This is a genomic window from Bacteroides sp. AM16-13, assembly GCF_003602705.1.
Classification (GTDB): domain Bacteria; phylum Bacteroidota; class Bacteroidia; order Bacteroidales; family Bacteroidaceae; genus Bacteroides; species Bacteroides xylanisolvens.
Map to the genome: position 1 here is coordinate 392 of NZ_QTLK01000020.1, position 57671 is coordinate 58062.

Genomic DNA, 57671 nt, shown 5'->3' on the forward strand with positions numbered 1-57671 from the left:
AATGAAACAGTCTCTCGTGTACCTATCAGCGACTGGCACCATACAGACAGCGGTAGATGGGTAGGCTTCAGAGCCCGTTCGGTGATCGGAGGATACTGGATGAAGGTATTAATGGATAAAGTTCAGAATAATCAATAAAGTTAGCACGACGTTTACTTCAAATTTATGCATATGAGATCTTTAAAGAATATTACTATAAAATCAAATTATCTCATTTTGCCCATAGCATTATTGTTCATCAATAATGCTATGGCAAAAAGTAGTTGAAATGACAAAGGCTTACAAAATATGGGCTAAACGCTGTATAGTAGAACCTTACCCAAAACAGAAAAAAAGAAATAAGAATGTTTTTTATACACACAACTTTTTAACGTTATTACTATGAAACATCAAAACTTGGAATTTAAGTGGATGTGTCTACTCTTTCTAGCTCTGCTACTCTCTCCTCCTCTACTTTGGGGACAGAATCATAGCATTAAAGGGCAAATTGTAGATGCAAAAAGTAATGAACCTTTAATAGGAGTAAATATTACTGTTGAAGGCACTTCGAATGGTACCATTTCTGACATAGATGGTCGGTTTACGCTATCTGTAGCTGCTAATGCCGTACTCAAAATCTCTTATATCGGCTATCAAGAAAAGAAAATCAAAGTGGATGATCTGAAAAAAGAGCCTATCATTTCTCTGGAAGAAGACAGCAAGCAACTAGAAGAAGTAGTGGTAGTAGGTTATGGTATTCAGAAAAAGGTATCAAGTGTAGGCGCCATTACCCAAACTAAAGGAGAAGAATTGTTGAAAGGAGGTAATATTACTTCTGTATCAGAAGCTTTACAAGGCAAACTAAATGGTTTGGTAGCTATCAATACGTCAGGCAAGCCTGGAGCAAGTGATACCAAAATGTACATTCGTGGTAAGGCTTCCTGGCAAAACTCTGACCCTTTAGTATTAGTGGATGGTATAGAAAGGGATATGAACGATGTTGACATGAATGAAATCGAGTCTATATCTATTCTAAAAGACGCTTCTGCTACAGCTGTATATGGGGTTCGAGGTGCAAATGGTGTAATATTGTTAACAACCAAACGCGGACAAGATAAGAAACCAAACATCAATTTTTCTACAAGCTTTGGTATTAAACAGACTACTGCAAATATGGAATGGGCAGATTATGTTACATCTATGAAAATGTATAATGAAGCTGTAGCTAATGACAACAACTGGAATCAACAAATTAAACAATCTGTCATCAATGCTTGGTCAAATGCTTTTGATACAGGCAACTACGGCCCTTATAATGATGTCTTTCCACAAGTAGACTGGTGGGATGAGTTGGTTAAACCAGGTTTTTCCCAACAATATAATGTGAATATCAGCGGAGGAACCAATTTCATGCGTTACTTCGCCTCCATCGGTTATCAAAATGACGGTGATATTTATGATTTACAGAAACAGGAGAATTTTGATCCAAGGAACTACTATCGCCGTTATAACTGGCGTTCAAATTTAGATTTTAATTTAACTAAAACGACTTCCTTATCAGTAAATATTGCAGGGAAAATGGGATACCGCAATGACAATTTTGCTGATGATGTGTACACTAGAATCATTGCGGCACCAACCAATTCCTTCCCGATAAAGTATAGTGATGGCTATTGGGGAGATGGATCTACTGCCGGCTATAATCCTGTTTGTAATATGAATACAAATGGATCACAACTGTATAAAACCTTTCAAGGATGGTATGATGTTCGTTTGGAACAAAAACTGGACTTTCTAACTAAAGGACTAAAAGCTGCCGCTAAAGTTTCATACACCTCTGCTTCCACTACTCGTTCTAGTATAAAGACTGGTGAAATTTGGGGTAACAATGATTTTGAATCCAGAAACAGTATTATTAAATACCATCGCGAATATGATTATTCTAATCCGATAGTCAATGCAGATGGTTCCCTCACTTACCCCATGATTTTGGAAAAACGATGGCCAAATGATGAGGATATTGAACTCCCTCCCAACGTTTCTTATGATAATTTGGATGGTTATAATCGTAAGTTATATTACGAATTCTCTGTGGAATATAATCGTTCATTCGGGAGTCATAATGTAACAGCGTTAGCTCTGATGAACCGTCAAGTATCTGATTCAAAAGATGATAAAGTTATCAAATTCCCAAGTTATCGTGAAGAATGGGTGGGACGTGTTACTTATAACTGGAAAGAACGTTATTTGGCAGAGATGAATATCTCTTATACAGGTTCGGAAAAATTTGCCCGAGGACAACGCTTCGGCCTGTTCCCTTCCTATTCTTTGGGATGGCGTGCTTCAGAAGAACCTTTTATAAAGAAACATGTTGGAGATGTGCTGACTAACCTAAAATTTAGATATTCATACGGAAAAGTCGGTAGTGATGCAGCTGCTGCACGTTGGAATTACATCCAATTATTTAATTCTTTAGGAAGTATTGAATTAGGAAATACACAAGGAGTCACACATAGCCCGCTCTATACAGAAGGAGATATTGCTAACTTGACTTCAACATGGGAAAAAGCGACTAAACATAACTTTGGAATAGAAATTGGCTTATGGAATAAGTTAGATTTAACTTTGGATTTATTTAAAGAGAATCGTAAAGATATTCTAATGACTCCACAAACCACATCTTCCATTGTAGGAGCTACTTTTAACGCTATCAACCGAGGAGAAACGAAAAATCATGGTTTAGAATTAGAGTTACGCTGGAATGACAAAATCGGACGTAATTTTAATTACTGGGGAGCTTTAACTTTTGCAGCCAGCGAAAACCGGATTGTCTATAAAGATGATCCTAGAAATGCGGATGAGCACTTGAAAGCTGCAGGTAAACCGATTGATTATCAAAACCGTTTTATTGCGGTCGGTAATTATGGTTCGATAGACGATGTGTTCAATTACGCACAAACAGCTATAAATGGTACTACAGCATCACAAGTAATTCCGGGAGACCTTATCTATATAGACTTCAATGGAGACGGGATAATCAACTCAAACGACAAGGTAGTTGTAGACGAATTGAATTACCCATTGACTACCATCGGATTTTCTTTCGGGTTCAATTGGAAAGGACTTAACTTCAGTGCAATGCTCTATTCGCCACGCAATATATATAAGTTACAGTTCGATCAATATCTGTGGGATTTTCCAGCTTCAAACATACGTGTTCAACCAAAATCCATGGAACGATGGACGCCGGAAACAGCTAATTCATCGGGTGTTATGCGACCTGCTACACACTTGAACAATACATACAACAAAGTGGAAAGTACTTATCGCTATTCCGACTATTCGTATATACGATTAAAGAACATGGAGATAGGATATACATTCCCTAAAAAATGGTTGAGTGAAGCCCATATCTCTAATCTTCAGGTTTACATGAACGGGAATAATTTACTAACCTTCTGGAAAGGGGACAAACGCGTGGACCCTGAAACAGGAGGTGTTGGCAGCTATCCGATTGTCCGTACTTACACTTTAGGACTAAGAGTTTCATTTTAATCATATTCAAAAGAAATAAAGATGAGAAAAGTATTATTATATATCTGTTCAGTTTTCATTCTTGGCGGGATGACAAGCTGTGAAGACTTCTTAGATAAAAGGGAAGATGTAGGATTGACAGAAGATGATATCTTTAGGGATTACTATTCCTTACGAGGTTTCTTAGACCAATCTTTCAACCAATTGGAAAATGTTATGGTGATGGATAATTGGGAAAATGGACGCGCATTTGTCGGTCTCTTTGCAGACGAAATGGCAACTACAGATAATTCATCTGCCGTTTTTACTTTACATTCCGGAAACTGGTTAAGTAATGCCAAATCAAATAAGACTTTCGAAATCGGTAATGCTGGAAGTACAGCTATATCTCGATCATATAAGGCGTTGCGTATCAATAACCGCATTATTAATGATATCGATAAGGCTCCTTTGACACCTGAACAAAAAAATGAGATTCTGGGACAAGCTTATTTCTATCGTTCTTGGTTCTACTTTCAGATAATCAAAAGATATGGGGGGATGCCTATTATTGACAAGGTCTTTGAAGGTGGAGATGATGATATTCCCCGTATGACCTACCATGAATCACACGACTGGATGATGGAAGATATACAAAAAGCAATCTACATGTTACCTGACAGTTGGGATGATCCAAACTATGGAAGACCCACAAAAATTGCAGCAATGGCACTTAAAGAATGGGCACAGTTGTTTGATGCAAGTCCATTGATGCAGAATGATTTAAATTCTACAGAAAACAAAGGCTATGACACGGAACGCGCAAAATCCGCAGCAAAATCAGCTTATGAAGTAATACGTTATATGGATGGAAGCAAGTCTGCCCCTTATCCCTATGGTTTGGCTAGTAAAGAAGAATATACGAATGTTTTCTATTTTAAATATCCACCTGTGCATCAACCGGAATACATTTGGGTCAAGCGACAATTTCCTAACGCTGCTAATCAAAACCAAAAACGCACTATCCGCACATTCTGGCAATATGAGGATCTTGCATTCGGTTCGGGACCAGATGGAAATTCCATGTGCTGCCCAAGTTTGAATATCGTCAACATGTTTGACAAGAAGGGAGCAGACGGTATTTATTACCCGATTGATGACCCACGAAGCGGCTATGCACTTGACTATGACCATAAACCATTTGAGGATCGTGATCCCCGTTTCTACAACAACATACTTTTACCTGGAACAACTTGGGGACATTACGCTGATGGACGTACCTATTACATTACAACCTACAAAGGAGGAGCAGCCTATCAGCACATGTTAACTCAAAAAGACTGCAACAAACGAATGTTCACAGGATTTATGTGTAAAAAGTTCATGTGGCCGGAATGCAATCAGTATCTTGAAAAGAACAATCCGAACTGTTGGTGGGACTATCGCTTCCTCACCATATATATCCGTGCTTCGCAAATTTATTTAGATTATGCAGAAGCGCTATTTGAGGGTTGTGGAAGTGCTACGGCAACTATTGAAGGATGTCCTATATCAGCTGCAGAAGCTATTAATATTCTTCGCAGACGAATTGGCTTAACAGATCTGCCATCAGATATTGTAGCCGATCCTGATAAATTCCGTGCAGCTTATCGCCGTGAGCGTGCCGTAGAATTAATGTTTGAAAATCATCGTTGGTGGGATATCCGCCGCTGGATGATCTTGGAAGAAACATTCAAGGATACTTATCCTATTAAAGGAGCATTATTCACACCACGAGAATCTAATCATGGAAGTATCACGGATAAGTCTACATTGACTTATGATTATGAACAAATCGATATAACTCCGGAAGTGCGTTCTTTTACAAAGAAGAATTACTGGTATCCTTTGCCTCAACATGACGTAGACGCATTGAATAATTTGCAACAAAACCCATATTGGTAATTAAAATGGCTTAATCAAATGAAAAGATATAATAAATTCATATTTATTCTGTTTGTCACTGCTATATTATCCGGCATAGCCACTTCGCTAGAAGCACAGGATAAACCTAAAAAGAAAAAAACAGCCCTTATTGAAGTGAAAGGGCTGGTGACAGACAACACAGGTAAACCGCTAAGCGGAGTAACAGTATTGAGCGGTGAAGGTTCTATTATAAACTATACAGATGCAAATGGAAAATTTGCACTCAAAACAAAAGCTGATGGAACCTTATTAATTGAAGCGTTCGGTTATAAAGATGTTGTAATAAACCTCGCAAAAGAACAACCCACTGTCATCAAATTACAAAATGAAGATCTATATGCTTCAGAAAGGGACATACACGAACGTGCAGACGGTGGAAAAACGTATCAGCGGGACCTGGTAGGTACAGTATCCAAGTTATCTATGGAAAATGTATTAAAATACCCTGATTTACAATTATCCAATGCCTTACAAGGACAGGCTGCCGGACTAATTGCTATTTCCGGTGATGGCGGCTTGGGCTATAACACATCAACATTATATGTACGTGGACAACACAATAATGGAACAAATACGGCCTTGGTTATTATTGACGGAATAGAACGTCCGATAGATGATATTTTACCGGAAGAAATAGAATCCATCGAAGTTTTAAAAGATGCTACAGCCAAAATCCTGTATGGAGCAGCTGCCACAAACGGAGTGGTCTTGGTACGTACTAAAAGAGGAGAAGCTCATAAACGAATTGTTCGTGTCGGGGTAGAATACGGTGTACAGCCCTCTACACGTGTACCTAAGTATCTGGATTCCTACAACTATTCAAAATTGTTTAATGAAGCTCGTATAAACGATGGGATGAATCCTTATTATACTGACACGCAATTAGAAGGATACAGAAATAGTAGTGGAGTCAATGATGTATTGTATCCAAATGTTGATTATTACAATGAGTTCTTATTAAACCAAAATATCTACCGAAAAGGTACAATTGAGTTTAATGGAGGTAATGAAGGTGTGAAATACGCATTAGTTGGTGGATATACTGGTGGTTCCGGATTAGAAAAAGTTGGAGAACGTTCGGCTTTAGACCGTATGAATGCACGTGGTAATCTGGATATTAAAATCACCGATTTTCTTACAGTAACAGCAGATGTTGCAGCTCGTGTGGAACTGAAAAACTGGGGAGCAAAAGATGGTGCAGGCATATTCAGTACATTATCTTCTAATCGTCCCAATGAGTACCCTTTCATTATTCCTAATGAAACATTATCGGGACAGTTTACCCCCAATGAAGATGGCACGCCATTCTTCGGAGCCAGCACACGGATAGTAGACAATTTATATGCAGATATGGTTTATGGAGGTGACACTTCCGAAAGGTATGTAAATAGCCAAACAAACCTTGGAGCAAATTTTGACTTCAATAAATACGTTAAGGGATTGACATTTAATGCTTATGTAACTTTTGACAATTATAGTTACTTACGTCAAGAATTAAGGAATACTTATCCAACTTATGCCATTGACACTTATAGTGATTTAGACGGTGAAACTATCACCCGATATACACAGATGAAAAAGCTGGATTTGCCCAAAACGCAAAAGATAGCCTCCAATAATACCTACCGCTATTTTGGTATGCGTGCAGATATAGGATATGAACGCACATTAGGAGTGCATGACTTTTCAGCAATTGGCGCATTCCGGTATACAAAGAATGAGATGACAGGAATGACACAAGATTTTAAAGATGCCAACATCTCTCTGCGTTTAAACTATAGTTATGACAAACGCTATCTAGCCGAGCTAACTCTGGCTGGTATGGGGTCCAACAAATTTGATAAAAACGATCGTTTTTTCTTTTCTCCGGCTGTAGGAGCTTCATGGATAATTTCTAACGAAAGTTTCATGAAAGAAGTAAAGGCTGTTAACTTTCTGAAGCTAAAAGCAAGTTTCGGTGTATTAGGCTATACAGGTAATACTGGATTCTTCTTGTATCAAACTGGTTGGAATAATAATGGCAACTATAATTTCTTCCAGGATCAAACAGATCATAAAGTTAGTTTAGCTCGCTGGGGAAATCCTGATTTAACATGGGAATACTCTCAAGAGTTTAATATTGGTATCGAAGGATTATTCTTTAATAATCGCCTAAGCACAGAACTCAATTATTTCCATGAATGTAGAAAAGATATCATCGGAGTGAATAACGCCCAATATGCCGCTACAGCAGGGAATTATACCATGTATGAAAATATCGGCCAAGTGACTAATCAAGGTATAGATATTGCAATCAACTGGAAAGGGAATATCGGACGGGACTTTTTATACACAGTCGGAGCCAATATGACTTATTCAAAAAATAAATTAGATAAATGGAATGAAATAGAAGGAGTGGAAAGCTATCGTAAAGCCATTGGACGGCCTACTAGTACTATTTTTGGCTTACAAGCACTAGGATTATTTGGAAAAGACATTCCATTAGAAGATCACTCATTACAATCATACGGTATATATCAAAACGGCGATATTGCATACGCTGACTTAAACAACAATGGGATTGTAGATGATAATGACCGTATGAGCCTAGGGCAAAGTTTTCCTGTAACCACTTGGGGAATCAATGTAGACCTCAAATACAAAGGGTTTGGACTTTATATGTTAGGAACTCTTCATACAGGTATTACTCAATTATGTACAAACGCTTATTATTGGAATAATGGTCTGAATGGATACTCTGAATTAGCATTAAATCGCTACCATGAGGTTAATAATCCTTCAGGTACAATGCCCCGATTAACAACAACGACAGAAAGCAATAACTTTCGTGATTCCAGTTTCTGGACAGAGAATGGCTCATTTTTCCGTTTGAAAAATATAGAACTTAGTTATACATTTGAAAATAAGGCAGGTAGATTCTTTGCAAACAAATGTAAACTATTCGTACGTGGTACAAATTTGCTTACCTTCTCTAAAATAAAGGATCTGGACCCGGAAAGATTAAATGCCGGAATCACAAATTATCCGGCCTATATGACTGTAACCGGCGGTTTATCCGTCTCTTTCTAAACTTAAAAAATATGCAAATATGAAAATAAGCAAATTAATACTGTTAGCCTGTGTTTGGGGAAGTATTGTTTCTTGTGAAGATCTGCTTGACCCTAAATTGACAAATGAATGGTCCAGTGAGACCGTATGGACTAATCCCGATATGGCACAAGCCGTTTTGACGCAAGTATATGCAGATTTAATGGTTGTTCCGGATCATTATGATGATAATTTCTTAGATGCTGCAACAGACAATGCACTAACCCGAAATTATGGTTCGAGTGTATACCGGGCTAGCATGGGAGCATTCAGCCGATCAACAAATCCACTTGGAAATTGGGACAATATGTATGATAAGATACAAAGCATCAATCTATTCATGGAAAAAGGAGTTACAGATGATGTAATATACAATCGTGTAAGTAAAGAAACTGATCAGGCAATAAAGACTCGTTTACTTGGTGAAGCCTATTTTTTAAGAGCATGGTGCAGCTTCAAATTGTTACAAACTTATGGAGGACGAACAGACGAAGGAGAAGCATTGGGATATACGATCACCAACCATTTCATTGGTGATAAGGAATCTGCGAAGCCGAGCCTGTTTAAACGTGACTCGTATAAAGATTGCGTCAGCCAGATTGTTTCCGACTGTGAAGAAGCTGCCAGACGTTTGCCTGTAACTTACACAGGAGATGATGTAGTTGTCGGAAAATCTAAAATTGGTAGAGCTTGCGGATTAGCGGCAAATGCTCTTAAAGCAAGAACTTTGCTCTATGCAGCAAGTCCGGCTTATCAAGACAAGGATGTAATTCAAATAAATGGCATGGGTAATTTTACTGTATTAAATGAAGCGACTTATCAAGCTGGTTGGGAGCGTGCTGCTCTTTTTGCCAATGAAGTGCTCAAAGACGCAGGGATAAACTATACCTTTACAGCGATGGCTGCTAAAGATTTGGCTGACGCTGGCAGTGATACCCCGGCCGATTTTATTTTCCGCACCTACATGGGACTTGTACATGGTATGGAAAGCCGACACTATCCTCCTTTTTATTTGGGAAATGCACAAACAATTCCTTCCCATAATTTAGCTGCCGCCTTTCCTGCCAAAAATGGTTATCCAATAACAGATTCACGTTCATTATATGATGAGCAAGATCCGTATTTGATAGCTAGAGATAACCGATTCAATATGAATCTATATTATCAAGGAAAAAAATTTGGAGCTTATAACTCAAACATTGATGTATCTGAAGGTGGAAAAGATTCAGAGAGTTTTCACATTTATGCCAGTCGTTCGGGATATTATTTATCTAAGTTCTTGTCTACTACACAAAAAAATATGCTGGATCCGATTCAAACATTGAATTCTCGGCACTTTAACCCATTATTACGTAAAACAGAAGTTTGGCTGAATTATGCAGAAGCCGCCAATGAAGCATGGGGACCTGAAAGTAAAGGTGACGACTGTAAATATAGTGCTTATGATGTCTTAAAAATCATACGTGAAAAATCAGGTGGTATCACAGATGCTACCTATTTGTCAGAAGTAGCTTCTGAAGGAAAAGCAGCATTCCGGAAATTAATCCAAAATGAACGTCGTATAGAATTTGCTTTCGAAGATCACCGTTTTTGGGATTTACGCCGCTGTTTACTTCCCCTAGATACCACTATTGAAGGAATACAAGTGACAAGAACAGACAACGGTCTTTCTTATGAAATAAAAGAAATAGAACAACGTCCGTTGGATGCACTTCGCTATTACTATTTGCCGTTACCTAACGACGAATTATTAAAGAACCCAAACCTCAAAAATAATATGGGGTGGAATAATAACTAATATTATATACGATTATGAAAATTGCAAAAATAATATTGCTTGCTTTGACGACTTGTTTATCGTCTTGCTATGAAGATTATACGCATGATTATGAAACTACAAATGTTGGTTTTGCTTTACAGAACCCATTGCGTACAGTAATATCAGACCGTGACATGCCTATATATGTAGGAGTATCATTAGGAGGTAAACGAGAAGTTGACATGAATGATTGGGCTAAATTTACCTTGGATGCTTCTTTATTAGAGGGTACTCCTCTTACACTTCTTCCCGAAGAGTATTACATATTGGAAGATCCGGAGATATTTAAAGTGCGGAAATCTAATTTACCTGTAGCAGATGTTGAAATCAAGTTTACAGATGCTTTTTATACAGATCCGTTAAGTCTGACTACCCATTATGCTCTCCCTTTCAAAGTTACAGAAAGTTCCATGAACACTATTCGCGAGGGAGCGGATTATTCTATTGTAGCAATCAAGTATGTCAGTTCCTTTTCCGGAGTTTACTACCTTCAAGGTGAAGTAAGTGAAGTAGACGATAATGGAAATACAATAGAAGGTACCACTGTGGTGTATAAAGAAAAAGACTTGATAAATAATAATACATTGGAACTAAGTACTCTCGCGAAAAATAAATTGTTAAGACCCGGAGTAGCAAACTTAGCAAAAAGCAACATCAATCGTTTCCAGTTGACAATCGACAACAACGGCGAATCTGGTTCAGACTACAATGTTCAAATAGAAGGTATAGAAGGAGGAGTTACAATCATTGAAGGAAATGGCAGCTACATTGCCCAAAGTCCGACTTACACCTTCAACAGTGGAGACAAACCTTGTCCGGAAATCAACCTGAATTACACCTATGAATTGGCAGGCAAACGCTATAAAGTGAAAGAACAATTAGTGTTACGTCGCGATCCTGTGAATGATTTACGAGTAGAATCATGGAAGTAATCTAAAAACTTGAGACATGGGGAACTATATTGGTTTCTCATGTCTCAAAATGATAACAATAAAATGGCTTCTCATACACCTATCAGCAATCGTCACCACACTGAAGGTGATAAATGAGGTGACCTCATCATCAATCAATCTACTATGGTGTTAACTCAAAATTTATACGTATGAAGTTCTTAAAGAAAATGTTGTTGGTTGGGCTACTTCCTGGCTATTTGATATGCCAGGCACAAAATGTCCAAAACAAAGAAGATGTACCCTTGGACTTAGGATATCGTGTACTCCCTATGGGAGATTATAACGGTTCAGCCTACACAATCTCGGGTAAACAGTTACGCAATCTACCTGTTACAAATCTTTCGGCAGTATTAGCCGGACTGGTACCTGGTTATTTTGCCCGACAAGTGCAAGGTGGTGGATTAGTGAATGAACAGAATTCATTCTGGATAAGAGGACAAAGAAGTAATTCGCCCGATGTATTAGTACTGGTTGATGGACAGGAACGGGATTTTGCTGTTTTGTCATCACACGAAGTAGAATCAATTACCGTATTGAAAGATGCTGCAGCAACAGCCTTATATGGAATGCGTGCAGGCAGTGGAGCTATTCTGGTTACAACTCGTAAGGGAGCAAAGGGAAAACCACAGGTTGAATTGACAGCTCAAATTATAGCTCAACAACCACTTAAAGAATTAAAGTCATTAAACGCAGCCGATTATGCAAGACAGCACAACATAGCCCGCCATAATGACAATCTGGATCCCTTGTATTCGAACTATGATATAATGAATTATGCTAAGAATGATCCTAATTCCATTTTATATCCCAATGTAGATTGGGCTGATAAATATTTAAAGGATATCCGATGGAGCCAACGCTATAATCTTAATATCCAAGGAGGAACAGAAAAAAGTACATATTTCGTGAATGCAATGTATACTCGTAACAATGGCTACTTCAATACAGATGATTCACATGATTATAATACCAATCACTCTGCCGAACGGTTTAATATCCGTTCCAATATCGATTTTGCCGTAACTCGCACTACCCAGCTGGATGTAAATCTGTATGGCTGGTATCAAAGTCAAAATGGCCCTGGCAGCGGAGCCGAAAATATCTATAAAAATCTAGTCACATTACCGCAAGGAATCTTCCCAGAATGGTACAATGACCAAGGATATACAGATCAATACGGCAATGTTATCAATGCAGAAGATGGAAAAATTGTAGCAGGAAATGCATTCCGTGAAAATCCATGGGCAATGCTAAATCGCTCCGGCTACTTCCAGGACAAACAATTGTATGGTTCTTTCCGTACAAAACTCTCACAGGATCTTTCCTTCATAACAGAGGGATTAAAAGCTTCTGTTGCTCTATCCATGGATTCACGCACAATTTCTTCTATCAGACGTACGATAACTTTCGCATATTACGAAAAGGATGCGACGAATGAGAATGTTCTCCGCCGGACCCGCGAGGATGACTCAATGATAAACAAGGTAGATAATACCAGTTCTTTCCGCCGGACCGGTATCGTGGCTCAATTAGATTATAACCGTACCTTTGGAAAACATGGAGTTTCGGCTTTAGCTTTCTATGAACAATATGAAAGCAATGATGAAATGGTATTGCCAACCCGATTCCAAAGCGTAAATGGTTGGTTCGGCTATAATTATGATAAAAGATATGGCATCGATGTTATCGGAGCTTATCAGGGATCTCATAAATTTGGTCCGGGACACAAATTCGGTTTCTTCCCTACAATATCTGCCGGATGGACTGTTTCTAACGAATCTTTCTGGAAAGATACAAAAAAAATAGTGCCCTACCTGAAGCTAAAAGCATCTTATGGACAAGTCGGCAACTCATCCGGCGTAGACGCCTTTTATTACAGGGGACGTATGTGGCCGCAAAACGAAGTCTATATCACAGGGGTAAACATGGGAACAAAGCTTGGAGGATACATTCAGGATATACTTCCAAATCCCGGATTGACTTGGGAGAAAGCTAGAATTCTGAATATCGGAATAGATACCCGACTATTTTCAGACCGGTTATCTGTTACAGCAGAATTTTTTAAAGACAACCGTCATGATATGTATGTAGTAAATAACAAAATCAGTTCTCTTGTCGGCAATGTAAAGGAATTTAAGCAGAATATAGGCAAAATCAATAGCCATGGAGTAGACTTATCTGCCATGTGGAATTCAAATATTGCAGACTGGAGCTATTTCATAGGTGGTACATTCTCTTATTCTACGAATGAACTGATTGCAAACGGTGAAGTAGATCAGCCATACGAATGGTTGAAGAATCAGGGACGGCCTTTAGGAGAAAATCGAGGATACATTGCAAAAGGCTTTTTCAATTCTTGGGAAGAAATAGCAGCCTCTCCTGTACAAACATTCTCTGATGTCCAACCAGGTGATGTACGTTATGAAGATATAAACAAAGACGGACAGATTGATGTAAACGATATGGTACCTATCGGTTACGGAGACATTCCCAGAATCATGTATGGTATTAACTTAGGAGTCGGCTACAAAGGATTTTCGATCACCGCATTATTTCAGGGAGCCGCAAAAGTCTCTCATCAATATTCGGACATTGTGATGAATCCTTTCACAGATAACGGAACCATATTTGAACATCAACTTGATTACTGGACACCAGAACACCAGCATGCAACATTCCCACGTTTAACAACACTGGACAATGCCAGTCTTAATAACAGGCAGATAAGTACATTAAATGTAAAGGATGCTGATTTCTTAAGATTAAAAACACTGGAAGTTGCCTATGACTTTCCTACAAAAATGATACAGAAAATCCATCTTAAGGGATTGAGACTTTTCCTTAGCGGAACGAATCTGATTACCTGGACAAAATATAAATGGGTTGATCCTGAAGCTCCTTCACTGGCAGCTCCTTTGACGAGAAACATGAGTATAGGTTGTTCCTTAAAATTCTGATAGCATGAAAAAATCGATAATTTATTTGGCAATAAGCGCAACACTAACATTTTCCGGTTGTGATTATCTGGATGACATGCCCTATGACTGGGCCCAGCCTGATGATATTTTTACGAATGAACAGAACTATCTGAAACCGATTAATCAGGTGTATGCATATATTCCCGAAGGCTTCAACCACGTAGGAAATGCCTTTTTAGATGCAGCCACCAATGATGGAATAAGTACAATCATTGATTCGGATATTCATAAGTTGTCTCGTGGGTATGTCACTTCTTCAAATCCGATTGAAGAATGTTGGAATAAGTCATACAAGGGAATTCAACAGGCCATTTTTGCCCGCAAATATTTGCGTGAGGCTGACTTGGTGTTACAAAATAAGACAGAAGAAGACATCCAGACATTTAAAGATACCTATTGTGCGGAAACTGAATGTTTACAAGCCTTATTTGAGTTTAACCTGTTAAGACACTACGGAGGCTTTCCTATTGTCGATCGTATTTACGAAGTCGACGATCCTGAACTGCAGACAAAGGCAAGAGACTCTTTCAAAGACTGCGTCAATCACATCGTACAGTTATGTGAGAGTGCTGCCGCTGTATTGAAAGTTGATCCGGAAGGTGGGAATGGTTCTTATGGCCGTATGACTAAAGGAATGGCACTTGCTATTAAAGCCAAGACATTACTCTATGCCGCAAGCCCACTCTACAACAGAACGGATAATAACGATCCACTACTAGGCTATACTGACGGCTCGGATGTGACGGAACGTTGGAAACTTGCAGCCAAAGCTTGTGCAGATGTAATCAATCTAAATGCAGACGGAACAATATCTCCGAATGGAAATAAAAAATATAATCTGATAGCTCTTACTGCTGCTAAAACGTACGACAAGATCTTTATCAATGCCAATCCTAATCCGGAATATATCCTATTCTATACAGCTGCTAAGGACAATGGTCTGGAAAACAGACATTATCCCCCTACAATCTCAAAAGATCAGGGAGGAGGTACAGTACCTTCACAGCAATTGATCGATGCATTTACCATGAAAGATGGAAGCGATTATACCCATTCTTCTGACGGTGCAAGCATGTATACTAACAGAGACCCGCGTTTGACAGCAATTATCGGATATGATGGTTCGGTTTATGGAAAGAATACCATTTATACGCGAATTAGTGATAACACAACCATAGACGGACTCAACCAAGTGAAGAACCGTTCGACCAATACGGGATATTACTTAGCTAAATTCCTGGACAAAACACTGAACTTCGGACAGGCCAATGTGGGTACCGTTTTCCACTTATTCCCGATGATTCGCTTATCTGATATCCTACTTTCCTACGCAGAAGCCATGCACCACGCTTACGGCATGAATGCGGATCCAGAAGGCTATGGTTTGACAGCAATAGAAGCCATACAAAAAATACGTACCAGAGCCGGATTCGAAACAAATGATAAATTTCTTAATGGGGTGACAGATAACAACTTTATGGAAAAAGTGAAGCAAGAACGCCGTATCGAACTCTGTTTTGAAGAACATCGTTACTTCGATTTGCGACGTTGGATGGATGGCAATCAACTTAGAGAACCTATTATCGGAATGAAAGTAGAAGAAAATGCTTCCGGGCTTCATTATACACGCATTACAGTAGATGAAGCACGCAATTTTAAAGATTACATGTATTATCATCCTATTCCTCTGAAAGTAATCAAGGAAAGCCCTTCCATCCAACAGAATCCAGGTTGGTAACGGGTATCAAAACTATTTAATAGATAGAAAACATGAAAAAGATAATAATATTATTCATATGCTTAACCAGCTCCATCTGGCATGTCTGTGCACAAACCAAAGTTAGCGGAATTGTTAAAGATTCCCAAGGAATGGAGATGATTGGCGCTACTGTCCTTCAGAAAGGGACTAATAATGGAATAGTGACTGGTTTGGATGGCAAATTTACTCTTACATTGTCCAACAAAGCAGAGCAAACACTTCTTATCTCAATGATCGGCTTTATAGAACAATCTATTGCCATAAAAAAGAATCATCCTTTTATCAATGTCACCTTGGAAGAAGACATTGCACAATTAGATGAAGTTGTTGTGGTGGGATATGGAACACAGAAAAAAGTATCTCTGACCGGTTCAATTTCTAATGTCGGGACGGAAGACTTGAAAAGCATGCCTGTATCAAGTGTCACAAACGCTTTAGGTGGCCGCATCCCGGGACTAGTAACCCGACAAGAGAGCGGACGTCCCGGCGGTGATCAGGCTACGATGTTTGTTCGTGGTCGTGCTTCATTGAACGACTCTAGCCCCTTAGTACTGATTGACGGGGTAGAACGACCTATGGCACAAATCGACCCTGATGATATAGAAACTATCTCCGTGTTAAAGGATGCTTCTGCAACAGCCGTATACGGTGTACGAGGAGCCAATGGTGTGATATTGGTAACTACCCGGAGAGGTCGTGAAGGAGAAACTCAAATTTCTTTCTCATCTGAATTTGGTGTTACTTCCTTCAATCGCATATCCCAAACCCTAAATTCAGAATCCGTTTCAAGATTCATGCGTGAGGGTGCTATCAATGATGGCTTTGACCCTTCCGATACCGGTAATACTCGCGGCCTTTTCCTGTCAGAATATGACAACTATCTATATCGTACCCAGAAAAGTCCGTTTACACACCCGGACAATGACTTTGTAGATATGTTTACGAAAAATGGTCTCCAACAGAAATACAATGTAAACCTATCCGGCGGAAATAAAACAGTACGTTACTTCGTCTCTGTGGGATACTTCACTCAAACCGGTATGTTTGAGACAGACGTAGACAAAATTAAAGAACATGAGACAATACAAGCTCTTTTAGCAGCCTCACCCGATGTAGCAAAAGGCTTATACAAAGAAGGTTATAATTCGGAATATAAGTACAGTAGGCTCACCACTCGTTCGAATATCGATATCAATCTAACTGAAGATTTCAAGGTATCCGTGAATCTTGCTTATCGTTTCGGAAGTCAGAACCGCCCCTATGGCTATGATGCTGACGGACAGGAAGCACTGCGCCTGTTCGGCATGTTCTATCGCAATTCTCCTCAAGCATTCCCAATCTTAAACGCGAATGGAACTTATGCCGCCGCCGATGGTATATGGAGACAGAATCCACTCGTGACATTATGCTATTCAGGTTTTTTTCTTGATTTCAATAATAAACTTGAGACAGATTTTGCATTCAAGTATAACCTAAGAAAACTGTTAAAAGGATTAAGTATAGACGGAAAATTCTCTTACGATGCAGGCTGGAGCAATAACCGAAGCATACAGCAGCGTCCCAATATCTATCAATATAATCCTGTAAACGGAACTTATAAACAAGGGCTTGAAATGGTGTTGCCAACAAAAGCCACCAATAAAACGGCAGCTACACATCGGAAGTATGCTGAAGCGGCAGTTCGTTATAAGCAATCCTTCTCCGGACATAATATATCTGGATTGGTACTTTATAATATGAGTTACACTTCCACTCCCGGTGGACGCTATTCTTATGTACCTCATATCTATCAGGCTTTAGTAGGACGTGTTAACTATGATTATGAGAATCGCTATCTATTCGAAGTTAACGCAGGCTATAACGGCTCAAACCGTTTTGCGGAAGGACACCGTTATCAGCTCTTTCCTGCAGCATCAGTGGGATGGGTACTGACTAACGAACCTTTCTTTAAAGAAAACCCTATCTTAAGTTTTACTAAACTACGCTTCTCTTATGGTGAAGTTGGTAATGACAAGCTGGGAGGTTTCTCTTACTATTATCGTTCAGGATACGATGAAGGACTAGGCTACACTTTTGGAGAGACACATAATCCTGCGATTAAAGGTCTGATTCAAGGAAAAAGCGCCAATGAAAATATCACATGGGAAGTTGCACGGAAATATAACTTAGGACTTGAGACCAAATGGTTGAAAGATAAAATATCTGCCAGTATCGACTTTTTTAAAGAACGTCGTAGTAATATCCTATGTGAACCGGAAAGATATTCTCAAGCAGCCGGTTCAAACGGATTGGCTCCCATAAACTATGGTGTCGTAACAAATCAGGGATATGATTTGGAGATAGGCTATCAAGATCAAAAAGGAGATTTTGGATATTCTATAAAAGGGATTTATGGATATGCACACAATGAAATTGTAGAGAAAAGTGAATCTGTAAAGCCCTATGCCTATATGTCACAAACGGGAAATCCCATCGGACAGTTTATCGGCTATATTTCCGACGGTTTCTTTAGCTCTTATGAAGATGTAGCAAGTTCTCCCGTTCAATTCGGACAAGTAAGCCGACCTGGAGATATTAAATATAAAGACTTGAATCATGATGGAGTGATCGATTCTAACGACCAAGCTCCTATCGGCTATAATCCGGTCCCTGAAATGACTTTCTCTCTTGCTGCCGGTTTGAACTGGAAAGGAATTGATTTTAGTATATTGCTTCAGGGAGCTGCCCGTTCATCCATCTATCTGCAACAGGATATTGCATGGGATAATTTCTGGGGTAATTATTACGAAGAGCATATCGGAAGATGGACACCGGAAACAGCAGCAACAGCAACGTACCCACGTTTCACTAAGGCAGCTACTGCCGCGCATCCTAATTATTATAAATCTGACTATTGGTTGAAAGACTCCAAATACTTGCGTCTGAAAAACATTCAGTTAGGTTACACTATACCTCGCAAACTATTGAAAAAATTCGGAGTACGTTCACTTAGAGTATATGCGAATGCCTACAATCTCTTTACATGGGATAACGTAAAGAAGGTAGATCCTGAATCATCGAACAATAGTAATGGACAATTCTATCCACAACAAAAAGTAATAAATTTTGGTATCAACCTGAATTTCTAATGTTTGAAATGAATAATTTATGAGAAAACTATTTATATCCTTTGTAACGGCTGTTCTGCTTGCCAGTTGTAGTGCAGATAGCCTGATGAAAGAAACCGAACTGGATCTTACGGATACAGAGAAAGTTTATTCGGACATCACATTGACCCGCAAAGTTGCATACGACTTGTATGCACGTATGCGCATGGGAAGAGACCGCCTTGGCAGTTTTGGTTTTTTGGCAAACATTGGTGGTTCACCTTGCATGCTTGACAACGCAACAGACGATGGAGCCGGAAATACAACCCGTGCCGGAGGGGCAGTTATTCCCGAACTCGAGAAATTTATCAAAGGGGGAATTGATGCTTCCAAAGGTTTGATTGGCAGTGACCATCCATGGACATTTTACTATAAGGCCATCCGTTCTGCAAACACATTCCTGAACAACGTAGACCGTTCACCATTGGAGGATGCAGAGAAGATTTCCCTGAAAAACCAAGTACGCTTTCTGCGTGCATTGTATCACCACGAACTGTTTCGTTTCTACGGAGCATTAGTAATCGGAGACAAAGAACTCGATCCGTTACTTTATGACGAAATCAAACGTGAATCGTTAGAAACCACAGTCCGTTGGATTGCTAATGAATTCAAAGAACTTGCAGAGCCGGGAGTATTGCCCGACAAATACGATGCAGCAGATTACGGAAGAGCTACCCGGGGAGCAGCCCTAGGCTATCTGGCACGCACATTACTTTATGCAGCAAGTCCCTTACACAATGCGTCCGGAGTAACTTGGAGAGAAGCGGCTGATGCTGCCTACGATATGATTGAATATGCTGACAATGGAGATTTCTATCGTTTATATGAAGATCCGACCACTCCCGAAAAGAGCTACACACGATTATTCAATACCCGTGCCAATGGTGAGGTAATCATGGGATTTCTCCGTGCACCGGCAAATGACCTTTACGGAATGATGCCTGCCTTTGACCCCTGGAACGTAAATAAAGAACTACTGACTTGTCCGAACCAATGGCTGGTAGACTGTTATGATATGCTCGACGGCTCACAGCCCATTCTCGGTTATGAATCAAATACGAAAGCCATCATCAACCCAAACTCCGGTTACAATGTAAATTCTCCTTATGCTAACAGGGATCCTCGTTTGGCGCAGAGTATTCTATGTGATGGTGCTACCTGGCCTTTAGTCAACGGTAAGCCAGCTGCAATAGACCTGTCAAAATCATATAGATGGGGAAGCGGATACTTCCTGACAAAGTTCCTGGATGACCGTATCGATCATCGAAAAGGTGGTACCACTTACATGGACTTTCCAATGATGAGATATGCAGAAATCCTGCTCGATTATGCAGAAGCCGAGAATGAGGCTGAAGATACGAATACAGCCAGAGAAAAAGCAATAGCCCAGCTTAACAGGATACGTCGTCGTGCCGGTATCACGACAGACTTACTGGCCGCAGATTATAATCAGGCAACCCTTCGGGAACGCATACGCAAAGAACGCCGTGTAGAACTTTGTTTTGAAGATCATCGATTCTTTGATATAAGAAGATGGCTGATAGCAAAAGATGTAATGAGGTTACCGGCTGTCGGAATAAAGAAAATTAACGGTGAATATCAACGGGTAACTTTAGACACACGTAATTATAACGAGCGCATGAACTTGGCTCCAATACCACAGGATGAAGTTAATAACTGCCCGAATATCTACCAGAATCCAGGATACTAATCTAAATAGAATGTTTACTTAAAAAAATAAAGTCATGAAAACAAATAGTATAATTGCATTAATTCTGTCAATCAGTTTATTTGGATTATTCGGTTGTGCAGATAAATATGAAGTTGATTATGAAGCACCTGTCAAGATTGAATTTACAGGTGTCGATCAAAACAATAGAGTGTCATTAGAGAAAGGAGTTGCAGAATACACAGCAACTGTTAAAGTTCAGGGAGAGATCATGAGTTTTGAAATTTATCAGGCAGACTCCAAGACTGGAATACAAGGGAGCCTGATAGAAGAAACTGCCCGGTCATTTGAAGACGGAACCGCTAATTACGAGACAACTTACAAGTTTACTTCTTTAAAAGAGAATGCCTGTATTACAGTAGTCGTTTTAGGTACCGACGGTAATACTTACCAACGTAAGTTATTGGTAGAGATTACTCCTTCCGTTTTATTCTCCGATCCGGATTATGGAAAAGATGGAGAAATAGTAGAGACAGCTTCGGCTTATTATGGTTGTTACTATGCAACATGGCTTCTTGGACGCACCTATATGGCTGCTGATGCCATGAAATATGCAAACGAAGTAGATTTCTCACTCGGAGATGTTATCTTGTCTCCGGGAAGTGAAGCAGTACCTGCTCTTGTTTCACCTGCTAAAAGAAGTGAGTATGGTTTGATGACAATTAATGGTTTACAACACACATTATTTGCTGAAACCTCTTTATCACAAGCAGAATTTAATGCAATCTCCCAAGTAGATGCAACTCCGATAGAAAATCTGGCAGATCCAACCTCCGAAGTCTTAGCTATTCAGGCAGATAAAGTTTACCTGTTCAAAACTGCCAATGGAAAGAAAGGATTGATTTACATACAAAAAATAACAGCAAAAACTGGTACTATCGAAGTCTCACCGGATAATTGGGTAGAAAACACTAAATACTCATGGGTACAATTACTGACTAAAACCGTGGCGAAGTAAAGCTCCCATTCAAGATACTTTCTCCAATGATCGTATTATCATAGAATAATTAGAAGAATAGAGAAGTTTTCGGTTTCTACGAGCTTCTCTATTCGTGTTTTCTCAATAGAAGAAAGAAGAAATCTATCATTCTACCATTTTTTTTCCTTTATTGATTAGTATTTTTCCTTCCTTCTCTGATATCTTCCCTACTTTTGCGAAAAGTCATCATGAAAAACTAAAGTTAATTAAATCACAATAATTATGAATCTGAAAAAACATTTACCCTGGCTGGGAGCCTTACTCCCCATTGCTAACACACAAGCAGAAACAAAACCTAATGTAGTAATTATCTATATCGATGATATGGGTATCGGTGACATAGGTTGTTATGGAGGCAAATTCGCTCCTACACCTAATATTGACAGGCTAGCACAAGACGGGTTATTATTCAACCAGTATTATTCTTCTGCGCCGGTTAGTTCTCCGTCTCGCTGTGGATTGACCACAGGTCTCTTTCCTCTTGAAGTGGGAATCAACACTTTCCTGAACGACAAAGCTGCTAATAAGAGATGCGAACAACGTAATTTCCTTGATGATAAGTTACCCTCCATGGCACGTGCTTTCCAAAATGCAGGTTACTCAACAGGACACATCGGAAAATGGCACATGGGAGGCGGACGCGACGTACATAACGCTCCTTCTATTAAGAATTACGGTTTTGACGAATACATATCAACCTACGAAAGCCCGGACCCGGAACCAGCAATCACTGCTACCAAATGGATCTGGTCGGATAAAGACAGCGTGAAACGCTGGAGACGAACGGAATACTTTGTAGATAAGAGCATTGAGTTTGTAAAAAAGCATAAAGGCGAACCTTTTTTCCTGAATCTATGGCCGGATGATATGCATACCCCTTGGGTACCGGAATTCAAACAAAAGGAAAGAAAAAGCTGGGAAACACAAGAAGCATTTGCTCCCGTCCTTGCTGAAATGGACAAACAGCTTGGACGTTTTATCAAAGCACTGGATGATATGGGGCTGGCGGAAAACACAATCATTATTTTCACTAGCGACAATGGCCCTGCACCCAGCTTTAAGTCTGTACGTTCCGCTTATTTGAGAGGAACTAAAAATAGTCTTTATGAAGGTGGTATTCGTATGCCTTTCATCATCAGATACCCCAAGAAAATTAAAGCCGGACAGGTAAATAACGAGTCTGTGTTATGTGCTGTAGATTTATATCCGACTCTCTGTTCAGTAGCCGGAATCAAAACAGAAAAAGGCTATAAAGGTGATGGGCAGAACTATGCAAAAGTTCTTCTCGGTAAATCGGAAGCTAAACGCAAGACTGATTTAATGTGGGACTTCGGACGAAACAAACATTTTGGCTTTCCAGGAAACCCTTATGACAGAAGCCCCCATTTAGCTATACGCAGTGGAAAATGGAAATTATTAGTAAACGGTGACGGAAGCGATGCACAACTATATGATATGGAAAAGGATAAGTTCGAAAAGAATAATATCGCAAATGAGCATCCTGATTTGGTTGCCAAGTTGAGCAAGAAAGTATGTAAATGGTTTGAGGAAAACAAAGACAAAGGAAAAGAGTAATACAGTGAAAAACAAATTATAAACCAACATTAAACTTATGAATTCTAAATTTTTACTATTACCAACCGCCTTGATGGTTGCTGGACATTCTGCAGCAGAGGCCAAAGGAAAAAAGTCCGATCAAAGACCCAATATCCTGGTAATTCTTGCAGATGACCTAGGCTATTCCGACCTGGGATGCTACGGTAGTGAAATCCACACACCTAATCTGGACAAACTGGCAAAACAAGGAGTACGTTTCAATCATTTCTATAACACCAGCCGGAGTTGTCCGACGCGTGCTTCCCTGTTGACAGGACTTTATCAACATCAGGCAGGAATCGGACGTATGACCTTCGATGACCACCTGCCGGGTTACCGGGGAACACTCTCACGCAATGCCGTTACCATCGCAGAGGTATTGAAAGAATCAGGATATGCTACCAGCATGGTAGGTAAATGGCACATCGCAGAAACTCCACTACGCAAAGACCAACGCGAATGGCTCGCACATCACGTATACCACGAAACCTATTCTGATCTTTGTCATTATCCGGTGAATCGCGGATTTGATAACCACTATGGTACTATCTACGGAGTAGTAGACTATTTTGACCCATTCAGTCTGGTAGAAGGTGAAGTACCCGTGAAAGAAGTACCCGACGGATATTACATCACACAGGCGCTTTCAGACCGTGCAGTGAAAGAAGTGAAAGAGTATGCCAAAGACGATAAACCATTCTTTATGTACCTGGCTTACACAGCACCACACTGGCCATTGCATGCACTGCCGGAAGATATTGAAAAATATAAGGACACCTATAAAGTAGGCTGGGAAGCTATCCGTAACGCCCGTTACGAACGTCAGAAACAGCTTGGTATATTCCCTAACATGGATAATTTCCTGTCTGATAGACAGTTCAAAGATAAATGGGAAGATAACCCACATGCTGAATGGGATGCTCGTGCTATGGCTGTTCATGCTGCCATGATCGACCGTATGGACCAGGGAATAGGACAAGTAATCGATGCTCTGGAAAAGACAGGACAACTTGAAAATACACTGATTTTATTCCTTTCCGACAATGGATGCAGCAATGAAGATTGTCAGAACTACTCTCCCGGAGAAAATGACCGTCCTGATATGACACGTAAAGGGGAGAAAATGGTTTATCCTCATAACAAAGAAGTGCTGCCTGGCCCGGAAACCACATACGCTTCACTGGGAGCACGCTGGGCAAACGTAGCCAATACACCGTTCCGTTTCTGGAAAGCCAAATCTTATGAAGGAGGTATCTGTACTCCGATGATTGCTCACTGGCCGAAAGGCATCAAGAAGAATGTCGGCAAGATGACCCCTGAAATCGGACATGTGATGGACATCATGGCTACTTGTATCGATATGGCAGGCGCCACTTATCCTACCAAATATAAAGGAAACGACATCATCCCATTGGAAGGTAAGAGCTTGGTTCCTATCTTCAAGACCGGACATCGTGAAGGACATGACTATCTTGGATTCGAACATTACAATGAACGTGCATTCCTCTCTAATGACGGTTGGAAACTGGTTCGTCCGGGAGAAAAAGCTAAATGGGAATTATACAACCTGAATGAAGACCGAAGCGAAATGCATAATCTGGCAGCACAATACCCTGAAAAAGTAGCTGAAATGACAAAGGCTTACGAAGCATGGGCTAAACGTTGCATGGTAGAACCTTACCCGGGACAAAAAAAGAAATAAAGCCTACTCAATTAATAAGAAAGAGTACTCGATTAATTATTTTATATTTGACTCCTGTCGGAAAATATCCAATGATATTGCACGACAGGAGTTTTTTTATATGCTTTTATCCCTTCTTTATCAAGCCTCACCTGAAATCGGAGGCTGACCTGTATATTCCTTAGGCAGTACACCATATTGCGCTTTAAAACATTTCGCAAAATAAGAAGAAGAAGTAAATCCTACCTGCACTGCCACTTCTGAAATACGGGTACCGCCCATTATCAGTTCAGCAGCTCTATTCATACGAAGTGTCTTCAAATAATCATTAGGAGACATTCCGGACAAAGCCTTTATCTTCCGATAGAAATTAGAACGACTCATATTCATCTGTTCAGACAGGGTATCTATCGAGAAGTTCTCATCTGCTAACTGTTCGGCTATCACTCCCTGTATCTTAGCTATAAACTCACAATCCTTTTGAGACATCGCAAAGTCCGTTGTTGAAACAGCAACCGTATCTCCAGCCAGATTCACCATTAACTTATGGAAAGACTGCCTCAACTTCAACAGATTCTCGATCTGCATACGGAGCTGTTTAACAGAGAATGGTTTCTCAACATATACATCCGCTCCACATTCAAGTCCTTCGACTTTAGACTCCAAAGTGGTTTTCGCCGTCAACAAAATAACCGGAATATGTGAATAAGAGATTTCAGACTTCACCTTGCTGCAAAGTTCCAGCCCATCCATCTCCGGCATCATTACGTCACTCACTATCACATCCACATTTTCCTTCGCAAGCACTTCAAGTGCTTCACGACCGTTAGAAGCCCTCAACACACGGAACCACTCTGCCAATGACTCACGAGTCAGATTCAGCAAATCAACATTATCCTCAACCAACAGAACTGTGAACTTCTTTCCAGCATACTCCGAAGAAATCGTTTCAGAAGCATCCGCATGCTCCGGGGATATTTCTACAATATCGCTCGTTTTTTCCGTCTCCCACTCTTTGACCGGAAGAGACAGTATAAACGAAGAACCACCTCCAATATTATCTTCCAGACGCAAATCTCCCTGATGAGCTTCTGCCAAAGACTTCGCAAAAGCCAATCCGATGCCAGTGCCTACTGCTGTGGCCACCTTATCGTCAGGCAGTTGATAGAAAGCCTCAAATATCTTTTGTTTCTGTTCATTTGGTATTCCAGGACCATCATCGTTCACTTGTATCTCATATCCCCCATCAGTGACAAGCAGCTTCAAGTCAATACGCGCATGCGCATATTTGATGGCATTTCCCATCAGATTGACAAGAATCTTACTTAATTTGTCCCTATCCACCGTAGACACCAGCTCTTGTTCGGGCACGATCAGTTGCAAATCAATACCTTTTAATTCAGCAGGACTTGTAAACTGATTATAAACGTCACTGACAAGTTCTTTAATATCACTCTTTTTCAAATTCAGATGCAGCGTACCACTCTCCATTTTCTGAAAATCAAGCAATTCATTAGTAATCCCCAGCAGATAATTTACATTCTTATCTATCACAGACAAATACTTGAGATCTTTTCCTTCACGTTCTTTCTCCAATAATTTTTCCAAAGGAAGCCGTATCAAACTAAGCGGAGTACGTATTTCATGCACCAGATTGATGAAAAAGCTAATCTTCGACTTGTAAACTTCCTGTTCCTTGGTAATCTGATATTTTTCCATCCGCCGCTTATATTTGCGTTTAACACGGAGATTCCATCGCCAAGCCATCCAACCGATCCATCCCAACAGCATGAGGACATAAACGAAGTAAGCAAAGGTACTACGCCACCAGGGAGGAGTAATCACCACCTTTAAAGTGATAGTATTCTCATTCCACTGGCGATCATTATTAGAGCCTCTGACTTCGAACAGATACTCACCGGGAGGTAAATTGGTGTAAGAAGCCATATTATTATCAGTATTCAGAATCCACTCCTTGTCCACTCCCCGAAGTATGTAAGAATACCGGTTCTTCCCCGGATCTTCAAAACTAAGAGCGACAAAACGGATGGAGAAACTATTGTTTTCATAAGATAAAGTCACCTTATCAGCCATATAAAGCGGTTTATCCAACTGAAGCAGTTTCTTCACCTCCTGCTCGTCGGTTTGATAAGGCAACCGGATATCGGTCACATAAACCGGAGGAATATATTTGTTATCTACAAACTGTTCCGGCTGAAATACATTAAAGCCGTTGATCCCACCAAAATACAATTTTCCTTCGGATGATTTCAATGAAGATCGAGCTATAAACTGATTCCCTTGCAAGCCGTCATTAATCGTGAACTGGCGGAAATGATCTTTGGTAACAGGATTAATCTTAAAGATTCCGGCATTACTGGATACCCAGAAATCACCTCCCTGATCTTGCTCAATCGCATAAATAACCTTGTTAGGTAATAAAGTATTATGCGGATCAAACTCAATGAATCTTTTCTCTTTAGCATCAAAAGAACACAGTCCTCCCCCATTCGTTCCAAACCACATGGTTCCTTTCGCATCTTCAAATAAAGTAATGACCGAATTACTGGTGATCGTAGTCGAGTCTTCCCGTTCATGCTGATAATGTTTCCAATGAGCATTCATTGTATTGTAAGAAAACACACCACTATTGGAAGTCGCAATCCAGAGATGATTGTACATATCCTCATAGATATCGACAACAGAAACCATTGAACCGATGCTTGTGATGGTCATAAAGTTATCTCGAACCGGGTCATAACAACACAATCCCCAACTCGTTCCTACATAAATTTGTCCTTTTCGTCCTTTATAAATACACAACACATCGTTGCTACAAATCGTATTGGGAATTCCACGAGAATGAGTATAGGCTTTCACTGCCCCTGTGCGTAAATTGATAACCCGTATTCCTCCGGCATAAGTACCGATCCATAAATAGTCGCCATCCAGCATTAAAGAACGGATGTCATACTTTTGATTTTCAGCTCCTCCTATTGCATAAGGAGAAAGTTCCCGGGTGGCAACATTGAAGAAATACAAACCGCTTTGAGTTCCAATCCAGATATTCCCATCTTTATTCTCACAGAAAGGCGCAACGACCTCCCCCGCTCCCGGCACTCCGGACAGATAGGCAGGCGAATAATAATCAAAACGTTTAGTCTGCTTGGACATATAGTTGATCCCACCCAAATTGGTCAACACCCAAAGAGCCCCTTCGGCATCCCACATCATTCCATTGATAGTCTGGTCGCTCAAACTTCTCGGATCGGCGGGATTATCCGCCCGCTGAAATGTGTTTGTATTTTGATCGAACAGATAAAGCCCGTTATCCGTTCCTACCAACAGCTCTTTATCCGTATACTTCAACAAACAATGAACAGCTCCGAAATTAAACGCCGAACCACTGTAATTGTCTATAGCTTCAGTTCGTTCATCCAAACGGCTCAACAGATTACTTCCCGCACCAATCCAAATATCTCCATCGATATTCTGAATACAGTTCACTTTATAACTATCGGAAGCATTTATATCCAATGAGATTTCATACGTCCGGAGAAACTTGCCGTTTTCGTCAAAGCACAAAAGTCCTTCCTGTAAGGAAGATATATAGACCCTCTTCCGATCAGCGCTCTGACAGAGGTCCCATACAAAAGACGTCTGAACACTATTTTGAGTCAGCACCTCTGTTTTCGGATCATAAATAAAAAATCCCTGTCCCAAAGTCGCAATCCAGATAAGACCATTTTCCGTCTTGATAATCTTTTTAATCTCACTGCTGATATACACATTATACTGCGTCGTTTTATCAAAGTAAGAGAAACGATCGGTATCCCGGTCATAAATATAAAGTCCGGAGTTTGTTCCAACCCAGAGATTCTTGTCCACCTCTATCAAGGCTTCTACAAAATTGTTTTCTAATGAGAACTTTTCGTTGAGAACATTCCGGTACACTTTATTGCCCCGCCCGTCATAACGGTTCAGTCCGTCACTGGTGCCCAGCCAGATAAAGCCATAACTATCTTGAAGGGCGCACCACACGGTATTATGAGACAATCCATCTTCTACCTGATATTTCTTGAACGAAAAATAAGGAGACGCGGATAGTGTTCCGGTCCAGAAGATCAGCAAGCATATTAGTATTTTAGTTAACTTCATTCTACGTGTTTTTTATTCAATTATCGGTTCAGCCAAGGTTCAGGATTCAACTTTTCTTTCTCCCTACGCAACTGGAAGTGCAATACCGTCCGTCCATTATCCGTACCGTCAGAAAAGACCTGACCGATGGATTGCTTCGTCTTCACCGTATCACCGGCTTTGACGGATGCAGAAGAAAGATTGCAATAAACAGAAATATAATTGCCATGACGAATGAGGACATTAAATAATCCGTTCAATTGGAATACAGCCGCCACCTTTCCATCAAAAATGGCACGCGCCTGTGCACCCGGTTTTCCCTGAATATCAATACCCTTGTTATCCAGTTTCACGTTGCGCAACCCCTCTACGGCATATTGTCCGTAACGGCTGGTGATAATATAAGCGCCGGATATAGGCATTGGCAATTTCCCGCGATTCGCGGCAAAGTTACCCGATAATTCCCGATCCGCCTTACTCATGGTATAAGCCTCAAGAGGTTTCGATTTAGCGGTCGTTTCCGTTGCAACAGATTTTCCCTCCTTGCTTTCTTCTTTCTTACGGGCAGCCGCTTCACGACGAGCCTCTTCCTGCGCACGCTTACGGGCACGCTCTATTTCTTCCGCAATTAATTTATCGATGCGGGCATTCAGCTGATTGGCTTCCCTGCGTTTTTTATTTATCTCATTCTGCAATCCTTTCTGCTTCTTTTGCAGATTAGTCACCAACGTGCGTTTCTCTTTTTCCTGCTCTTCCAACTTCACCTTTTCGCTCTCACGTTCTTGCAACAGGTTCTCCTTGGCAGCTTTCACCTGTTGCAGTTCCGCTTTCTTCTTGCGTATCTGCTCCTGTTTCTTTAGGATTTCTTCCCCTTGCAGACGTTGATAAGTGGCATATTCACGAACATATCGCATACGCCGATAAGTCTGCCCCAGATTTTTTGCCGAAAAAATAAACATGAGCTTCTCCTCTATCGACTTATTCTTATACAAGTACTGGACAGAAGCTTCATATTTCTTCTTTTTATCTTTCAAATCCTTCTCCAACCCGTGCAACTGGCGCTCCAATGAAGCCAACTCACGCTGGATAGCCTCCACATCATTGTTGATAGCCATGATATAGCGTTTCCGCTCTTCAATCTGTCCGGTCAACACAGCCAGACTATTCAACTGACTTCCCACATCTTTCTTTGTATCCTTCAATATAGATTCCGATTCGGCAATCTGTTTTTGCAGCGCACCGCGTTTACTTTCCAGCTCACGAATCAACTTGTTCGATTGAGCGAAAAGAGGAACTGCCAACCAAAGGCAACTGATTAGAATAACAAAGAAACGTTTCATCATAATAAAGCTACCAGCATTTTTACTAATTCTTCCAAGGGAATCTGGTTGTATTTGGACGTCAGTTCCGTCGGAGTCATTGAAAACTCTTGTGTGGAAAACTCATAAAGTTGGACTTTAGCCTTTTCTAATGAAGGAATTCCTATATCTTTTCCTGTCAGTTCTGTCTTTCCACCAGGAAGAGAGGCATCCATCAATATCTTTTCCAAACGGGAAAACTCCACATTCTTCGACAATACATTTTTCAATTCAGCTTTAGTGGCACGAACAAAGCGTTTATTCATCCTGTCTACCAACAAAACTTCATCGGGAGTAACTTCTATACGTGCCACTTCCGTACGCAGAATAGGCATCAATAAGGAGATTTGTACCCGCTCATGAGTTTTCATCTTCATGGTTCCCCCTACAGACATACTTCCCTTCTTGCCGGGAATAGTCAACTGAAGCTTGGAAGCCAGGTAACTGGATGTCGGAGCCTTTGTTGAAGTCTTAGTTTCCGAAGTTGCCAAGTGCTTCGAACTCTTACAGCCGGCCAACACCAATACCACCAACAACAGTAGATAAATGATTCTTTTCATTCCGCAATATATTTCTTCTTCTCTATTTTCTGTTTCAACGTTTTCGACTCGCTACCCATTTCCAGTGCCTTCTTCCAATATTTCAACGCACCTTCCACATCGCCGGTCATAAAATAAATATCTCCGCAATGCTCCACAATCACATCGCTCTTCTCGCCGTCGTTCTTCATTGCATTGTCAATATAGATACGGGCTTCGGCATAGTTTCCCTTTTCAAAAAGAATCCATGCATAAGTATCGAGATAGGTCGAATTATTAGGTTCGGCTTTCACCGTTTTATAACTCATCTCCTCCGCCTTGTCCAAGTCACGACGTTCCACAGACAGATAATAAGCATAATTGTTCAATGCTCCAATATTGGAAGGATTGTACACCAAAGACGAATCGTAAGCAGCGTATGCCTCCGCCATCTGTTTCTTGGTATGATAAATGTCTCCCATGATTGAATAGAAATCCGAAATGACTTCTTTTCTGGTATCGGCAGTTACATGTTCCAATGCCCTGCTGCAAACACTCAATACACTATCCGTCTGTTCTGCCTGATGATAAGCAATAGCCAGATAATAATAAAGTTCCAACGCATCGGGAGTGGCTTCAATACCCGGTTCACAGACTTTGATAATTTGCTTGTAGTCTTCCTTCTTCACCGCCGCACTAACCAGCATCAATCGGGCAGCCTTATTGGTAGGGTCCAGATCAACCACCTGCTCCAATACCGGCACAGCCTCTTGTTCCATATTCTTCGACAACAGATATTGAGAATAAAGCATCGGAATCTGCGGATCATCTATATCCTGCTTCATCATCCGGTCGAACAAGGCAATCACTTGAGTGCTATCTTTGGCAGACGACTGTTCGTTTTCCACAATCACCTGTCTCATAACACTGATTTTGGTATCGGAAGTCACCTTCTTATTCAGCAATAAAGTATCCAACTGCTGTTGATACAACTCTTTCTGTCCGGTCTGTTCATAATAAGAAGCCATTGAAAAAAGAGCCATCGGATTGTCAGGCTCTACCGCCAGGACCTTCTGATATGCATCGTATGCTTCCTGTTTTTTTCCATTCTGAAGATACACATCTCCCAATATCACCTGATAACGCATATCCATCGGATATTCCTGTACCAGACTTTCTATTTCCTGAAATGCCTTCTTATCATCTTTCATCTGAAGATAAATACGGAATTTCTCCATAGAAAGCTGCTCATTCTTACCCAAGCGTTTCTCTAAACGGTTCAATGTAGAAATGACATCATTATATTTCTCCTGACGACTGTAAATATCAAGAAGACTGAACAAAGGCTCCTGCTTTGACGGGAAACGGGTTACCATTTTCTCAAGCAACGTTACAGCCTTATCCAACTCGTTCTGTTGCTGATACAGGCTGACCAGCCCCTGGCTATACCAGAAATTATCAGGAGCAAAAGCCACCGCCTGCTCCAAAGCCGCCTGACCTTGCGGCACCTGGCGGAGGAACATATAATACTGCGATATTTCATAAAGCGCCGAAGAAGCATTCGGATTGATATCCAGACAATGCTGTAACAATCCAAATGCCGCATCATACTCATTCTTTTCTTTCATCCGCATGGCTTCCAAAAAGAAGTAGTCATATTTACGCTGTTGTTCAGCAGGAAGCAATGATTCTTTTACCGAAAAGGATGCATCTGCCTTCACTGCTGTTTTTGCTGTACGCATAGAACGGGTTCCCCCACACGAAGTGAGCACTAACACCGTCACGAACAGCCATCCTATTTTTATCTTCATTCTATTTTTTCGATTAAGCATTCATCATACTCCGGTATGTCCGAAGCCACCGGCTCCGCGTTCCGTTTCATCCAGCACCTCCACTTCCTGCCATACAGGCTGTTCGTGCTTTGCTATCACCATCTGCGCGATACGTTCGCCATCTTCAATAACAAAAGCCTCGGACGAGAGATTGACTAAAATGACACAAACTTCTCCACGATAATCCGCATCAATCGTACCCGGAGAATTAAGTACTGTGATACCTTTCTTTATCGCCAGTCCGCTACGTGGACGAACTTGCGCCTCAAATCCCTTCGGCAGAGCGATATACAATCCTGTCGGCACCAGACAACGTTGCAACGGTTCCAGTGTGATAGGTTCAGAAAGATTAGCACGGATATCCATTCCTGCGGACAATTCGGTGGCATAAGCCGGAAGCGGATGCTTCGATTTATTGATAACTTGAATATTCATAAATGCATGTTTACTATTTAACGGGCGAAAATACACATTTTGAACTGAAAAATAGTTAAGTTTGCAGTTAAATAATGTACCGTTCCCTAAATTGTAAATAGTAAATAGTCAAATCGTAAATAAAATGATGAATTGGAAACAACTAATATCAGCGAAACGTTTCGGGATGGAAGAATTCCATGAAGAACGACAGGAAAACCGATCCGAATTCCAACGGGACTATGACCGTCTCATTTTTTCGGCTCCTTTCCGCAGATTACAGAACAAGACGCAAGTATTCCCTCTTCCGGGCAGCGTTTTTGTACACAACCGACTTACGCACAGTCTCGAAGTAGCCAGCGTTGGCCGTTCACTCGGGGACGATGTTGCCAAAGCACTTCTGGAACGTCATCCGGAACTTCAAGATTCTTTCCTGCCGGAGATCGGTTCTATCGTCTCGGCCGCTTGCCTGGCACACGATTTGGGAAATCCACCCTTCGGTCATTCAGGTGAAAAGGCTATTTCTACTTTTTTCTCTGAAGGGAAAGGAGTTCGCCTGAAAGAAAAGCAGCCGAACGGCGAGCAACTTTCTCCGATGGAATGGGAAGATTTGACACATTTTGAAGGAAATGCAAATGCGTTCCGAATACTGACACACCAGTTTGAAGGACGTCGCAAAGGCGGATTCGTCCTGACATATACCACTCTGGCTTCTATCGTGAAATATCCCTTTTCATCGAGCCTTGCAGGAAGCAAATCGAAGTTTGGATTCTTCGTCAGCGAAGAAGAAAGTTTCCAAAAAATAGCAACTGAATTAGGACTGACCTTGCTCAACGAGCATCCTTTGAAGTATGCACGCCACCCACTAGTCTATTTAGTGGAAGCGGCAGACGATATTTGCTACCAGATGATGGATATTGAGGACGCATATAAGCTGAAGATTCTCACCACTGAAGAAACCAAAGAACTATTAATGACCTATTTCAGCGAAGAGCGGCAGGAACATCTCCGTAAAACATTCCTGATTGTCAATGATGTCAACGAGCAAATCGCCTACCTGCGTTCTTCCGTCATCGGTTTATTGATCCGGGAGTGTACCCGTGTCTTTTTAGATCATGAACAAGAAATACTGTCCGGCACGTTCGAAGGATCACTAATCAAGCGCATAGCCGAACGTCCGGCAGCAGCCTACAAACACAGCGTCGAAGTATCTATCAATAAAATCTACCGTTCACGGGACGTACTGGATATCGAGCTAGCGGGATTCCGCATCATCAGTACCTTACTCGAATTGATGATAGACGCCGTGACCTCACCCGAAAAGGCTTATTCCAAACTCCTGATCGACCGGGTATCCAGCCAATACAATATAAATTCGCCTGTACTCTATGAAAGAATACAGGCGGTACTTGACTATATATCGGGAATGACCGATGTCTTTGCTCTTGATCTTTATCGTAAAATTAACGGGAACAGTCTGCCTGCGGTGTAACCACTTTAGGAGTAAAAACCTCTTTCCCTTCACAAGAAGACAATCTCAACGCATCCGGATGGCTTTCAATAAACGTCTGGATGTGTCGAATTCGTTTATCTTCAAGAATTTCGTCTACAGCAATCAGGATACCGGTTTCTTCCACATCACCGAACTCGTAATTGACAGCTGTTCCGAACATACGCATCGTAGGGCTTAAGCTCATATACGCATTTACCAACGGAGGAATATTATAGCCCAATTTACGGATTTCACAATTCAATATCTTATAGTCCTCTTTAAAAGTACTCTTGCAGAACAATGCGTTCAACTCTTCTTCGGAAGTCTCAAGTTGCAGAGGCTCAATCGGAGTAACAAGTTTCTCTTTATCATAAAAATGTTTCTTGAGGAAATGAAGAATCATATCACGGCCACGACGATGGTAGCTAGGATACATGGTCACCTTGCCAAAGAAATACTTCACATTCGGCATAACCACGGTCAACGCTCCCAACCCGTCCCACAGATTATCCAAAGCGAACAATCCTTTGCTTCCGGCACGGGTAGACTGATATTCAAGCGTAACAAACGAACGCCCCAGCTCAATTGTCTGCGGCAGGTATTCTTTAATAAAAGCATCAGAAAAATGAAACATGTGGGAAGTAGCCAGAATTGGCGCGCCTTTTTCATCAAAACGCACGTCCGTACCAAGCAGATACCGGTAACCACCCAGAATTTCTTCCGCTTCCGGATTCCATACGATCAACTGCTTATAGGGGTGTTCCATCGTGTCGTATTCATCAATATCCATTGACAGACCTGTTCCTCCACCAGCAGCACGGAAAGCTATTTCACGCAAACGACCAATCTCTCTCATTACATTAGGAGCATTCTGATGAGTAATAATATAAATCTGATTATTACTCTTATTCGTCATTCGTAAGCGTTTGTCTTCCGTCAATTCTGCCTTCAGCAGTTCTTTGCTTACCGGTTTAATAATCTCTTCCATATTCCTTGTTATAGTTGTTCTATCAGTTACAGTTTATAAACAATATCCTTTACGTATTCAGCCCACTGCGCAGGGGTTTTCGATTTATCAAAAGTCTGCCAGGGTATGGGTTTGCCAAAAGTGACAGTAAAAGTTTTGTGGCGATTCTTAAACATTTCATCCGCAAGATACAACATAGCGATGTTAAACTTGATACCCAATGCCTTGCAAATATTTGCCAAGTTGTAGAAGAAATCAGAATTCCTACCGCCGAAATGCACGGGTATTACATCACGTTTTGCTTGTATGCTCTTTACTACAAATGTCTTTTTCCATTCCAGATCACGAATGACTCCATTCTGACGACGCGAACACAGTCCGGCAGGGAACATTATCAGCTGGTCATCCGACTGAAATCCGGCTTCCACCATTTTCGGGAAGTCTTTTGCCTGTTTGCCGGTTTTATTAATAGGTATGCAAAGGGGAGCCAATCCGCGTAGATTCATCAACAAATCATTCACCAGGTATTTCACTTTCCCGTCATAGTGCTTTCCCAACACATAACCAAGCGCAACACCGTCCTGTCCGCCTAACGGATGATTGGACACAAAAGTATACAATCCATCCTTAGGCAAATTCTCAATGCCTTTTACGTCCACTTTCGCATCCAAAAAGCCCATACATGCCTCCAGAAAGTCCACACCCAATCTATCCTTCGACTCATTCAGGAATACATTAATTTCATCCTGATGAACAATTTTCTTCAGATAAGAAACCACGAATTTAGGGATGTACTTATAATGCTTCGGAGCCTTTGTCCGAAGTATCTTATCGACATCAATCAAAAATAAAGAGTCATCAGTCATTCTTTTCAAATAAAAATGATGGCACAAAATTAACGGTTCTTTTTTATTAATCGCAATAATTTGGTAGAAAATGCAGGATTTAAGTTCAGAAGATAAAAAAATACCACCCAGAAACTATCAAAAACAACCTAAAAACTATCCGCGGATAGTTTTCGGGCATAAAAACGTCGGATTTCCCCCTATCGGGTTTCAGAAATTCACGTAAACTTGCAACATCGAAAATAACAAACGAATATTCACCTTTAAAAAGCAACACATATGAAAAGTTTAAGCTTCAGAAAAGATTTAGTAGGAGTACAAGATGAATTACTACGCTTCGCTTATAAACTGACAACTGACCGTGAAGAAGCAAACGATTTGTTGCAGGAGACATCATTAAAAGCATTAGATAATGAAGATAAATATACCCCTGATACAAATTTCAAAGGATGGATGTATACCATCATGCGCAACATATTTATAAACAACTACCGCAAGGTAGTCCGCGACCAGACATTCGTCGATCAGACGGATAATCTTTATCATCTGAATTTACCACAGGACGGAAGTTCAGAAAGTACAGAAAGAGCATACGACCTGAAAGAGATGCACCGTGTAGTCAACAAACTCCCCAAAGAATACAGAGTTCCGTTCGCCATGCACGTTTCAGGATTCAAATACCGTGAGATTGCGGAAAAACTGAACCTCCCGCTAGGCACAGTAAAGAGCCGTATTTTCTTCACGCGCCAGAAATTACAGGAAGAATTGAAAGACTTCCGCTAGACCTTAACTATATAAATTGGTGATCTCGGATCACATACTTCTTTAATACAGATTTTAGTTTTGATAATGATTAAAAGGCAGAAATACTCCGGTATATTCTGCCTTTTCTTTTATTACTAAGATTAGTTGCACGACACCCGGGTCTCAACACCTACAACACCCGGGTCTCAATGGGTCTGACACCCGGGTGTCAGGTATGATGAGACCCGGGTGTCGTACAAGTTCCTATTGCATCAAAAGAAGTCTTCACTACCCTATTATTTAAAATTCACCTATACAGACATTTTTTTCCGTTTTACTGCCATAACTCCCCCACCAGCAGACTACTCTCAAAGCCGCATCATTTTCAAGCAAATAGACATTTAACATTCTGTTGAAAACTTCTCTGAAAGTTTTTTATGGAAAGTTGTGGGGAATTGTGGGGAATTTCATACTTTTACGGTCGCTTATTATAATAAGGTAATGATACGTTTTTTAGGAAATATTGAAGCCAGGGCGGACGCCAAAGGAAGGGTGTTCATACCCGCTACCTTCAGGAAGCAACTACAAGCAGCTTCCGAAGAGAGGCTTATTATGCGTAAAGACGTATTTCAGGACTGTTTGACCCTGTACCCCGAGAGCGTGTGGAACGAGGAGTTGAACGAGCTTCGCAGCAGGCTGAACAAATGGAACAGCAAACACCAACTCATTTTCAGACAGTTTGTGAGCGACGTTGAAGTGGTGACACCTGACAGCAACGGACGTATATTAATCCCCAAACGATATTTGCAGATTTGCAGCATTCATGGAGATATACGTTTTATCGGCATCGACAATAAGATAGAGATCTGGGCGAAAGAGCGGGCAGAACAGCCTTTCATGTCGCCTGAAGAGTTCGGTGCAGCATTAGAAGAAATTATGAACGATGATAATAGACAAGATGGAGAAAGATGAATTGACATACCATGTACCTGTATTGCTGAAAGAGAGCGTTGACGGGATGAATATCCAACCGGACGGAACGTATGTAGACGTTACATTCGGAGGAGCGGGACATTCGCGCGAGATACTTTCACGACTCGGAGAAGGCGGACGTTTATTGGGATTCGACCAGGACGAGGACGCTGAACGGAACATTGTCAACGATCCTCACTTCATCTTCGTGCGCAGCAACTTCCGTTATCTGCAAAATTTCCTGCGTTATCACGACATCGAGCAGGTAGATGCAATCCTGGCCGACCTCGGCGTATCGTCCCATCATTTCGATGATAGCGAACGCGGCTTTTCTTTCCGTTTCGACGGAGCGCTGGATATGCGTATGAACAAGCGTGCCGGAATTACGGCAGCAGACATCGTGAATACTTACGAGGAAGAACGTCTTGCAAACCTCCTCTACCTGTACGGAGAGCTGAAGAATAGCCGCAAACTGGCTTCGGTCATCGTTAAAGCCAGAAGTGGGCAGTACATCCGGACTATCGGTGAGTTTCTGGAAATCATCAAACCGCTTTTCGGTCGTGAACGCGAAAAGAAAGAGCTGGCAAAAGTGTTCCAGGCACTGCGGATCGAAGTAAATCAAGAGATGGAAGCGCTGAAAGAGATGTTGCTGGCAGCTACGGAAGCATTAAAGCCGGGCGGCAGACTGGTGGTAATCACTTATCATTCGTTGGAAGACCGCATGGTGAAAAACATCATGAAGACGGGCAACGTAGAAGGAAAAGCAGAATCCGACTTCTTCGGAAATCTACAAACGCCTTTCCGCCTTGTCAATAATAAGGTAATCGTCCCCGACGAGGCAGAAATAGAACGGAACCCACGGTCGAGAAGTGCCAAATTACGAATTGCAGAAAAGAAATAAAAAGATATGGAAGAAGAAGAAGTAGTAAATAAGAAAACAGAAGAAGGCAAGAAGAAAAACCGCACTTCGCTGAAGAGTATTCTGGGTGGAGACATTCTGGCTACCGATTTTTTCCGCCGTCAAACGAAGTTGCTGGTACTTATCATGGTATTCATCATCTTCTACATTCACAATCGTTATGCCAGTCAACAACAACAGATTGAGATAGACCGGCTGAAAAAGGAATTGATAGACATTAAATACGACGCACTGACGCGCAGCTCGGAACTGATGGAGAAGAGCCGCCAGTCGCGCATTGAAGATTATATATCAAACAAGGAAAGCGATTTGCAAACATCAACCCATCCTCCTTACCTTATTAAATAAGTGGAGAGTGGAGAGTTGAGAATTGAGAGTTTTTAAAAGACAAATACTGTGGCAGTTAATAAAAAGAACATAATGACCCGTTACTTCTTCGTCATCCTGTTGATGGCGTTGATAGGAATAGCTATTGTTGTAAAAGCAGGCATCACCATGTTTGCCGAACGACAATACTGGCAGGATGTGGCTGATCGTTTCGTAAAAGAGAATGTGACGGTGAAACCTAATCGTGGAAACATTATTTCTTCTGACGGTAAACTGATGGCCAGTTCGCTACCCGAATACAGGATCTATATGGACTTTATGTCCGGTGAAAAGGACGAAAAACGCAGGCAGAAAGATCAGGCACGCCGGGATTCCATCCTTAATGCCAATATGGACTCGATCTGTATCGGACTTCACAAGATATTCCCGGACAGGAGTGCAGCCCAATTCAAAGCACATCTCAAGAAAGGACGCCAGGCAAAAAGCCGTAATTATCTGATTTATCCGAAACGTATTTCCTATATACAATATAAAGAGGTAAAGAGACTGCCCGTCTTCTGTTTGAACCGGTATAAAGGCGGATTTAAAGAATTAGCATACAATCAGCGCAAGAAGCCTTTCGGTTCACTGGCTGCCCGTACGCTGGGAGATGTGTATGCAGATACAGCCAAAGGAGCCAGAAATGGTATCGAGCTTGCTTTCGACACTATCCTGAAAGGACGGGACGGACTGACGCACCGCCAAAAAGTGATGAACAAATACCTGAACATTGTCGATGTGCCGCCGGTTGACGGTTGCGATTTGATTAGTACCATCGACGTAGGCATGCAGGATATCTGCGAGAAAGCATTGGTAGACAAGCTGAAAGAGCTGAATGCCAGCGTAGGCGTGGTGGTATTGATGGAAGTAGCTACCGGAGAAGTGAAAGCAATCGTCAACATGATGCAAGGTAAGGACGGCGAGTATTACGAAATGCGTAATAATGCTATCAGTGATATGCTTGAGCCGGGTTCTACTTTCAAGACGGCCTCCATTATGGTAGCTCTCGAAGACGGTAAGATTACTCCGGACTATGTGGTAGACACCGGCAACGGACAGATGCCGATGTACGGACGTGTCATGAAAGACCACAACTGGCACCGTGGAGGATATGGGAAGTTGACTGTTACAGAAATTCTGGGAGTATCGTCCAACGTCGGTACCTCTTATATTATAGATCATTTCTATGGTAGCAATCCACAGAAATTCGTAGACGGGTTAAAACGGATGAGTATCGACCAACCGCTCCACCTACAGATTTCAGGAGAAGGGAAGCCGAATATCCGTGGTCCGAAAGAACGTTATTTTGCAAAGACCACTTTGCCGTGGATGAGTATCGGATATGAGACACAGGTTCCACCAATCAATATTCTGACGTTCTACAACGGAATAGCCAATAATGGAGTCAGTGTACGTCCGAAATTTGTCAAAGCTGCCGTAAAAGACGGGGAAGTCGTGAAAGAATATCCGACAGAGGTTATCAATCCTAAGATTTGTTCGGATAAGACTTTGGCACAGATTCGTGAAATACTTCGGAAAGTGGTCGGTGAAGGACTTGCCAAGCCGGCAGGGAGTAAGCAGTTCCACGTTTCAGGCAAAACGGGAACGGCGCAGATTTCACAGGGGGCAGCCGGATACAAAACGGGAAGAACGAATTACCTGGTTAGTTTCTGCGGATATTTTCCGTCAGAGGCACCTAAATATAGTATGATTGTCTCTATCCAGAAACCGGGCTTGCCGGCTTCGGGAGGTTTGATGGCAGGTAGTGTATTCAGCAAGATTGCAGAAAGAGTGTATGCCAAAGACCTGCGGTTGCCGCTTACCAATGCAATTGACACCAATTCCGTAGTCATTCCGAATGTAAAAGCCGGAGAGATGCGCGAAGCGCAACGGGTATTGGAGGAGCTGGAGATTAATATACAAGGTAAAGTTGCCGATTCAGGAAAAGAAGTGTGGGGGAATACGCACGTTGCTCCGCAAGCTGTGGTTCTTGAAAGCCGGAGCAATATGCAGAACTTTGTGCCGAGCGTGATAGGTATGGGAGCGAAAGACGCCGTATACTTGTTGGAAAGCAAAGGATTGAAAGTCAATCTGGTCGGGGTAGGCAAAGTGAAAAGCCAGTCGATAGCCAATGGAACCATCGTAAAGAAGGGACAGACGGTGACGCTGACGCTAAAGTAAAAATTAAAGATTAAAAATTAAATAGAGTGATGTTATTAAAGGAGTTACTGAAAGCGATCCAACCGGTAGAGGTAGCCGGAGATTCAGACATAGAAATCACCGGAGTCAATATTGATTCCCGTCTAGTGGAAGCCGGCCAACTGTTCATGGCAATGCGCGGCACACAAGCCGACGGCCACGCCTACATACCTGCTGCCATAGCGAAAGGAGCGACTGCTATCCTCTGCGAGGATATGCCGGAAGAACCTGTTGCGGGGATCACTTATATACAAGTCAAAGACAGTGAAGATGCAGTAGGAAAGATTGCTACTACTTTCTACGGCGACCCCACTTCCAAGATGGAACTGGTTGGCGTTACCGGAACGAACGGAAAAACAACAATCGCCACCTTATTATATAATACATTCCGTTATTTCGGATATAAGGTAGGATTGATTTCTACCGTTTGCAATTATATCGACGATGAACCGATCCCGACAGAGCATACCACACCCGACCCTATCACGTTGAACCGTCTATTGGGACGAATGGCGGATGAAGGATGCAAATATGTTTTCATGGAAGTCAGTTCACACTCCATTGCACAGAAACGTATCAGTGGATTAAAGTTTGCAGGAGGGATCTTTACCAATCTGACCCGCGACCATCTCGACTATCATAAAACAGTAGAGAATTATCTGAAAGCAAAGAAGAAGTTCTTTGACGATCTGCCGAAAAGCGCATTCAGCCTGACTAATCTGGACGATAAGAATGGACTGGTGATGACACAGAATACACGTTCTAAAGTCTATACTTATTCATTAAGAAGCCTTTGTGACTTTAAAGGGCGGGTATTGGAGTCTCATTTTGAAGGAATGTTGCTCGACTTCAACAACCATGAGTTGGCAGTTCAGTTTATCGGTAAGTTCAATGCTTCCAATTTGCTGGCAGTATTCGGGGCAGCCGTTCTGTTGGGCAAGAAAGAAGAAGAGGTGCTTGTGGCTCTTAGTACGCTTCATCCGGTAGCCGGACGTTTCGATGCGGTCCGTTCTCCACAGGGAGTTACAGCGATTGTAGATTATGCGCATACTCCGGATGCTCTTATTAATGTATTGAATGCCATACATGGAGTACTTGAAGGAAAAGGAAAAGTGATTACAGTAGTGGGTGCCGGTGGCAACCGTGACAAGGGCAAACGTCCCATCATGGCAAAGGAAGCTGCTAAAGCCAGTGACCGCGTCATCATCACTTCAGACAATCCGCGCTTCGAAGAGCCGCAAGACATCATCAACGATATGCTTGCCGGACTGGATGCGGAGGATATGAAGAAAACGGTCAGCATTGCCGACCGTAAAGAAGCGATTCGCACGGCTTGCATGCTGGCAGAAAAAGGAGATGTAATCCTCGTTGCCGGAAAAGGACACGAGAATTACCAGGAGATAAAAGGAGTAAAACATCATTTTGACGATAAAGAAGTACTCAAAGAAATTTTTAAATAATGAATAGATTGTGCTAATATGCCGACTGGCTCCGGTATTCATCCGGCAGAAGCGACATAGCAACACATCAATAAATTGGCAAATTATTTATGTTATATTATCTATTTGAATGGCTACATAAGCTCAATTTTCCAGGAGCGGGAATGTTCGGATATACTTCATTCCGTGCTTTGATGGCGGTGATCCTCGCGTTACTTATTTCAAGTATCTGGGGAGACAAGTTCATCAACCTACTCAAAAGGAAACAAATCACAGAAACGCAGCGTGATGCTAAAACGGACCCGTTCGGCGTCAACAAAGTAGGCGTGCCGAGCATGGGAGGTGTTATCATCATTGTAGCCATCCTGATTCCTTGTCTGTTGTTAGGCAAACTGCATAATATATATATGATATTGATGCTGATAACCACCGTATGGTTGGGATCGCTCGGCTTTGCAGACGACTATATCAAGATCTTTAAAAAAGACAAAGAAGGTTTGCATGGTAAGTTCAAGATTATCGGTCAGGTCGGCTTGGGTTTAATTGTCGGAATGACTTTGTATCTAAGTCCGGACGTAGTGATCCGTGAGAATATCGAAGTTCATAATCCGGGACAGGAGATGGAAGTGATACACGGAACCAATGATTTGAAATCGACCCAGACAACGATTCCTTTTTTCAAGAGCAATAACCTTGATTATGCCGATTTGGTTTCTTTCATGGGCGAGCATGCGCAAACAGCCGGATGGATTTTGTTTGTCATCGTTACAATCATCGTGGTTACCGCCGTATCAAACGGTGCCAACCTGAATGACGGTATGGACGGAATGGCGGCCGGAAACTCGGCCATTATCGGCGCAACGCTGGGGATATTGGCGTATGTATCGTCGCATATCGAATTCGCAGGCTATCTGAACATCATGTATATTCCGGGTTCGGAAGAACTGGTAATCTATATCTGTGCCTTCATCGGTGCGCTTATCGGTTTCTTATGGTACAATGCTTATCCGGCACAAGTATTTATGGGAGACACAGGCAGCCTCACCATTGGCGGTATCATCGCAGTGTTCGCCATCATCATTCACAAAGAGTTGCTGATACCGATTCTTTGCGGTGTATTCCTGGTAGAGAATCTGTCGGTAATCCTGCAACGGGCTTATTATAAGGCAGGAAAGCGGAAAGGTGTAAAGCAACGTTTGTTCAAGCGCACACCGATTCACGATCATTTCCGTACTTCGATGAGCCTGATTGAACCGGGCTGTACGGTGAAATTCACCAAGCCCGACCAGCTGTTCCACGAATCAAAGATTACCGTCCGTTTCTGGATTGTAACGATTGTATTGGCGGCTATAACAATTATAACATTAAAAATAAGATAACCGGCAAGGTGCCGGAGCCGGGTTTCCATTCGGAAGCCAAGTTTTTATAGAGAGTATCAACCCGATTATTAACTTTTAAAGGATGTGCGCAACTAATAAGCAATTCAGCATATTTGAAAACAGGAGCACATTATTGTAGATGAAAAGAATTGTAATTTTAGGAGCTGGCGAAAGCGGCGCAGGTGCAGCCGTACTCGCAAAAGTAAAAGGATTTGAGACGTTTGTTTCGGACATGTCCGCCATCAAGGACAAATATAAGGAACTTCTCGACAGCCATCATATTGCCTGGGAAGAAGGACACCATACCGAAGAGCTCATTCTGAATGCCGACGAGGTTATCAAAAGCCCCGGTATCCCGAATGATGCCCCAATCATCCTGAAACTGAAAGCTCAAGGCACACCGGTGATCTCCGAGATTGAGTTTGCCGGACGCTATACTGATGCCAAAATGATCTGTATTACAGGTTCTAACGGAAAGACTACAACAACTTCCCTGATCTACCACATTTTCAAAAGCGCAGGTCTGAACGTAGGTTTGGCAGGCAACATCGGCAAAAGTCTTGCTTTGCAGGTAGCCGAAGATTACCATGATTATTATATTATCGAACTTAGCTCTTTCCAGCTGGATAATATGTATAACTTCCGTGCGAACATCGCCGTATTGATGAACATCACTCCGGACCATCTTGATCGCTACGACCACTGTATGCAGAATTACATCGACGCTAAATTCCGCATTACCCAAAACCAAACTCCGGACGATGCTTTCATCTTCTGGAATGACGACCCGATCATCAGACAAGAACTGGCGAAACATGGTCTGAAAGCTCACCTGTATCCTTTTGCCGCTGTAAAAGAAGACGGAGCAATCGCATACGTAGAAGACCACGAAGTGAAAATCACCGAACCGATTGCTTTCAATATGGAGCAGGAAGAACTGGCTCTGACAGGGCAACATAACCTATATAACTCTTTAGCTGCCGGTATCTCGGCAAACCTTGCCGGCATCGCCAAAGAAAACATCCGTAAAGCCCTCTCCGATTTCAAGGGAGTAGAGCATCGGTTGGAAAAGGTGGCACGTGTCCGCGGAATTGATTTTATCAACGACTCTAAAGCAACGAATGTCAACTCCTGCTGGTATGCCCTGCAAAGCATGACTACCAAAACGGTATTGATCCTCGGTGGTAAAGATAAAGGCAACGACTATACTGAAATTGAAGACCTGGTACGCGAAAAGTGTTCGGCACTGGTATACCTGGGACTTCACAACGAAAAACTTCACGAATTCTTCGACCGTTTCGGCCTGCCCGTAGCAGACGTACAAACCGGAATGAAGGATGCCGTAGAAGCTGCCTACAAACTGGCAAAGAAAGGTGAAACAGTATTATTGAGCCCTTGCTGCGCCTCTTTCGACCTCTTCAAGAGCTATGAAGACCGTGGCGACCAGTTTAAGGAATGTGTCCGCGCCCTTTAATTTCTAATTATTAATTTTTAATTGCTACAAGATTGGATTTATTAAAGAACATATTCAAAGGTGACAAGGTAATCTGGATTATCTTCCTCTGTCTCTGCCTCATCTCTATTATCGAGGTGTTCTCGGCAGCGTCGACACTGACTTACAAAAGTGGCGACCATTGGGGACCGATTACACAACACTCCATCATCCTGATGGTAGGTGCTGTGGTAGTAGTGTTTCTGCATAATGTTCCCTACAAATGGTTCCAGGTATTTCCGGTCTTTTTGTATCCGATTTCCCTGGTTCTATTGGCATTTGTCACGCTGATGGGTATCATCACAGGGGACCGTGTCAACGGGGCAGCCCGTTGGATGACCTTTATGGGATTACAGTTCCAGCCTTCGGAATTGGCAAAGATGGCGGTTATCATTGCCGTCTCATTCATCCTGTCCAAAAGGCAGGACGAATACGGAGCCAACCCGAATGCCTTCAAATATATCATGATCCTCACCGGACTGGTATTCCTGCTTATCGCACCGGAAAACCTTTCGACAGCAATGCTGCTTTTCGGAGTAGTATGCATGATGATGTTTATCGGCCGGGTGTCAGCAAAAAAGCTATTCGGAATGTTGGGGATATTGGCACTTGTGGGCGGTGTTGCCGTAGGTATACTGATGGCTATTCCCGCTAAAACACTGCATAACACTCCGGGACTTCACCGTTTCGAAACGTGGCAGAATCGTGTTTCCGGCTTCTTTGAGAAGGAGGAAGTGCCGGCTGCCAAATTTGATATTGATAAAGATGCACAGGTGGCGCATGCACGCATCGCCATTGCTACCAGCCACGTAGTCGGCAAAGGTCCGGGAAACTCGATACAACGTGACTTCCTTAGTCAGGCATTCTCCGATTTTATCTTTGCGATTGTGATTGAAGAAATGGGATTGATCGGAGGAATATTTGTGGTGTTCCTCTATCTATGGCTGCTGATGCGAGCCGGACGAATCGCCCAGAAATGCGAGCGAACCTTCCCCGCCTTTCTCGTTATGGGCATTGCGTTGCTACTGGTATCGCAAGCAATACTGAATATGATGGTTGCCGTCGGATTATTCCCCGTCACCGGCCAGCCCCTGCCTTTGGTCAGCAAAGGAGGTACAAGTACGTTAATCAACTGCGCTTATATCGGTATGATATTAAGTGTAAGCCGATATACCGCCCATCTGGAAGAACAAAAAGCGCACGATGCACAGATCCAACTGCAATTAGAGGCAGATGCAGCTGCAAGTTCCGAGGCACAGACTGCCGCCGAACCGACAGCACAGATTCTGAACAGCGATGCCAAGTTTGAAGACGAGCATGATATTGATAAACGGTAAGTGATGAACGATAAATGATGAACGGTGAGTAGTGAACGGTGAGTGGTGAACAGTAAACGTTGAGAAAGGACAGAAGAAAAACATTATGATAGAAAAAGAACTTAGAATTATTATCAGTGGTGGAGGAACAGGAGGACATATCTTTCCTGCCGTCTCTATCGCAAACGCTATAATAGAGCTACGCCCCGACGCAGAAATTCTCTTTGTAGGTGCTGAAGGACGTATGGAAATGCAACGGGTTCCCGATGCAGGCTACCGTATTATCGGGCTTCCGATTGCCGGATTCGACCGCAAACGTTTATGGAAAAATGTATCTGTATTGATTAAACTGATGCGCAGCCAGTGGAAAGCACGCAAAGTTATCAAGGACTTCCGCCCACAAGTGGCGGTAGGCGTAGGCGGATATGCAAGCGGACCTACATTGAAGACTGCCGGAATGATGGGAGTACCGACATTAATCCAGGAACAAAACTCTTATGCCGGAGTGACCAATAAGCTCCTGGCACAGAAAGCAAAAGTGATTTGTGTAGCTTATGACGGAATGGAAAAGTTCTTCCCTGCCGACAAGATTATTATGACGGGGAATCCTGTCCGCCAAAACCTGACAAAGGATATGCCGTCTAAAGAAGAAGCATTGCGCTCCTTCAACTTACAGCCCGGCAAAAAAACGATTCTGATTGTAGGCGGCAGCCTGGGTGCACGTACCATCAACAATACGCTGACAGCCGGACTGGCAACCATCAAAGAAAACACGGACGTGCAATTCATCTGGCAAACGGGCAAATACTACTACCCGCAAGTGAAAGAAGCCGTGAAAGCTGCAGGCGCACTTCCGAACTTATATGTAACGGATTTCATCAAAGACATGGCAGCCGCATACGCAGCAGCCGATCTTGTGATTTCCCGTGCGGGGGCAGGTTCCATTTCAGAGTTCTGCCTGTTACATAAACCTGTTATTTTAGTGCCTTCGCCCAATGTAGCGGAAGACCATCAGACTAAGAATGCCTTAGCATTGGTGAATAAGCAGGCAGCTATCTACGTCAAAGACAGTGAAGCAGAAACAACCTTGATGGATGTAGCATTATCCACCGTCAATGACGAACAGAAACTGAAAGAACTGAAAGAGAATATCGCCAAGCTGGCTTTGCCCGATTCTGCGAGAATCATCGCACAGGAGGTTATCAAACTGGCGGAAGCAAAGAGCTGATAAACAGAAGCAAAAAACAGATAAATAGATTATCGGATTGCACACAGGTTGAAGTAGCGGTATAGCTCCGGGATCAAACGACGTAATCCGTACTAAAATAAAAAACAGAAGAAATGAATATAGAAACGATAAAATCAGTCTATTTCGTAGGTGCCGGCGGCATCGGTATGAGTGCACTTGTACGCTACTTTCTCTTCAAAGGCAAGGTAGTGGCCGGATATGACCGTACCCCTACTCCATTGACTGAAACCCTGATCGCTGAAGGTGCACAAATACATTATGAAGAAAACGTCGACCTGATTCCCGAAGCCTGCAAAGACAAGGAAAGCACGTTAGTCATATACACGCCCGCCGTTCCGCAGGAACATGAAGAAATCGTTTATTTCCGCAACAACGGATTCGAAATACAGAAACGCGCCCAAGTATTGGGAACAATTACCCATTCGAGCAAAGGTCTGTGCGTGGCAGGTACTCACGGAAAAACAACCACATCGACAATGACAGCCCATTTGCTCCATCAATCGCACGTGGAATGTACCGCTTTTCTCGGAGGAATCTCGAAGAACTACGGCACCAACCTGCTACTCTCTCAAACAAGCCCTTACACGGTGATTGAAGCAGATGAGTTCGACCGTTCTTTCCACTGGCTGTCGCCCTATATGACCGTAATTACATCTACCGACCCCGATCATTTGGACATCTACGGCACAGAACAAGCCTACCTGGAAAGTTTCGAGCATTATACCACGCTTATCCAACCGGGTGGCGCACTGATTATCCGCAAAGGCATCTCCCTGCAACCCAAAGTGCAGCCGGGCGTTCGTGTCTATACTTACTCACGTGACGAAGGCGACTTCCATGCAGAAAACATCCGCATCGGAAACGGAGAAATATTCATCGACTTTGTTGCCCCGGACACCCGTATCAACGATATTCAACTGGGAATTCCGGTTAGCATCAACATAGAAAACGGCGTAGCCGCCATGGCATTGGCACACCTTAACGGGGTGACCGATGAAGAAATAAAAAGAGGCATGGCAAGTTTCCGCGGAGTAGACCGCCGGTTCGACTTCAAGATCAAGAACGACCGTATCGTCTTTTTGAGTGACTACGCCCACCACCCCTCTGAAATCAAACAGAGCGTGTTGTCTATGCGCGAACTTTACAAGGACAAGAAGATCACAGCCATCTTCCAGCCGCATCTCTACACCCGCACCCGCGACTTCTATCAAGATTTTGCCGATAGCCTGTCGCTACTCGACGAAGTGATTCTGGTAGACATCTATCCAGCACGTGAAGCACCGATTCCGGGCGTCACCAGCAAACTGATTTATGACAATCTCCGTCCGGGTATTGAAAAAAGTATGTGCAAAAAGGAAGATATACTGAACATTCTGAAAGATAAAAACATTGAAGTATTAATCACTTTGGGGGCTGGAGACATTGACAACTATGTCCCTGAAATAAAGGAACTATTAGAAACAAAAAAATTAAGAATGAATAATGAAGAATGAAGAATCTCTATCCAGCGTATTGATGCGCAGCAATTCTTCATTCTTCATTCTTAATTCTTCATTAATAAAAAAACTATGGTAAAGAGAATCCTTCTATCCATCGTCATGCTGGTGCTTATAGCCTACCTCGCCGTAGCTATCACCGCATTCAACCGCAAGCCTGCCGACCAGACCTGCCGTGACATGGAATTGGTTATCAAGGATACCGCATACGCCGGCTTCATCACCAAAGAAGAGCTGAAAGGTATCCTTCAGCACAAAGGGATCTACCCCATCGGGAAGAAGATGGAGCGCATCTCTACCAAGTCACTGGAACGGGAACTAAGCAAACATCCGTTGATTGACGAAGCCGAGTGTTACAAAACACCCAGCGGCAAAGTATGCGTGGAAGTGACACAACGTATCCCTATTCTTCGGGTGATGAGCTCCAACGGTCAGAATTACTACCTTGACAACAAAGGAACCGTCATGCCACCGGATGCAAAATGCGTCGCTCACCGGGTAATTGTCACCGGAAACGTAGAAAAGTCGTTTGCAATGAAGGATTTATATAAGTTTGGTGTATTTTTGCATAATAATAAATTCTGGGACGCCCAGATAGAACAGATTCATGTGTTGCCCGACCAGAACATCGAATTGGTGCCGCGTGTGGGAGACCATCTCGTCTATCTCGGAAAACTGGAAAACTTTGAAGATAAACTGGCACGTTTGAAGGAGTTCTACAAGAAAGGACTCAACCGGGTAGGCTGGAACAAATATTCGCGTATCAATCTCGAATTCAACAACCAGATTATCTGCACCAAACGAGAATAGATAATAAATGATAGTTGATAATTGATAGTTGACAGATGAGGAGTGAACAATCTTTTTTCAATCGTAAATTGTAAATCGTAAAATCGTAAATAAATATATATGGCAACAACAGAATTTATCGCCGCTATTGAACTTGGTTCATCGAAGATAACCGGTGTGGCCGGAAGAAAGAACAGTGACGGAAGTATGCAGGTATTAGCGTATGCCCAGGAAGACTCTTCTACGTTTATTCGTAAAGGAGTTATTTTCAATCTGGACAAGACAGCGCAAAGCCTGACCTCGATCATCAACAGACTGGAAGGTGAGTTGAAAAACTCAATTGCCAAGGTATATGTAGGCATCGGCGGACAATCACTCCGCACAGTCCGCAATGTAGTAAGCCGCGACCTGGAAGAAGAAGCCATCATATCCGAAGAACTTGTAAGCGCTATCGGTGATGAGAACATTGCCATCCCGGTGGTTGATATGGATATATTGGACGTAGCTCCGCAAGAATACAAGGTGGGCAATAATCTGCAAGCCAACCCGGTAGGTCTGGTAGGAAGCCACATCGAAGGACGTTTCCTCAACATCGTTGCCCGTGCTTCCGTACGCAAGAATCTGGAGCATTGCTTCCAACAGGCAAAAATCGACATTGCCGACCAACTGATCGCCCCGCTAGTAACAGCCAATGCCGTACTGACAGAAAGCGAACGCCGTTCGGGTTGTGCACTGATCGACTTCGGAGCAGATACGACTACCATCTCTGTATATAAGAATAACATTCTCCGCTTCCTCACCGTATTACCTTTGGGAGGCAACAGCATCACGCGTGACATCACCACCCTGCAAATGGAGGAGGAAGAAGCCGAACGCCTGAAAAAAGCCTATGGTGACGCCCTCTACGAAGAAGATCCCGAACAAGAGGAAGAAGCTACCTGCAAACTGGAGGATGACAACCGTATCATCAAAGTGGCAGACCTTAATAATATCATCGAAGCCCGTGCCGAAGAAATCGTTGCCAACGTATGGAACCAGATTCAGCTATCCGGCTACGAAGACAAACTGCTGGCAGGACTTATCCTGACAGGAGGAGCCGCCAACCTGAAGAACTTGGACGAAACCTTGCGCAAACGCAGCAAGATAGAAAAGATACGGATGGCGAAACTTCCACGCAATACGGTCCATGCCCCCAACAATATACTAAAAAAAGACGGTTCACAGAACACATTGTTCGGTCTCCTGTTTGAAGGGAACCAAAACTGTTGCCTGACTGAAACCGCCCCGCAAGCTGCTGCTCCCGTACCGCCAGTCTCCAAACCGGAGCCGGAAGTGCATAGGACCGCAGACATATTTGAAGACGACCAGGAGCTGAAGGAACAGGCCCGCCTCGCCCGCCTCAAGAAAGAGGAAGAAGAGCGTGAAGCCAAGTTAGCTGCTAAAGAAGCGGAAAAACTTCGCAAGCAAAAGGAAAAGGAAGAGAAAGAAAGACGGAAAAGAGAAGCCGGTCCGAGCTGGATTCAGCGCAAGATCGACTCGTTGACGAAAGAAATCTTCTCCGACGACGATATGAAGTGAGTTATGATTTATGAATTATGATTTATGAGTTGGCTGCGCGCTGTATCATAAATCATAACTTATAAATCAAGATTCAAAAATCAGAGTTCAGAAACCAGAAATCATAAATCAGAAATCATATTATTATGGACGAGATAGTACAATTCGATTTCCCGACAGATTCACCGAAGATCATCAAAGTGATTGGTGTAGGTGGTGGTGGTGGTAACGCTGTAAACCACATGTACCGGGAAGGCATCCATGATGTAACGTTCGTTCTTTGCAACACGGACAACCAGGCATTGGCCGAATCACCTGTCCCGGTGAAACTGCAACTGGGCCGTAGCATCACGCAAGGGCTTGGAGCCGGCAACCGTCCCGAACGGGCACGCGACGCCGCTGAAGAAAGTATAGAAGATATCAAGGCACAACTGAACGACGGCACCAAGATGGTATTCATCACCGCCGGAATGGGAGGAGGAACCGGAACAGGAGCTGCCCCGGTCATCGCCCGCATTGCGAAGGAAATGGATATTCTGACTGTCGGTATCGTCACCATCCCCTTTATCTTCGAGGGAGAAAAGAAAATCATCCAGGCACTGGACGGCGTCGAACGTATCGCCCAGCACGTTGATGCCCTATTGGTTATCAACAACGAACGCCTGCGCGAAATATACGCCGACCTTACCTTTATGAATGCTTTCGGCAAAGCCGATGACACTCTTTCCATCGCTGCCAAGAGTATTGCCGAGATTATCACCATGCGTGGTACGGTCAACCTCGACTTTGCCGATGTGAAAACCATCCTGAAAGATGGCGGAGTAGCGATCATGAGTACCGGATTCGGCGAAGGAGAAAATCGTGTGACGAAAGCAATCGACGATGCCCTGCATTCTCCGCTGCTCAACAACAACGATATTTTCAATGCCAAGAAGGTTATGTTGAACGTTTCTTTCTGCCCGTCATCCGAACTGATGATGGAGGAGATGAACGAGATACACGAGTTCATGAGCAAATTCCGCGAAGGAGTGGAAGTGATCTGGGGTGTTGCCATCGACAACTCACTGGATACCAAAGTAAAGATCACCGTATTGGCAACCGGATTCGGTGTAGAAGACGTCCCCGGAATGGACAGCCTGCATGCTGCACGCAGCCAGGAAGAGGAAGAACGTCAACTGCAACTGGAAGAAGAGAAAGAGAAGAACAAAGAACGTATCCGCAAGGCATACGGAGAAAGCGCCAGCAATATCGGAAGCAAGAGCCTCCGCAAACGCCGTCACATCTATCTTTTCAACACGGAAGATTTGGACAACGACGATATCATCGCCATGGTAGAAGATTCTCCCACGTACATGCGTGATAAGACGACTCTTACTAAAATCCGGACAAAAGCTGCATTGGAAGAAGAAGTGGCAACAGAAGAAGCTACGGATGATAACGGCGTAATTACATTCTAAACAAAGAGCTTAAGAACGAAAATTATAGTCCCACAGCATCAGGCTTCAGATCTAATTTTTAATCTTCAATTTATAATTATAATAGTATGGATTTATTCGATCAAGTCAGCGAAGACATAAAAAACGCAATGAAGGCGAAAGATAAAGTAGCCCTCGAAACTTTGAGAAATATAAAGAAGTTCTTCCTCGAAGCTAAGACAGCTCCGGGAGCTAACGATATATTGACAGATGACGCAGCTCTAAAGATTATCCAGAAACTTGTAAAACAAGGAAAAGATTCTGCTGAAATCTATATCGGACAGGGTCGTCAGGACTTGGCTGACGTAGAATTGGGTCAGGTAGCCGTTATGGAAAAATACCTGCCGAAACAGATGAGTGCCGAAGAACTGGAAGCTGCTTTGAAGGAAATTATCGCAGAGACAGGTGCTACGAGCGGTAAAGACATGGGTAAGGTCATGGGAGTTGCCTCCAAGAAGCTGGCAGGACTTGCAGAAGGACGTGCCATTTCCGCAAAAGTAAAAGAGCTTTTGGGATAACTTCCGGAACTTCCACAGAACCTTTTAGTGTTCGATTTTATCTTGCATCTTACACTAACCAGAGTTTATCTATTTGATTAATAGCAGTATAAACCTGTGCAAGATACTGTTGCAGATGTGTGCAAGATGTTTCATCTTACACACATCTGCAACTTTCGTTAAACATGACATTCACCTCCTTCACCACTCTGAAACATCGATGAATAAAGGGATTTCGGGTGAAGGGCTGCCTTTCACATAGGTTTCACCCGATTCACTATACCTTTCTGCCGAATTTTGATTAATAGACTGATTCCAATCTATTAGATATAAACTTATTCTCTATTGATGCCAAACTTCCTTTTCACTAATAGAAAAGATTACTAACATTAAAGGCAATCTCTAAATGAAGCTTTTGTTTTTATAAACAAAGCTTTCATTTATAAAATCAAAAGCTTCATTTATATAATTGCAACTTGCAATTATAGATTGCGATTAATGAAAAACAAGTTTAGAATTATAGTAAAGTAATTTAAGTATTAATAGAAAGGAACTTTTCCCACTATAAATAAGAAAGAGTCTATTAATAGCTGGGAAATAATCAAATTAGATCACATGAACTTAATAAAGTAAAAGCAGATTTGAAATTAATTTAATGTATGATATAGACAGTACTAATTATTATTTCCCCGAACTAAAATAATCTTCCTATAAAAGAGCATAATATAGAAAATAAAGATTACTTTTACAATGAAACTAAACCACGACAGACAAATGAGAAAGAGTATTGCTATAATTATAACATCTATATTAGTACTATCAGGATGCAACAAACAACAATCCGTATCTGACAGACTACTAAATGAAGTAGGAAAGGTTATTGCCATAAATCCTGACAGTGCATCCAACCTACTAAAAGGTATATCATCTCCTGAAAAACTAGACGACAAAACCTTTGCACGCTGGTGTATGTTATCAGGAAAGATTACAGACGAGATTTTCACCACCATCCTACCAACTTATCAATTAGAGAGGGCTTATGACTGGTATTCCTCGCATGGTAGTCCTGATGAACAAGTGCAAATTCTGATTTATTTAGGTCGCTCTTATTTTGCAGATGGAGATTATGATAAAGCAATGTCAATATATACTAATGCTTTGGATATTGCAGAAAAGAATAAGCTTAATAACCTCACCGGATATACATATAGCTATATAGGCGATTTATATGGAGAGAAATTCATGCGGACAGAAGCTATCAAAAGATATAAGGCTGCTGCCGAATGCTTCAAAAAAGAAAATAATACAGATAGCTATGCTTGCGCATTAAGAGATGTAGGACGCGAATATGCATGCATAGACTCGTTATCACGCGCTTTAAAAATTCTAACTATAGCTGATTCTGTAGCACGTAATACTAAAAATATCGAAGTCACTGCATCAATAGACAATGCCTTAGGGAATATTTATGCAATGCAAAATAAATATGATAAAGCTGAAGAATACTTTCTCAAAGCATTGGTAGGAAGAGAAACAATGCCCGATTATATGGCACTGATAGACTTATATATTGCATCGGGGGCTATTAACAAAGCAAAAGAGCTACTATCCAAAATACCACAAGATAATCCAAAGTATACATACAGCATTAAATATTTATACTACCAAATCTATAATGAAGAAAAGAATTATAAAGAAGCTCTTACTAATCTGAAAGAATACGTCGAAATAACTGATTCAATCATATATGCTGATAACCAATCTAAGATATTGAACATAGAGTCTAAATATAATCATTTAAAGATCAGCAAAGAAGTAGATAGATTAAAAATTAAACAGCAAAGCGACATTATAGTTTTAGTTATATGCATTGGAATCCTATTATTAATAATAATAGGATATCTACTATATCGAAAGAAAGCAAAAGAGAAAATCCAAAGACAACAAGAAGAGTTGAACCGAATAAAGACAGATTTGCTTTATGTTTCTTTAGAACTGGAAAAGAAAAAAAGATTGTTAGATACATTTAAGGAGAAAAATGAGAGCTATGAGGAAATGCAGGAAGAAATAAGTCTCCTAACCACCAACTATAAACAATTGCAAAATAAAATTCTAGAGAATTCACCTTTACATAAAGAACTAATACACCTAGCCAACCAAAATAAGCCCAGAAATAACAAGCCATTAATAACAGACAAGCAATGGAAACTCATTGCAGATGAAATAACATATATTTATCCGAATTTACGTAAATACATATATAGTCGATGCCCAGATTTACCAGAGCAAGACTTTTGGTATTGCTGTTTATATATATCAGGGTTTGACACTAACACAGAAGCAAAGTTACTAAACATTACAGTCGACTCAGTAAGAAAAAAAAGACTCAGACTTAGACAAAAACTGAATATAATATTACCAGATAATAATGCTACATTGTATGATTATTTAATTGAAAACATGCACTAATATCCTCTTCTTAGGAAGAAATAATCAGCAACATAAAAGGATGTCCACGCAAAACATCATAAGCGACTGATTATCAAGCACTGTTTGTCCACGCTGAAAAACTTCTTTTATTTGCATTCCCCCTCATATCTCCATAAATTTGCAAAAAACAATCAAAGATATGAGAAAACTAAGCATTTTACTATTATTAATTGGCATTCCATTCATGATAATAGAAGCCAATAATCTATCAACACAAAGAACTAAAATTATAAGATGGCATAAATGCCAAAAAACACCAAATTCTATCCCAATAGAAGCCACCCAAGACGAAAACTCTATTGAAGTTCGTTTTCTTGAAGACATCGACGATCAAGTTACTTTCCAAGTAAAAGATCAACTGGGAAATATTATCTTCCAAGATGTGATATTAACTCCTAATGAGCAAAAAACTTATAAGATTGATTTGAAAGGCTACAGAGTCGGTCATTATGAACTTCTCTACATAGAAAAAGACATAACTTTCATTGGAGAGTTTGAAATCGAATAATCAACGATAAATAATAAAAATATCAAACTTTATAAAC

At 41.8% G+C, this 57671-nt stretch carries 38 protein-coding genes; 31 read left to right on the plus strand and 7 right to left on the minus strand.

The annotated features are described in order from the left end of the window. The 13 genes from DW173_RS15970 to DW173_RS16030 all read left to right on the plus strand — a co-directional run. On the plus strand, positions 1-138 hold a 138-nt coding region (locus DW173_RS15970; protein ID WP_120144794.1), incomplete at its 5' end, for a glutaminase domain-containing protein. 243 nt (positions 139-381) lie between these two features. Then, entirely contained in the window at positions 382-3534 is a 3153-nt protein-coding gene (locus DW173_RS15975) for a SusC/RagA family TonB-linked outer membrane protein (protein ID WP_087317669.1), read from the plus strand. 21 nt (positions 3535-3555) lie between these two features. After that, on the plus strand, positions 3556-5436 hold the full coding sequence (locus tag DW173_RS15980; RefSeq protein WP_004298172.1) for a RagB/SusD family nutrient uptake outer membrane protein: 1881 nt from the start codon (positions 3556-3558) through the stop codon (positions 5434-5436). An 18-nt stretch (positions 5437-5454) separates the two neighbouring features. Continuing rightward, complete coding sequence (locus DW173_RS15985) at positions 5455-8526, plus strand: SusC/RagA family TonB-linked outer membrane protein (RefSeq protein WP_120144761.1); 3072 nt, start codon at positions 5455-5457, stop codon at positions 8524-8526. A gap of 19 nt (positions 8527-8545) precedes the next feature. Further along, the gene (locus DW173_RS15990; RefSeq protein ID WP_049701661.1) at positions 8546-10342 is read left to right on the plus strand and encodes a RagB/SusD family nutrient uptake outer membrane protein; all 1797 of its coding nucleotides are present in this window, start codon (positions 8546-8548) and stop codon (positions 10340-10342) included. A gap of 14 nt (positions 10343-10356) precedes the next feature. Then, positions 10357-11295 (plus strand): DUF1735 domain-containing protein, encoded by a 939-nt coding sequence (locus DW173_RS15995; RefSeq protein WP_049701660.1) that lies wholly within the window; start codon positions 10357-10359, stop codon positions 11293-11295. A gap of 170 nt (positions 11296-11465) precedes the next feature. Beyond that, a complete protein-coding gene (locus tag DW173_RS16000; RefSeq protein ID WP_120144762.1) occupies positions 11466-14273 on the plus strand; it encodes a SusC/RagA family TonB-linked outer membrane protein in 2808 nt (935 codons plus the stop codon). A 4-nt stretch (positions 14274-14277) separates the two neighbouring features. Then, a complete protein-coding gene (locus tag DW173_RS16005; RefSeq protein ID WP_120144763.1) occupies positions 14278-16032 on the plus strand; it encodes a RagB/SusD family nutrient uptake outer membrane protein in 1755 nt (584 codons plus the stop codon). A 32-nt stretch (positions 16033-16064) separates the two neighbouring features. Beyond that, positions 16065-19181, plus strand: coding sequence for a SusC/RagA family TonB-linked outer membrane protein (locus tag DW173_RS16010; protein ID WP_120144764.1), 3117 nt, complete (start codon positions 16065-16067; stop codon positions 19179-19181). A 19-nt stretch (positions 19182-19200) separates the two neighbouring features. Then, complete coding sequence (locus DW173_RS16015) at positions 19201-20910, plus strand: RagB/SusD family nutrient uptake outer membrane protein (RefSeq protein WP_120144765.1); 1710 nt, start codon at positions 19201-19203, stop codon at positions 20908-20910. Between the two features lie 34 nt (positions 20911-20944). Beyond that, positions 20945-21886: a hypothetical protein gene (locus tag DW173_RS16020; protein WP_008024146.1), complete on the plus strand. Its 942-nt coding sequence runs from the start codon at positions 20945-20947 to the stop codon at positions 21884-21886. Positions 21887-22129: 243 nt separating this feature from the next. After that, positions 22130-23482 carry a sulfatase gene (locus DW173_RS16025; RefSeq protein ID WP_049701655.1) on the plus strand — a complete coding sequence of 451 codons (1353 nt, stop codon included), beginning with the start codon at positions 22130-22132 and terminating at the stop codon, positions 23480-23482. A 37-nt stretch (positions 23483-23519) separates the two neighbouring features. After that, positions 23520-25205: an arylsulfatase gene (locus DW173_RS16030; protein WP_120144766.1), complete on the plus strand. Its 1686-nt coding sequence runs from the start codon at positions 23520-23522 to the stop codon at positions 25203-25205. Positions 25206-25325: 120 nt separating this feature from the next. Here DW173_RS16030 and DW173_RS16035 read toward each other — a convergent pair whose 3' ends face one another. Genes DW173_RS16035 through dut form a run of 5 tightly spaced genes read right to left on the minus strand, consistent with a single transcriptional unit; the run spans position 25326 to position 33464 of the window. Next, on the minus strand, positions 25326-29342 hold the full coding sequence (locus DW173_RS16035; RefSeq protein WP_120144767.1) for a two-component regulator propeller domain-containing protein: 4017 nt from the start codon (positions 29340-29342) through the stop codon (positions 25326-25328). 20 nt (positions 29343-29362) lie between these two features. Further along, a complete protein-coding gene (locus DW173_RS16040; RefSeq protein ID WP_120144768.1) occupies positions 29363-30664 on the minus strand; it encodes a murein hydrolase activator EnvC family protein in 1302 nt (433 codons plus the stop codon). Further along, positions 30661-31239, minus strand: a complete 579-nt coding sequence (locus DW173_RS16045) for a DUF4292 domain-containing protein (protein ID WP_049701651.1) — start codon at positions 31237-31239, stop codon at positions 30661-30663. The genes DW173_RS16040 and DW173_RS16045 overlap by 4 nt, the downstream gene beginning before the upstream one ends. Beyond that, positions 31236-33008, minus strand: a complete 1773-nt coding sequence (locus DW173_RS16050; protein WP_008024135.1) for a tetratricopeptide repeat protein — start codon at positions 33006-33008, stop codon at positions 31236-31238. Before DW173_RS16050 ends, DW173_RS16045 begins: the two co-directional genes overlap by 4 nt. Before the next feature lie 24 nt (positions 33009-33032). After that, entirely contained in the window at positions 33033-33464 is a 432-nt protein-coding gene (gene dut / locus DW173_RS16055) for a dUTP diphosphatase (RefSeq protein ID WP_004309527.1), read from the minus strand. 124 nt (positions 33465-33588) lie between these two features. Between dut and DW173_RS16060 the strand changes: the two genes are divergently transcribed. Continuing rightward, positions 33589-34935, plus strand: a complete 1347-nt coding sequence (locus DW173_RS16060) for a deoxyguanosinetriphosphate triphosphohydrolase (protein ID WP_055278601.1) — start codon at positions 33589-33591, stop codon at positions 34933-34935. Here DW173_RS16060 and DW173_RS16065 read toward each other — a convergent pair. Next, positions 34907-35923: a GNAT family N-acetyltransferase gene (locus DW173_RS16065; RefSeq protein WP_008024133.1), complete on the minus strand. Its 1017-nt coding sequence runs from the start codon at positions 35921-35923 to the stop codon at positions 34907-34909. The genes DW173_RS16060 and DW173_RS16065 overlap by 29 nt on opposite strands. Before the next feature lie 26 nt (positions 35924-35949). Further along, on the minus strand, positions 35950-36768 hold the full coding sequence (locus DW173_RS16070) for a 1-acyl-sn-glycerol-3-phosphate acyltransferase (protein ID WP_008642784.1): 819 nt from the start codon (positions 36766-36768) through the stop codon (positions 35950-35952). A 258-nt stretch (positions 36769-37026) separates the two neighbouring features. Here DW173_RS16070 and DW173_RS16075 point away from each other — a divergent pair, with 258 nt between their 5' ends. The 17 genes from DW173_RS16075 (at position 37027) to DW173_RS16155 (ending at position 57634) form a co-directional block, all read left to right on the plus strand. Beyond that, positions 37027-37530: an RNA polymerase sigma factor gene (locus DW173_RS16075; RefSeq protein WP_004315377.1), complete on the plus strand. Its 504-nt coding sequence runs from the start codon at positions 37027-37029 to the stop codon at positions 37528-37530. A gap of 462 nt (positions 37531-37992) precedes the next feature. Then, positions 37993-38463, plus strand: coding sequence for a division/cell wall cluster transcriptional repressor MraZ (mraZ, locus tag DW173_RS16080; RefSeq protein ID WP_004315379.1), 471 nt, complete (start codon positions 37993-37995; stop codon positions 38461-38463). Further along, positions 38450-39364, plus strand: coding sequence for a 16S rRNA (cytosine(1402)-N(4))-methyltransferase RsmH (gene rsmH, locus DW173_RS16085; protein WP_008018849.1), 915 nt, complete (start codon positions 38450-38452; stop codon positions 39362-39364). Before mraZ ends, rsmH begins: the two co-directional genes overlap by 14 nt. Positions 39365-39370: 6 nt before the next feature. After that, positions 39371-39730: an FtsL-like putative cell division protein gene (locus DW173_RS16090; RefSeq protein WP_008776046.1), complete on the plus strand. Its 360-nt coding sequence runs from the start codon at positions 39371-39373 to the stop codon at positions 39728-39730. 72 nt (positions 39731-39802) lie between these two features. Then, positions 39803-41929, plus strand: coding sequence for a penicillin-binding protein (locus tag DW173_RS16095; RefSeq protein ID WP_120144769.1), 2127 nt, complete (start codon positions 39803-39805; stop codon positions 41927-41929). A 29-nt stretch (positions 41930-41958) separates the two neighbouring features. Then, positions 41959-43407 (plus strand): UDP-N-acetylmuramoyl-L-alanyl-D-glutamate--2,6-diaminopimelate ligase, encoded by a 1449-nt coding sequence (locus DW173_RS16100; RefSeq protein ID WP_120144770.1) that lies wholly within the window; start codon positions 41959-41961, stop codon positions 43405-43407. A gap of 89 nt (positions 43408-43496) precedes the next feature. After that, a complete protein-coding gene (locus tag DW173_RS16105; RefSeq protein ID WP_049701648.1) occupies positions 43497-44765 on the plus strand; it encodes a phospho-N-acetylmuramoyl-pentapeptide-transferase in 1269 nt (422 codons plus the stop codon). A gap of 139 nt (positions 44766-44904) precedes the next feature. Further along, positions 44905-46239: a UDP-N-acetylmuramoyl-L-alanine--D-glutamate ligase gene (gene murD / locus DW173_RS16110; RefSeq protein ID WP_008024121.1), complete on the plus strand. Its 1335-nt coding sequence runs from the start codon at positions 44905-44907 to the stop codon at positions 46237-46239. 32 nt (positions 46240-46271) lie between these two features. After that, positions 46272-47594, plus strand: a complete 1323-nt coding sequence (locus DW173_RS16115; RefSeq protein WP_008024120.1) for an FtsW/RodA/SpoVE family cell cycle protein — start codon at positions 46272-46274, stop codon at positions 47592-47594. Positions 47595-47679: 85 nt separating this feature from the next. Then, positions 47680-48801: an undecaprenyldiphospho-muramoylpentapeptide beta-N-acetylglucosaminyltransferase gene (gene murG, locus DW173_RS16120; RefSeq protein WP_199722847.1), complete on the plus strand. Its 1122-nt coding sequence runs from the start codon at positions 47680-47682 to the stop codon at positions 48799-48801. A gap of 113 nt (positions 48802-48914) precedes the next feature. Then, entirely contained in the window at positions 48915-50315 is a 1401-nt protein-coding gene (gene murC / locus DW173_RS16125) for a UDP-N-acetylmuramate--L-alanine ligase (RefSeq protein ID WP_055235122.1), read from the plus strand. Positions 50316-50390: 75 nt separating this feature from the next. Continuing rightward, positions 50391-51128: a cell division protein FtsQ/DivIB gene (locus DW173_RS16130; protein WP_004315396.1), complete on the plus strand. Its 738-nt coding sequence runs from the start codon at positions 50391-50393 to the stop codon at positions 51126-51128. Positions 51129-51227: 99 nt separating this feature from the next. Next, positions 51228-52685: a cell division protein FtsA gene (gene ftsA, locus DW173_RS16135; RefSeq protein WP_004315397.1), complete on the plus strand. Its 1458-nt coding sequence runs from the start codon at positions 51228-51230 to the stop codon at positions 52683-52685. Positions 52686-52810: 125 nt separating this feature from the next. Continuing rightward, positions 52811-54121 carry a cell division protein FtsZ gene (ftsZ, locus tag DW173_RS16140; protein ID WP_004309506.1) on the plus strand — a complete coding sequence of 437 codons (1311 nt, stop codon included), beginning with the start codon at positions 52811-52813 and terminating at the stop codon, positions 54119-54121. A gap of 86 nt (positions 54122-54207) precedes the next feature. Further along, positions 54208-54657 carry a GatB/YqeY domain-containing protein gene (locus DW173_RS16145; protein WP_004324390.1) on the plus strand — a complete coding sequence of 150 codons (450 nt, stop codon included), beginning with the start codon at positions 54208-54210 and terminating at the stop codon, positions 54655-54657. A 753-nt stretch (positions 54658-55410) separates the two neighbouring features. Further along, positions 55411-57105 (plus strand): tetratricopeptide repeat protein, encoded by a 1695-nt coding sequence (locus DW173_RS16150; RefSeq protein WP_120144795.1) that lies wholly within the window; start codon positions 55411-55413, stop codon positions 57103-57105. Positions 57106-57265: 160 nt separating this feature from the next. After that, complete coding sequence (locus DW173_RS16155; protein ID WP_004309503.1) at positions 57266-57634, plus strand: DUF3244 domain-containing protein; 369 nt, start codon at positions 57266-57268, stop codon at positions 57632-57634. The last annotated feature ends 37 nt before the right edge of the window (positions 57635-57671 follow it).

Excerpts from the sequence above, each read along its gene's own strand:
- DW173_RS15975 (WP_087317669.1), top strand. The coding sequence starts at position 382 with ATGAAACATCAAAACTTGGAATTTAAGTGGATGTGTCTACTCTTTCTA.
- DW173_RS15980 (WP_004298172.1), top strand. The coding sequence starts at position 3,556 with ATGAGAAAAGTATTATTATATATCTGTTCAGTTTTCATTCTTGGCGGG.
- DW173_RS15985 (WP_120144761.1), top strand. The coding sequence starts at position 5,455 with ATGAAAAGATATAATAAATTCATATTTATTCTGTTTGTCACTGCTATA.
- DW173_RS15990 (WP_049701661.1), top strand. The coding sequence starts at position 8,546 with ATGAAAATAAGCAAATTAATACTGTTAGCCTGTGTTTGGGGAAGTATT.
- DW173_RS15995 (WP_049701660.1), top strand. The coding sequence starts at position 10,357 with ATGAAAATTGCAAAAATAATATTGCTTGCTTTGACGACTTGTTTATCG.
- DW173_RS16000 (WP_120144762.1), top strand. The coding sequence starts at position 11,466 with ATGAAGTTCTTAAAGAAAATGTTGTTGGTTGGGCTACTTCCTGGCTAT.
- DW173_RS16005 (WP_120144763.1), top strand. The coding sequence starts at position 14,278 with ATGAAAAAATCGATAATTTATTTGGCAATAAGCGCAACACTAACATTT.
- DW173_RS16010 (WP_120144764.1), top strand. The coding sequence starts at position 16,065 with ATGAAAAAGATAATAATATTATTCATATGCTTAACCAGCTCCATCTGG.
- DW173_RS16015 (WP_120144765.1), top strand. The coding sequence starts at position 19,201 with ATGAGAAAACTATTTATATCCTTTGTAACGGCTGTTCTGCTTGCCAGT.
- DW173_RS16020 (WP_008024146.1), top strand. The coding sequence starts at position 20,945 with ATGAAAACAAATAGTATAATTGCATTAATTCTGTCAATCAGTTTATTT.
- DW173_RS16025 (WP_049701655.1), top strand. The coding sequence starts at position 22,130 with ATGAATCTGAAAAAACATTTACCCTGGCTGGGAGCCTTACTCCCCATT.
- DW173_RS16030 (WP_120144766.1), top strand. The coding sequence starts at position 23,520 with ATGAATTCTAAATTTTTACTATTACCAACCGCCTTGATGGTTGCTGGA.
- DW173_RS16035 (WP_120144767.1), bottom strand. The coding sequence starts at position 29,342 with ATGAAGTTAACTAAAATACTAATATGCTTGCTGATCTTCTGGACCGGA.
- DW173_RS16040 (WP_120144768.1), bottom strand. The coding sequence starts at position 30,664 with ATGATGAAACGTTTCTTTGTTATTCTAATCAGTTGCCTTTGGTTGGCA.
- DW173_RS16045 (WP_049701651.1), bottom strand. The coding sequence starts at position 31,239 with ATGAAAAGAATCATTTATCTACTGTTGTTGGTGGTATTGGTGTTGGCC.
- DW173_RS16050 (WP_008024135.1), bottom strand. The coding sequence starts at position 33,008 with ATGAAGATAAAAATAGGATGGCTGTTCGTGACGGTGTTAGTGCTCACT.
- dut (WP_004309527.1), bottom strand. The coding sequence starts at position 33,464 with ATGAATATTCAAGTTATCAATAAATCGAAGCATCCGCTTCCGGCTTAT.
- DW173_RS16060 (WP_055278601.1), top strand. The coding sequence starts at position 33,589 with ATGATGAATTGGAAACAACTAATATCAGCGAAACGTTTCGGGATGGAA.
- DW173_RS16065 (WP_008024133.1), bottom strand. The coding sequence starts at position 35,923 with ATGGAAGAGATTATTAAACCGGTAAGCAAAGAACTGCTGAAGGCAGAA.
- DW173_RS16070 (WP_008642784.1), bottom strand. The coding sequence starts at position 36,768 with ATGACTGATGACTCTTTATTTTTGATTGATGTCGATAAGATACTTCGG.
- DW173_RS16075 (WP_004315377.1), top strand. The coding sequence starts at position 37,027 with ATGAAAAGTTTAAGCTTCAGAAAAGATTTAGTAGGAGTACAAGATGAA.
- mraZ (WP_004315379.1), top strand. The coding sequence starts at position 37,993 with ATGATACGTTTTTTAGGAAATATTGAAGCCAGGGCGGACGCCAAAGGA.
- rsmH (WP_008018849.1), top strand. The coding sequence starts at position 38,450 with ATGGAGAAAGATGAATTGACATACCATGTACCTGTATTGCTGAAAGAG.
- DW173_RS16090 (WP_008776046.1), top strand. The coding sequence starts at position 39,371 with ATGGAAGAAGAAGAAGTAGTAAATAAGAAAACAGAAGAAGGCAAGAAG.
- DW173_RS16095 (WP_120144769.1), top strand. The coding sequence starts at position 39,803 with ATGACCCGTTACTTCTTCGTCATCCTGTTGATGGCGTTGATAGGAATA.
- DW173_RS16100 (WP_120144770.1), top strand. The coding sequence starts at position 41,959 with ATGTTATTAAAGGAGTTACTGAAAGCGATCCAACCGGTAGAGGTAGCC.
- DW173_RS16105 (WP_049701648.1), top strand. The coding sequence starts at position 43,497 with ATGTTATATTATCTATTTGAATGGCTACATAAGCTCAATTTTCCAGGA.
- murD (WP_008024121.1), top strand. The coding sequence starts at position 44,905 with ATGAAAAGAATTGTAATTTTAGGAGCTGGCGAAAGCGGCGCAGGTGCA.
- murG (WP_199722847.1), top strand. The coding sequence starts at position 47,680 with ATGATAGAAAAAGAACTTAGAATTATTATCAGTGGTGGAGGAACAGGA.
- murC (WP_055235122.1), top strand. The coding sequence starts at position 48,915 with ATGAATATAGAAACGATAAAATCAGTCTATTTCGTAGGTGCCGGCGGC.
- DW173_RS16130 (WP_004315396.1), top strand. The coding sequence starts at position 50,391 with ATGGTAAAGAGAATCCTTCTATCCATCGTCATGCTGGTGCTTATAGCC.
- ftsA (WP_004315397.1), top strand. The coding sequence starts at position 51,228 with ATGGCAACAACAGAATTTATCGCCGCTATTGAACTTGGTTCATCGAAG.
- ftsZ (WP_004309506.1), top strand. The coding sequence starts at position 52,811 with ATGGACGAGATAGTACAATTCGATTTCCCGACAGATTCACCGAAGATC.
- DW173_RS16145 (WP_004324390.1), top strand. The coding sequence starts at position 54,208 with ATGGATTTATTCGATCAAGTCAGCGAAGACATAAAAAACGCAATGAAG.
- DW173_RS16150 (WP_120144795.1), top strand. The coding sequence starts at position 55,411 with ATGAGAAAGAGTATTGCTATAATTATAACATCTATATTAGTACTATCA.
- DW173_RS16155 (WP_004309503.1), top strand. The coding sequence starts at position 57,266 with ATGAGAAAACTAAGCATTTTACTATTATTAATTGGCATTCCATTCATG.